We start from the raw sequence: 56134 nt of genomic DNA, 5'->3' as shown, positions 1-56134 counted from the left end.
GTCCTGCACATCGATGCCGTTCAACGCCCGCTTCGCCGCCCGGATCACCCGGCCGTCCTTGGCCGCGATGCGCTCGGCCAAGGCCGAGGCGGCCGCGTCGAGCTCGGCGCGCGGCACCACCTGGTAAACGGAGCCGTACTGGTGCAACTGCTGTGCGGTGACCGTGCCCGCGGTGTAGAACAGCGCGCGCATCAGATGCTGGGGTACCAGCCGCGCCAGGTGGGTCGCTGCGCCGAGCGCACCCCGATCCACCTCCGGCAGACCGAATGTGGCGTCATCGGAGGCGATCACGACATCCGCGTTGCCCACCAGCCCGATGCCGCCGCCGCGGCAGAAGCCCTGCACCACGGCGATGACCGGCACCTGGCACTCGTAGACCGCGGCGAAGGCTTCGAAGCAGCCGTGGTTCACGTCGATCAGCGCCTGGTGGCCGGGCTTGTGCTGGATCTCCTTGATATCCACGCCCGCGTTGAAACCGCGGTTGGTCGCGCGCAAAACCACCACCTTGGTCTCCGGATCACGGCCCGCCGCACGCAGTTCGTCGGCGATGGCGAACCAGCCGTCGGTCGGGATGGCGTTGACCGGCGGGTAGTCGACCGTGACCACGGTGACCCCGCTGGGTTCGGAGTCTCGGTTGATCCCCATCGCACGTCCCATCGTGTGTGCACGCGTTGGCAAAGCAAGCAGTTGCTTGGTAGGTTAGCACGGTGGCACTGCATATCGATCTCGCCGGCCGCGTCGTTCTGGTGACGGGCGGGGTGCGTGGCGTCGGCGCGGGCGTGAGCGCAGCGTTCCTGGCCGCGGGTGCGACTGTCGTCGCGTGTGCGCGGCGGCCTGGTGACGTTCCCGTCGAGGTCGGTGGCCGCTCGGTCGACTACCTTCCGTGCGATGTCCGCGACGCGGACGCGGTCGGTGTGCTGCTCGAGACCATCGCCGAGCGCTACGACCGCCTCGACCATCTGGTCAACAACGCGGGTGGCGCCCCCTTCGCCCACGCTGCGCAGGCAAGCAAGAACTTCCACGCCAAGGTCGTCGAGTTGAATCTGCTCGCCCCGCTGCTGGTGGCCCAGGCGGCCAACGCGGTGATGCAGCGACAAAGCGAGGGCGGCTCGATCGTGAACGTGTCCAGCGTCAGCGGGCACCGTCCGTCGCCGGGCACGGCGGCCTATGGCGCGGCCAAGGCGGGATTGGACAGCCTCACCGCCTCGCTCGCCGTCGAATGGGCGCCCAAGGTGCGGGTCAACTCACTGGTAGTCGGGCTCGTCGACACCGAATCGCGCCACCTGCACTACGGCGACCAAAATGGTGTCGACGCGATCGGACGAACCATCCCCCTGGGTCGCATGGCTCGCCCCGAAGACATCGGCCGCTGCGCGGTCTTCCTCGCCTCGCCGCTGGCCGGCTACGTCAGCGGCGCGACCTTGCTGGTACACGGCGGCGGCGAGCGACCCGCTTTCCTGGCCGCCGCCACGGCGCAGCAGCCGTCCTGAACAACCCGGAGATGAATCCGAGCCCCCGCTGGGAAGAGGACGGAAGAGGACTAGATGGACGCCGACCAGATCTGCGCCGGGCGCGTCGTGATCGTCACCGGTGCGGGGCGGGGCATCGGCCGCGCGCACGCCCGCGCTTTCGCCGCGGCGGGTGCCCGCGTGGTGGTCAACGACCTCGGTTCGGCACCGGACGGTGCCGCCACCGCGGAGACACCGGCGCAGCAGGTGGTCGCCGAGATCGAGGAATTCGGCGGCGCGGCCGTGGCCAACGGCGACGATGTCGCGGACTGGGCCGGCGCTCGCCGCCTCATCCGCCACGCCGTCGACACGTTCGGCACGCTGGACGTGCTGGTCAACAACGCCGGTTTCGTGCGCGACCGGATGCTGGTCAACCTCAGCGAGCAGGACTGGGACGCGGTGATCCGGGTGCATCTCAAAGGTCACTTCGCCACCATGCGGCACGCGATCGAGTACTGGCGGGCGCAGGCCAAGGCGGGCCGTTCGGTCGACGGCCGCATCATCAACACCAGTTCCGGCGCCGGTTTACAGGGCAGTGTGGGCCAAGGCAACTACGGCGCGGCCAAGGCCGCCATCGCGGGCCTGACGCTGACTGCTGCCGCCGAGTTCGCCCGCTACGGCGTCACCGTGAACGCGATCGCCCCGGCCGCACGCACCCGGATGACCGAGACGGTGTTCGCGCAGACGATGGCCGAGCCGGAAAACGGCTTCGACGCCATGGCGCCGGAGAATGTGTCTCCGCTGGTCGTGTGGCTGGGCAGTGCACAGTCGGCGGCGGTGACCGGGCGGATGTTCGAAGTCGAGGGCGGCAAGGTAGCGCTGGCCGACGGGTGGCGGCACGGCGTCGCCGTCGACCGCGGCGCCCGTTGGGATCCGGCCCAACTCGGCGCCGTCGTGGCCGAGCTGATCGCCGAGGCGACACCGCCCGAGCCCGTCTATGGGGCTGACCGGCACAGCCCCTGAAGGGAGCGGTGACAGGCGGAGGTCTACCATGGGCACCCTTCCATTCGAAAATCCCGTGTGAGAGTGGCGACCGGGCAGAGAACAGCGCTTCAACTGATCAGGAAAGGTCGGCGCGTGGCCGTAGGCCGCACACCCCGTGTGCAAGCGGTACCCGAGTTCCCCGGCACGCTGGACGATCTCGCTCTGGAGTCCTGCACGCGGGTCGGCTGTCCGACGTGCCGGCCTCGGTGGCCGGGCGAGCCGTCGAGATGGCGCGCTGGACGCGCAAGCCGGCGGAGGAGATCGGGGTGGACTTCCGGCGGATAACTCCGCCGAAGGCGATTGGTTCAGCTGGTTCAGCAGATGGCAGACCATCGCGTGACCTATGCTGCGGTTACTCGGCGTGCCTTCTCGGAATCGAGCCTGCTCGCGCGCAGGTGGCCGGGTCCGGCGCGATAGCGCGCGACCGGTCGGCTATTCGAACGAACCTGCGCCGCCGGGAATCTGATTCGGCGCGAACAGCCGACGCGGCGCGCCGATCGAAACTGGTTACGCGTGCCGATAACCCGCGCAACCCCGCATACCGGACCACGGTTGTGCCCTTATTTCTTCCGGTACGACCCGCGCGCCGACAGTGTGCTGCAAGCACATTTGCACGTGCATAACGCAACACGGTGCGACCCTGTGGGTCGCACCGTGTTGCCGTGCAGGAGAACCTATTCGGTGCCGTCCGGAGGAATTTCGGGCAAGCCTTCGCTGGCCCGCAACTTCTCCGCCATGGATGTGAGCAGGTTCTGTGATTCTTCGGACAGGTCGAACGCCCTACTCGACAGCCTGCGCAGTCCGTAGCCCTGCAACTGGGACAGCAGTTCCAGATCGTGATCGATCTTGGCGGCGTAGATGTCGTTGAAGAAGTAGTCCGGCTTGACCTTGAAGAACTTCGCCAGGGCGGCGACCGTCTCATCGGACGGGTTCGTCCGTTGTCCCGACCGCAACTGCGACAGGTACGGCTTCGAGATCGGATGTCCGGAGGCTGTCAGCGCTGCCGCAACCTCCGCGTTGGTGTGCGGCTTACGCCCCGGGGGATGCACGGTTTCGAACAGCTTGTTCAGCCGCGCCGCGAAATCAGCCATTGTGAGCCGCCCAATTCCCTTCGCTGTACTAACAGTCGTTATCTCGGATACCTATCATTGATATTAGCGGCTCAGTAACTGAAAACCTACGCCTGATTTCGGATTTCCTTGAAGCTTCTAGGTCGGAGCACGCTGAAGGTGCTGCGACGGTTGCGTTTGCGGGTCACCCCAACGGCTCTCGAGAACCCCGGGTACGAGCCGGTTCTGGCCCGTCGCTGCGGTCTCGCGCCGCAGAATCTTGATAGCCGCAAGATAGCTGAAGCCTCATGAGGTGTCCGGCACTGGGCTATATGTGGCGTACGACACGTTTTCGGCTCTGGGGGATGAAGGTTCAACCAATCAGTCGAATTGGTTGAACGCTCACAGGAGCTCGATGATGGTTCCTGTCGCAAGTGCGCCACCGGCGCACATGAGAATCATTGCTGTGCTTCGGTCGCTCCGTTCCAGTTCGTGCAAAGCCGTTGCGAGAAGGCGTGATCCGGTGGAGCCGACGGGATGTCCGAGTGCGATGGCACCGCCGTTGACGTTGACCCGATCCATGTCCGGCTGGTGGACCGACGTCCAGGAAAGCGCGACCGATGCGAATGCCTCGTTGATCTCGAAAAGGTCGATATCGCCGATATTCATGCCGGATCGTGCCAGTAACCGCGTGCACGCCTGCACCGGGCCGTCGAGGTGGAATTCGGGCTCGGCCCCGACCATCGCCTGGGCGAGGATCTGCGCTCGCGGACGCAAACCGGCACGCAGCGCGGTCTTTTCGTCCATCAGCAGGACCGCGGCGGCGCCATCGGAGATCTGGGAGGACGATCCGGCGGTATGTATACCGCCTTCCAGTACCGGCTTCAGCTTGGCCAGGCCTGCAATGGTGGTCTCTCGCAGCCCTTGATCCCTTGTCACTTCGACCTTTTCGCCGGTCGGAATTCCTTTCTCATCGACAGCGGGCGCGGAGACCGGGAGAACCTCGCGGTCGAACCGGCCTTCGGCCCATGCCTGCGCTGCCAGACGCTGTGAACGCGCGCCGAACTCGTCGGTGTCGGCTCGGGTGATGCCGCGCCGCTTGGCGATTCGCTCCGCGGCCGCGAACTGATCGGGCAGGTCGATCTGCCACGACGCGGGTCTGCGTGCTCCGGCGCGCTCGCCGACATTGGCGCCGAGGGGAACCCGGCTCATCGCCTCCACGCCGCAGGCCATGCCGACTTCGATCGCGTCGGCGGCGATCAGCCCCGCGATCAGGTGGTTGGCCTGCTGGGCCGATCCGCACTGCGTGTCGATGGTGGTGGCGCCGACCTGCCAGGGCAGGCCGGCGTGCAGCCAGGCGACCCTGGTGACGTTGTTGGACTGCTCGCCGGCCTGGGTGACGCAGCCGCCGATGACCTGCTCGACCCGCGCGGGGTCCAGATGTGCTCGTTCGAGCAGTCCACGTTGCGTCAGGCCGAGTAGTTCGGCCGCGTGCAGGCCCGACAGCCATCCGCCGCGCTTGCCGATCGGCGTGCGCGCGGCCTCGACGATCACGGGTGTGCCCATCTCCAACCTTTCCTTCCGGCCTTTCCTACAGCAGCGGAAAACTGAAACGCGTTCATGACATTTGTGAGAGGCGGATCTATCCGGTTTCTTTCCTCATTCTCCCGCCTGTGCTTCAATAATTATAGAACGTGTTTCAGTTTGTCGAAGGAGACATCTGGTGGCAGACACTCGGAAGGCCCGGCCGAATCTCCCGGCGGGGTTCGATGTCACGGACCCGGATATCTACGCCGAGCGCGTTCCGGTCGAGGAGTTCGCCGAACTGCGCCGGACCGCCCCGATCTGGTGGAACCCGCAGTCGCCCGAGGTCAGCGGGTTCCACGACGACGGTTTCTGGGTGGTCAGCAGGCATGCCGACGTCAAGGAGGTCTCGCGGCGCAGTGACGTGTTCTCCAGCGCCGAGAACACCGCCATTCCGCGGTTCAACGACGACATCGCCCGTACGCAGATCGAGCTGCAACGCATCGTGCTGCTGAACATGGACGCGCCCGAGCACACCAAGCTGCGCAAGATCATCTCGCGTGGGTTCACGCCGCGTGCCATCAACGGCCTGCGCGCGGAGCTGTCGGCCCGCGCCGAGTCGATCGTGCAGGCGGCAGCCGAAGCCGGCTCGGGGGATTTCGTCACCCAGGTGGCGTGTGAACTGCCGCTGCAAGCCATCGCCGAACTGATCGGTGTCCCGCAGGAAGACCGGATGAAGGTGTTCGCCTGGTCCAACGACATGACCGGCTACGACGACCCGGAGCGGACCGCCGACCCGGTCGCGGCCTCCACCGAGATCCTGGGATACGCCTACCAGATGGCGGCCTCCCGCAAGCGATGCCCGGCCGGCGACATCGTGACCACGCTGGTCGAGGCCGATATCGACGGCGACAAGCTCACCGAGGAGGAGTTCGGCTTCTTCGTGATCATGCTCGCGGTGGCGGGCAACGAGACCACCCGCAACGCCATCTCGCACGGGATGATGGCGTTCCTGGCGAACCCGGACCAGTGGGAGCTGTTCAAGCAGCGGCGGCCCGCCACGGCGGCCGATGAGATCATCCGCTGGGCCACGCCGGTCACCTCATTCCAGCGGACCGCGCTGGCGGATACCGAACTGGCTGGCACGCAGATCAAGAAGGGGCAGCGCGTGGTCATGCTGTATCGCGCGGCCAACTTCGACGAGGAGGTCTTCGATCATCCCGAGAAGTTCGACATCCTGCGCGCGGACAACCCGCACCTGGCCTTCGGCGGGACCGGCGCGCATTTCTGCCTCGGGGCGAACCTGGCCCGGCTGGAGATCGACCTGATCTTCAACGCGATCGCCGATCACCTGCCCGACATCACCATGGTCGGCGACGCGAAGCGGCTGCGCTCGGGCTGGCTCAACGGGATCAAGGAATTCCCGGTCGACTACAAGACTTGTCCGGTCCCACACTGAGATCCGAAAGGGGCCCGCGCCGCACCTTTTCAGCCGGGATCGGCGAGGTGTTCAGTCGACCGGGCGCGCGGTTGCCATGGCGCGGTCGACCTCCCAGAACGCGCGCAGGGCCACGATCTTGCCGTCGTCGTCCACCCGGTAGGTGAACACGCCGTCGGCGTCGATCCGATGACCACCGATGGTGCTGCGGATGGTGCCCGTGAACGCGACCTCGTTGCCGCACGCGAACGAATCGTCGAACCGGAATTCGATCAGGTCGGTCTGCGCGATCGTCTTGTCCCAGAACGCGGCGATGGCCTGCTTGCCGTGGTGGCCCGCACCCGCCGGGTCGAAGCCGGAGGGGCCGATCGGGTCTTCCACGGTGCCGTTCTCGGCGAACAGCGCGACCCATGCCTGCTTGTCGCGCGCTCGAACCGCGGCCTGCGAGGCGAGGCCCGCCGCTCTGGCTGGATGCTCGTCGCTCATGCTCCCTCGGCTCCCTCGGCTCCCTTGGCTTCCTCGGCTATGGGTTCGGTGAGGTTGTCCTGCGCGAACTTGCGCAGCGAGTCCTGTTTGGCGGCGAGCGGGCCACCGAAGCCGATGCCGTCGGCCAGCCAGGGCACCACGATCGCGTCGGTGACGCCCGCGTCGGCGAGATCCTGATAACCGGACCGGCCGAAACGATCGACGCACACCGCCTGGATTTCGAATGGTTCGCCGGCCCTGCCGAACTCGGCGCGCAATGCGCCGAGCCTTGCAATTGTGTGCCGCAGCTCGTCGTAGGTCATCATGGCCGAGGTCCAGCCGTCGCCCACCCGTGCGGCGCGCCGTAGTGCCGCGTCGGTGTGCCCGCCGATGTAGAACGGCACCGGTTCGCTGGGCGCCGGACTCATCTGCAACGGATCGAAGTCGAAGAACTCGCCGTGATACTCGACCATTCCACCGGCCAGGACCAGCTTGATAACCTCGATCATCTCGTCCACCCGGGCGCCGCGCCGCGCGAACGGCGCGCCACACCACTCGAATTCCTCTGGTGCCCAGCCAATTCCGACGCCGAAACCGAAGCGGTTACCGGACAGGTTGGCCACCGAGCCGACCTGCCGGGCCAGCAGCAGCGGGTTGCGCGAGCCCAGTTTCAGTACGTTCGTGTAGAAGCGGATGCGGCTGGTCACGGCGGCCATGGCGGCCGCGCCGATGAGCGGGTCGACCCAGGGTGTGTCCGGTCCCCAGAACCTGCTGCCATCGGGCGTGTACGGGTACTTCGCCGCCGTGGACTTCATGTAGAACAGCGAGTCCGGCAGGGCGATCGATGAAAAACCGCATTCTTCCGCCGTTTTCGCGAGGTCGGGCAACTGATCGAGTGGACTCAGCGCGATGCCGACGGTGAACTTCAGCCCGGTCATCCCGGCTCCGATCCGACCACCCACATCGAGAAGTACTGCGACCCGCCGCCGTAGGCATGCCCGAGCGCCTTGCGCGCGCCCTCGACCTGATAGTCCCCGGCTCGTCCCATGACCTGCTTGGCCGCCTCGGCGAACCGGATGAGCCCGGAGGCGCCGATGGGGTTGGCGGACAGCACACCACCGGACGGGTTGACCGGCAGAATGCCGCCGATCTCGGTCTCACCTTTGTCGGTGAGTTTCCACCCGTCGCCGGGCGGGACTAAGCCGAGGTTTTCCAGCCACATCGGCTCGAACCAGGAAAACGGCACATAGATCTCGGCCGCGTCGATCTCCTCGAGTGGGTTGCTGATGCCCGCGGCCGCCCACAGTGCGGCGGCCGCGTCCCGCCCGGCCTGGGGATTGACCTGATCGCGCCCGGCGAAGGTGGTCGGCTCGGTGCGCATCGCGGTCGCGTGCACCCAGGCGACCGTCCTGCCCGCGGCCTCGACGTCGGCGGCCGCGTCGGCGTCGCCGAGCACGATCGCGCACGCGCCATCGGAGGAGGGGCAGGTCTCGTCGAAGCGGATCGGGTCCCACAGCATCTGCGAGGCGAGCACCGATTCCAGCGTGATGCCGGGCTGTTTCAGATGGGCGAGCGGGTTCTTGGCGCCGTTGCGGCGATCCTTCACCGCGACCATCGCGCCGATATGTCCCGGGGCGTTGGAGCGCCGGATATAGGAGCGCACGTGTGGTGCGAAATAGCCGCCCGCGCCCGCGCCGACCGGCATGGTGAACGGCACCGGAATCGACAACGCCCACATGGCGTTCGACTCCGACTGCTTCTCCCACGCCACCGCGAGCACGCGCTGGTGCACGCCCGCCTGCACCAGGTTGGCCGCGACGATGCCGGTGGATCCGCCGACCGACCCGGCGGTGTGCACGCGCAGCAGTGGTTTGCCGGTGGCGCCCAAGGCGTCCGCCAGATACAGCTCGGGCATCATGACGCCCTCGAACAGGTCGGGCGCCTTGCCGACCACGACCGCGTCGATATCGGCGATGGTGAGCCCGGCGTCGGTGAGGGCCCGATCGATGGCTTCGCGGCACATGCCTGCCATCGACACATCGGTGCGTTTCGCCCGGTGATGTGTTTGTCCGGTGCCGAGCACCGCGGCGGGATGATGCACACCTGTCGCCCGACCGCGGCCGCGCGATGCGGTACTCATCACGACCCCGATTCCAGGACGGTCACCAGGTTCTGCTGGAGGGCGGGGCCGCTGGTGGCATGGGCGAGGGCACGGTTCGCCGCGCCCGTCATGATCGCCTCGGCGGCGAAGCCGATGCGCTCCAGGCCGGCCGCGAACATGGGGTTGGCCGCGAGCGCACCGCCGGACGGGTTGATCGCCGTGCCGTCGCGCAGGCCGATGGCCTCGGTGAGGATCAACTGCTGATGACTGAACGGCGCGTGCAATTCCGCGATGTCGAAACCGCTGCTGTCGCCACCGGTGACGGCCGCGGCCGCGGCCGACGTCGAGGGGGAGACGGTGAGATCGCGCGCGCCGAGGAGCGGAGTGTCCACCCGGTGCGCCATGCCGGTGATCCAGGCGGGGTTCTCGCACAGTTCGCGGGCGCGGGCGCCCACCGCCAGCACGATCGCGGCCGCGCCGTCGGTGATCGGCGCGACATCATGCGCGCGTAGCGGATCGGCGACATACGGCTGGTCGAGCAGGCTGTCGACATCGCCGGACGCGCCCGCGGCCACGGCTGCCATCTCGCGCTCGGTCCAGCGACCCGCGTCGAGCCCGGCGCGGGCCTGTAACCCCGCGATGGACAGCGCGTCCGGCCACAGCGGCGCCACCAGATACGGGTCCAGCTGCATGGTCAGCACCCGGTGCAGCGCGCCCGCGGAGGACTTGCCGAAGCCGTACACCAGAGCGGTTTCCGCCTGGCCCGAGCGCAGTTTCACCCACGCCTCGTAGAGCGCCCACGCGGCGTCCATTTCCACATGCGATTCGTTGATCGGCGGTACCGCGCCGATCGCGTCGATTGCGGAGATGAACGAAAATGCCCGTCCGGCAAGGTAATCAGAGGAGCCTGAGCACCAGAAGTCGATATCGGACTTGGTGCTGCCGAGCCGGTCGTAGAGCTGCTGGAAGCAGGGCACCAGCATTTCGACACCGTTGCTGGTGCCAGAGGTCTCCGGCACGTGCGGTGCGTGGGCGAAACCCACGACCGCGATGCCGGTGGCGTTGTCGGTCAAGGCACGCCTCTTTCAGAGGTGGTGGGAGTAGGTCGCGTAATCGGCGTCCGGCTCGCCGGTGGGACGGAAGTGGTCCACGTTCTCCAGGCTGTAGCCCCACTCCTCGCGCGGCTTCCACACCGCTTCCACCCGCATGCCCATGCGCACTTCGCTGACATCGCCGCCGAGTACCAGGTGCAGCACCGGGATGTCCGCGCCGTCCAGCAGCACATACGCCGCCACGTACGGCGGTTTGATCCGCTGACCGAGGAACGGCACATTGACGATGCAGAAGGTGGTCACCGTCCCGCGGTCGGATAGTTCGATGAAATCGTTGGTCGGTCTGCCGTCGGTCGGGTTCGCTCCGCGCGGCGGGAAGTACACCTTGCCCGCGGCGTCGGTGCGCGCGCCGATCAGCTTGCCCTCTGCCAGTCCGCGCAGGTAGACGGTCTCCTGGGGCGAGGCGGTGTGTTTGTAGGACAGGTCGACCGGGGTAGTGATCACGGTGACCGGCTCCGCTGCGGCGCCGGGTCCGGCAGGCGCGCCGGACGTCTCGCCCGGCGCGAAGCACGCGATGTCGCGGATGCTGCCCTCGGTTTCCGGCGCCCACCGCGCGGTAACGCGCAGGCCGGTGCGCATATCCGCAGCGGCCGTGACGTCGATCGCGTGCAATAACGCGGTGTCCGCGCCGTCGAGCCGGATCAAAGCCCAGGCGAACGGGCGGTCGAACGGCTGACCCGGCAGCGGCTCGCGGACCCAGGTCCACGATTCGACGGTGCCGGTATCGGCGACATCGACGAATTCGGTCAGCGGTTCGGCGGTAATCGGGTCGTATTCCGGCGGCGGGACGATCACCCGGCCGTCCGAGCCGCGCGCGCCGATGATCTTGTGGTCGCGCAGGTTGGTCAGAAACGTTCCGATGGTGGTTCCCACGGAGCGGGTGTAATCGAAACGCACTCGCAGGGGCGCACTCAGTACGTCGGGCGCCGGCTCCGATCGGCGGCGCTCGCGGGTACCTGGGCGGTCATGCTCCACCGCCGGGGCTGTCGCTCGTGCCCCGGTGTCCAGTCCCGTGCCACTCGCACCCGCGATTGCCGTGGACGCGGTATTACCCTGAGTCACAATATCGAGTAGAACAGGTTCTAACTCTGCTGGCAAGCGGCGGTGCGCGCAGTAGCTATGCGGGCGCTTGGATGCCGCCGAGCCGGCACGGAAAGGGGTCCGGCGTGAAGTTCGGCTTGCAGCTCGGGTACTGGATGGCTCGACCCCCGGCGAACGCGGAGGAGTTGGTGGTGGCGGCCGAGGACGCCGGTTTTGACGCCGTGTTCGCCGCCGAGTCCTGGGGATCGGACGCATTCGGTCCGCTCACCTGGTGGGGCTCCTCGACGCGACGGGTGCGCCTGGGAACCTCGGTGGCGCAGTTGTCGGCGCGCACGCCCGCCGCGACCGCCATGCACGCTCTCACCCTCGATCACCTCAGCGGTGGGCGGGCCATTCTCGGCCTCGGCGTCTCCGGGCCGCAGGTGGTGGAGGGGTGGTACGGGCAGCCGTTCGGCAAGCCGTTGCAGCGCACCCGGGAGTATGTCGACATCGTGCGGAAGGTGCTCGCTCGCGAGGCGCCCGTCACCAGTGCCGGCCCGCACTACCCGTTGCCCTACACCGGGCCGGGCTCGCTCGGGCTCGGCAAGTCGCTGAAGCCGATCGTGCATCCGCTACGTGCGGATTTGCCGATCTGGCTGGGTGCGGAGGGGCCGAAGAACGTGGCCCTCACCGCCGAGATCGCCGACGGCTGGCTGGCCATCTACTACGCGCCGCGGCTGGCCGGGATGTACAACGACTGGCTCGACGAGGGCTTCGCCCGCACGGGCGCGCGGCGCAGTAGGGACGATTTCGAGATCGCCGCCAGTTGCCAGGTGGTGGTCACCAACGACCCGGCGAGCGAGCTGGAGCGCATGCGCTGGATCATGGCGCTCTACCTCGGCGGCATGGGCGCGCCGGAGCTGAACTTCCATGCTCAGGTGTATCGGCGGATGGGCTACGACCGGGAGGTCGACGAGATCGAACGCCTGTTCCGGGCGGGCAAGAAGGCCGAAGCGGCGGCGGCTGTCCCGGACGAGCTGATTCTGGACACCGCGATCATCGGCGACGAGGACCATGTCCGTCAAGAGTTGGGTGTCTGGGCGGCCGCCGGCGTCACCATGATGCTCGTGTCCATTCCCGATATCGGGCAATTGCGTCGGTTGGCGCCCCTTGTCGAATGGTAGAACGCGTTCTAAATTCAATGGAGTGACGACGCAGCAGTCAGTGCGAATTCTCGGTCTGTGGAACATCGCGGAAGCCGAACCCGGTCGCATCGCGATGGTCGATCCGTCCGGCCGCGAGGTGACATATCGCGAATTGGCCACGCTCGCCAATCGTTACGCCACCGGTTTGCGGGGGCTCGGCCTGAATGCCGGCGACGTGCTGGTGAGCATGGTGCACAACTCGGTGGAGGCGATCGCCGTCTACTTCGCGGCATATCAGTCCGGGTTGTACATCGTCGCGGTGAATTGGCATCTCACCGGCCCGGAGGTCGCCTACATCCTGCGTGACAGCGAGGCGAAGGCGTTCATCGCCGGCGATCGTTTCGCCGCCACCGCTCAGGCTGCGGCCGATGAAGCGGGGCTGCCTGCGACGGCGCGGTTCGCGGTGGGCGAGATCGAGGGTTTCAAGTCGGTCGCCTGGCTCGGCGCTGCGGACACCGGGCGACCGTCCGAGCGCAGCACGGGCGCGCCGATGCTCTACACGTCGGGAACCACGGGGCGCCCCAAGGGAGTCCGGCGCCCGCTCACCGGCGCCGACCCGGATGTCATTGCGCCACATGCCACCGCGTTCTTCGGCCTGTTCGACCTCGCGCCCTATGACGATCACGTTCACCTCTGCGGCTCGCCGCTGTATCACACGGCGGTGCTGAATTTCGCCACCATCTCGATTCAATTGGGCCATAAGCTCGTTCTGATGGACCGGTGGGACCCGGAAGAGATGCTGCGGTTGATCGAAAAGCATCGGGTGACCCACAGCCATATGGTGCCCACCCAGTTCCACCGCCTGCTCGCGTTGCCGGAGGAGGTGCGCGCCAAGTATGACGTTTCCTCGCTGCGCAGTATGGTCCACGGTGCCGCGCCCTGTCCGCAGCAGACCAAGCGGCAGATGCTCGAGTGGTGGGGCCCGACGGTCACCGAGTACTACGCGGCCACCGAGGGCGGCGGGACGGTAATCACCGGCGCCGACTGGCTGCGTAAGCCGGGGTCGGTGGGCAAAGCGTGGCCGTGGTCGGTGATCAAGGTGCTCAGCGAAGACGACGGTTCCGAGGTCCCGGCCGGCGAACCCGGCTTGGTCTATATGCGCATGGGCGCTTCGAGTTTCGAGTACCACCACGACAAGACCAAAACCGAGGGCTCGCGCGTCGGCGACCTGTTCACCGTCGGCGACATCGGTCACCTCGACGAGGACGGCTACCTCTACCTGCACGACCGGCGCTCGGACCTGATCCTGTCCGGCGGCGTGAACATCTATCCCGCCGAGATCGAAAACGTCCTGATCACCCACCCGAAAGTCGCGGACGTGGCGGTTTTCGGTATCCCGCACCCGGATTGGGGCCAGGAGGTGAAAGCGGTCGTACAACCTACGGAAGATGTCCAGGGAGACGACGCGCTCACCACAGAACTGCTCGACTTCGCTGCCACCCAATTGGCGAAATACAAGATGCCGAAGTCGATCGCCTACCTGCCTGAACTACCGCGCGACCCCAACGGCAAGCTCTATAAACGCAAACTCCGCGACCGCTACATCCCGGCCTAGTCCCGCTCGGCTCCGCCCGGCCACACAATCGTCACCGGGATGCCACGCTCACGAGCGACGGCCACCACGTCAGCAGTACCGCCGTAGCCGCGCGCCGGTTTCCCGTCCCACACCGCTATCAACTCGTCGGCTTGGTCGAGCATGCGCACGCTGCCTTCCTGGTGCGCCTCGGAGTCGGACTCTTCTCGATCGAGTTCGACTACTTCCGTGGCAGCAGAACGTAATTCGTCATATACGGGATGATGCTCGGCGGGCAGGCCCTCACGATATCTTCGCGCCGGGACGATAACGATCAAACCACCGCCGAGGTCGAGCACCGCCTGCGCAAACAGGCTGTCGGCACCATCTGCGAGGCAACTTATGCCGATCAGCTCGCTGTCGGCGCGCCCAGCGACTTCGGTGCGTAGCTGTGCATCGACAAGCGCGGTCGTCTGCGCCGGTAGACCTCGATGCCCGGTGATGGCCAAGCGCGTCATAGATCGTCCCGTCTGTAGAGAGTGGCCAGCGCATCGTCCAGGTGTCGCGCTTCATCGGTCCGAGTCGGCAGACTAGCCCGAAAATCTCGGGCCAGCCTAGTAATCCGCTCGCTGCGATAGCGCAGTCCAACGGCCAACGCCTCAGCGGCGAGCGCGCAACCGCCCTCGACATCGCCGCTGCGTGCAAGCACGTGCGCGTGCTCGACCTGAGCCAGGGCGCGCGGCTTGGCGACGCTCAACGCGGATTCAGCGGCAGCGAACGCCGCCCGAGCCGAACGGTGGTCCCCGAGCCGGGCGAGGGTGCTGGCCCGGTATCGCGCGGCCTTCGGCCCGTCGAAGACGAATACCCACGGCCATTGCGGTTCGCCACGCTGGCGGGCGGCCAGCCGCTCAGCGCGATTGAGCTCGGCAACGGCGCTCTTTCTGTCACCCGTGGCTGCGTTCGCCACGGCAAGCAGTGAGGCCAACCAGGCGCTCGCACTATCCGGCACTTCGGTGCCCATCTGCGCCGAGGCTGTACGCAGGAGTTTGAGCCCGGCTCGCCCGTCGCCGGTTTCGACGGCGTAATGCCCGAGCGAGGCAGTCATGTACGCGACAAGTAGAGGATGGTGGGTGCGTTCGGCGTGCCGTATCGCCTCCGTGTACCGCCGCCGCGCTGTTGCATCGTCGCCCCGGTCGGCGGCCAACCACGCTGCCAGCCCGGCGACCTCAGACAGCACACGGAAGCCGCTCGATGTTCGCAGCTGATCGCAGACGATACTGGTAACCAGGCTCAAATGCGCCTCGACTGCGGGGTGCAGTCGATCGGATGGTATCGACGACTCCATACGTCGGTAGTGGCTGGTCGGCCCGGCTATCGCCTCGATCAACTCGCCATCGGTGGGTGCGACATTCGCCAGCACCGCGCCCGCACTCGCGGCGAGCGCGCTCTGTAGGAACTGCTTTCGGTTCACGTCCTCGTTATCCGACAAATGCTGACGCCGGGCGAATCCCAACTCGGCATCGCTTGCAACGTTCAGTATTGCCCGCAGTGCCGCGCGGTAGTGCTTTCGCGGCCACGTTGTTTCGCCTCGCTCCCATTTGCCGACGTGCCGCTCGTCCACGGCACCCCGATTGTTGGTTGCCCGGAATACATGATCGTTGACGGCGTTCGCCAGTTCTTGGCGAGTCATCGAATGGCCAGGCGAACCGGGCGATTCCACCCTCAACCGCGCCTCGATGAGCAGGTCATTCCGTCCGGTCACGGGGTATCGGCCTCTCTTCTGGACCTATCCCGAGGATAGATACCACCCGTTGCGCGCGGCCAACCTTCCCACCATCTTCCCACCACATTCCCCATGGCGCGCAGTCGATCAACCGTCTGATACCAGCGAGTCTGAGAACAGCCCCGCCGCCGGGTTGATGCGGTGTCCTTCATCGACTCCCCGGCTGCGGGTGCACACCAACGAAACGCAACAGACAGGGGTGACGAAGTGGCGTTCAACTGGTGGAGGGAAGCCGAACCGGACGACACATCGCCGCAGGCGATCATCGACCGCGTACAAGCCGAGTGGCGCGCCGAACGCCGACGTGACCGTATCCGCGCCGGGCAGGCCGAACTCGCCGACACGGGCCTATGGCCGACTGGCTGGCCGCATGAGGCGCCCGATCGTCCGCTGAGTGTGTCTGAAGCGCATCGAACCATGCAGAGGCATCGCGGATGCCGCACCGACGCATGCCCCCGCAAGGCAGCGGCACGGCAGACGTTGATCGACGCCGGACACATGGTGCCGGACACCTCACGTACGTACCCGGACTCGTCACGCATGCACTGAGCAGCCCATCTGAACTTCCCGCGCGCATTTCTCCTCTCCGACGGTCACCGGTCGGGCGCGGGAAGGGCCGCCCCCTGGCATAACAAGCGATCGTTTCTTCGGGGCGGTCACCGATGTTGGAAGGAAGTACCCATGAAGATCACACCCTCATTGATGATTGCCGCGCTCAGCACGTCATTCGCATTTATCGGACTCATGCCCGCTCCCACCGCGTCAGCTCTGGCCGGCCCGCATGGATGCACCTCGACGTGGATCACGCCGGAAATCACCGCACACGGCACCGGAACGGCTGTGTGGTACGGAATCAACTTCGTCTGTACCGCGCCGGTGGGCTACAGCTTGACAGTGGCGGCCTATTCCGGGAATAACGCAGCCGGGCGGTCGACGCGTAGCGGCGTCTCGTCTTCTCCCGCCGTGTCGGCGGTTTCGGTGCCGTGCGTGAACAACAACAACAGCAGTTGGAGCATGTCCCTGACTGGATGGATCGAGGACACCAACGGCAGGAAACATGATCTGGGCGATCAACCGGGCAGTTGGCGTGCGGGTGTCACCGTGGGTTGTAGCCTGCGATGATGTCTCTCACCTTGGCTGCTCCGGCCGTCATCCATGTCGACAACGATGTTCGAATCTGGCATGGCGGGCTCATCCAAGGTCTTTCGCGAACCTACTTCGCGATCATCATCGAAGCTGTTGAACCGGAGGAGAATTCGTTTCCGCTGCCGGTTGACGTGGTCGTCCGGTTGCAGCGATCGGTAGTTGTGACCTTCTCGCGGGAGGGGGCCACCTTGCCGTATCCGATGATCGCCGGTGCCGAAGATCTGGCGTCGATGACGTGGTTCGCCACCTTCCCGCGCTTGGAACCTGGCGAATACACGATGCACGTCGATATCGCTGAACTGAATATTCACCACGCGACGCTTTTCGAGGTGGTAGCGCGCTGAAACGCCCGCGCCTCCTGGCGCCGGTCGATGACGCCGCCCTTGGCAACTACCGCGAAGGACGCCCCGGGGTCAGGTGCGTTCGCGCAATTCCGGGGCGAGGCCGAAGAGTGGGAAGAGTTTTTCGGTGTCGAGGAAGAAGTTCAGGCCGGCGATGGTGTCGCCGTCTAGTTCCAGCACCGTGATCGACCACGGCACCCACCGGCCCGGCTCGGTGCCGGGCTTGTAGTGGCCGAAGGCGGGCAGACCGTTGGCGCCTTCCAGCCGGACCAGTCGCGAATCGCGGCAGGCGCTTCCGGTGCCGAGCATGAACGCGGCCACGTTTTCCGGGCCCGAGATCCATAGCTCGATCGGCGGCATGGACAGCGCCACATCCGCTTTCAGCAGGGATGTGAGGGTGTCCATGTCGTAGGCTTCGAATGCCTTGACGAAGCTGTCCACCAGTCTGCGCTGGTCCTCGTCGGTCTCGTCGTAGGTGTCGGTGGTGGTGGGCTGCACCTTGGACATGGTGGCCCGTGCGCGCTGCAGCGCGCTGTTCACCGACGCGGACGTCATCGTGAGTGCCGCGGCGGTCTCGTTGGCGGAGAACCGCAGTACCTCGCGCATGATCAGGATCGCGCGCTGGGTGGCGGGCAAGTGCTGGCAGGCGGCGACGAAAGCCAGGCGCAGCGTGTCCTTGGCGCTGGCATGGTCGGCCGGATCGGCGCCGAAAGCCAGCGCGTTCGGGATCGGCTCGATCCAGACGTAGTCCGGCTGCGCCGCGGGCAGCGGCGAATCCGGCCGCGACGGACCGGACAGATCCATCGGCCGAGCCCGGCGCTGCGGGCCGTCGAGCATGTCGAGGCAGACGTTCGTGGTGATCTTGTACAGCCAGGATCGGAGACTGGCCCGCCCCTCGAACGAGGCATAGGACTTCCATGCGCGGGTGAAGGTCTCTTGCACCGCGTCTTCGGCTTCGAAGGAGGACCCGAGCATGCGGTAGGCGTACGCGCACAGCTCTCTGCGATGGATCTCGAACGAGGCGAGCGCATTGGCAGCGAGGCCGGCGGTGGAGCCGGACGAGTCGTTCATGGGGTCACCATGCCACAGGCCACCGACACGCAACAGGTCTCCAGCTCGAGCGGATCAAGATCATTAAACCTGCGCGCGGTGTGGGGCGTGTCACTTGGGCTGTGCCGATGAGTCGGCGGTCCGGGGTCCGTCATATCCAGTGACACGGACGAATCCGCTCGAAAGGAACAGGCCCATGAGCAGCAAGATGATCTTCATCAATCTCCCGGTCGCCGACCTGAACCGGTCGAAGACCTTTTACGAGGCGCTGGGCTGGAAGGTGAACCAAGAGTTCACCGACGACAACGCAGCCTGCATCGTGGTCGACGACAACATCTGCCTGATGCTGCTCACCAAGGATTTCTTCACCGCCTTCAGTAAGCGGCCGCTGGCCGACACGAAGGCGGCGATCAATGCCACGTACGCGTTGTCGCTCGGCAGCGCCGCGGAGGTCGACAGCCTCACCGCCACCGCGCTGGCCGCCGGTGCGACCGAAGAGGTGAACGAGGACAAGCGTGCGCAGGAGGCGCAGGTCGGGATGCACGGCCGATCGTTCATCGATCCGGACGGTCACCAGTGGGAGCCGTTCTGGATGAACTACCCGGGCGCGAACTGAGCCCGGCGCGGGGTCGCCCTTGGTGCACGCGCGCAAGCCAGTGCGCCCGCACCGGGGCGTTGAGCTCGCGCCGGGCCGTGCGCTCGCGCGGGGCGGGTCAACTTCCGGTGAAATCAACTTCCGGTGAAAGAGGGCTTGCGCTTTTCCGCGAACGCCTTCGGGCCCTCTTTGGCGTCGGCCGAGCGGAACACCGCCATGCCGAGTTCGGCGTCGATCCGGAAGGCGTCCTCTTCGGGCATGGCCTCGGTTGCCCGAATGGTGCGCAGGATCGCCTGCACTGCGAGCGGGCCGTTGGCGGCGATCTGCCCGGCGAGTTCCAGGGCCTTGTCCAACGCCGTCCCGTCCGGCACCACGTGCCCGATCAGGCCGATCTGCTTGGCCTCCGCCGCTGTGATGTGCCGTCCGGTGAGCAGGATGTCCGCGGCGACGGTGTAGGGGATCTGGCGGACCAGTCGCACCGCCGAGCCGCCCAGCGGGAACAGGCCCCAACGTGCTTCCGACACACCGAATTTCGCGCTTTCGCCGGCCACGCGGATGTCGGTGCCCTGCAGGATCTCGGTGCCGCCCGCGATGGCGGGGCCCTCGACCGCCGCGATGAGCGGCTTGGTCAGTCTGCGGCCCTTGAGCAGCGCCTCGATCTTGGACAGATCCCAGCCACCGTCCGCGAACGAGTCGCCGGGGTGCCGGGCGGTCATCGCCGTGAGATCCGCGCCGGCGCAGAACGCGCCGCCCGCGCCGGTCAGGATCGCCACCCGGATATCGGGATCGTTGTCCACCTGGTCCCAGGCGTCTTTCATGATCGCCATCATCTCCGCCGACAGCGCGTTGCGCACCCGTGGCCGGTTCATGGTGACGACGAGTATCTGGTCGCGCTTCTCGACGAGGCAGTGCGACATCGCTGATCTCCTGACTTCGAGCCTTGTCAGAAACAGTAACACGTTCTATTTTTATGGCTGTGAGCTACAACATAGCGGACCTCGTCGAACACGCCGTCGACCTGATGCCCGATCGTGTCGCGCTAGCCGGCGAGGGCCACGAGGTCAGCTATGCCCAGTTGGAGGAGCGGGCCAATAAACTTGCTCACTACCTGCAAGAACATGGAATTATGCCGGGCGACAAGGTGGGCATCTACGCGCGCAACACGATCGCGGCCGTCGAGGCGATGGTCGCGATCTTCAAGGCGCGCGCCGTGATGGTCAACGTGAACTACCGATATGTCGAGAACGAGTTGCAATACATCTTCGACAACTCGGACATGGTCGCGCTGATCCACGAGCGTCGCTACAGCGACAAGGTCGCCGCGGTGGGCCCGAATACCCCGAAGCTACGCACCGTCATCGTCGTGGACGACGATACGACCGGCACTGTGGCGACCGCGGCGGATTCGGTGGAATACGAGGCGGCGCTCGCGGGAGCCGCAGGTGAGCGCGACTTCGGCCCGCGCTCCCCGGACGACCTGTACCTGCTCTACACCGGTGGCACCACCGGCAAGCCCAAAGGCGTGATGTGGCGCCAGGAGGATGTGTGGCGCGTACTCGGCGCGGGCATCAACTTCGTCACCGGCGAGTACGTCCAGGACGAGTGGGAATTGGCGAAGGTCGGCGCGGGCAGCCCACCCATGGTGCGGTTCCCGATTCCGCCGATGATCCACGGCGGCGCACAATGGGCGACGTTCCACAGCCTGTTCGGCGGGGGCAAGGCGGTGCTGCTCCCCGAGTTCTCCGGGCACGGCGTGTGGCAGGCGATCGACCAGCACAAGGTCAATCTGATCTTCATCACCGGCGACGCGATGGCGCGCCCGATGCTGGACGCGCTGCTCGAAGGCAATCCGGAAACCGGTCAGCCCTATGATCTTTCGAGTTTGTACGTGCTGGCCAGCAGTGCGGCGCTGTTCTCGCCCGCGCTCAAGGACCAATTCCTCGAGTTGTTGCCGAACCGGATGATCTCCGATTCGATCGGCTCGTCGGAGACCGGTTTCGGCGGTCTTTCCATCGTGGCGAAGGGCGCGACGCACACCGGAGGCCCCCGGGTGAAGATCGACGCGTCCACCGAAGTGCTCGACGAGCACGGCAATCCGGTCCAGCCCGGCTCCGGGGCTGTCGGCGTCCTGGCGCGGCACGGGCACATCCCGCTCGGCTACTACAAGGACGCAGCGAAGACCGCGGCGACCTTCAAGGAGTTCAACGGCATTCGCTACGCCATCCCCGGCGATTTCGCCAGGGTCGAGGAAGACGGCACGGTCACGATGCTCGGCCGCGGCTCGGCCAGCATCAACAGCGGCGGCGAGAAGATCTACCCGGAGGAGGTCGAAGGCGCGCTCAAGACGCACCCGGAGATCTTCGACGCGCTCGTGCTCGGCATCGAGGACGAACGCTGGGGCCAGCGGGTGGTCGCGGTCGTGCAGTGCCGTGGCGAGAAGCGACCGACCCTGGAGGAGCTGCGCCCACTGCTCACTCGAGAGATCGCGTCCTACAAGCAACCGCGCAGCCTGTGGTTCGTCGACGAAATCAAACGCTCGCCCGCGGGCAAACCCGACTACCGCTGGGCCAAGGAGCAAACCCAGGCCCGTCCTGCGGACGATAATCCCGAGGCGAATTCGAAATAGCCGACCGATGGGCGGGCCCCGCGTCCCGGGCGACGGCCCGACCAGGGCATCCGGCGTGCCCCCTGGTGTCAGCGTTGACGATCGGTCTTCCTCGGATGCCCGGTTCCGGCGAGGGTCAAGTACAAAATTCGGTTGGCGTCATCGATCGCGTACCATATCCGGCCGCCACCGGTGATCTCGTACTGCCACTGCTCCAACTCCGCACCGCCGAGCTTGACCGATTTCAGGTCGAATTTCAATCGATGCTGCCGGGAAGGATTCGCGGCGCTGCGTGGGTCGCTGGTGATATCGACCCAGGCTCGATCGAGGTTGCCGGGTGCTTGGGCGAGTAAATCGGCCCATCCGCGCGCCGCGTTCAGACTGTGCACGACAACTCGCCAGGGGTTGGGGCGCGGAACCTCGTCGCCTCTGTGGAGTTTCATTCCGCATGTCCCGGGCGGGATACCTCGCTGAAGTCCGCCGGGTCGAACGGTCCGGTCAGTCGATGTGCCAGTTCCGGCTGAGCATAGATCTCGGCTGTGTGCTGCCAGGCGACGAGGTCCCGAGCGAACGGAGTGAACAGGCCGGTGTCGGCTCCGGCGATCAACTGATCCAACAGTTCAGCGGCCGCCTCGGCGCGACCGGTGTCCGGCAGCCATTTCAACCAGGGCAGTTCTTCTGCGAAGACTTCCTCCGCCAGGCCGCGGTTGGACCTGGCGATGATCGCGATAGTTCGGGCGAGCAGGCGCAGCGCCGTCTCTTTCGCCTCGAATCGTTCCGAACGAGACAGCACCAGATTCTCAGCGTCGCGGCGTTCCAGGATCACATCGGCATCGGCCAGAGCGGGAAAGACCGATGTCTGCTTGCGAATCAGGTCGCTGAACGGGAAGCTCTTTTCGGCCATGCACCCATTCTACCTCGACTTCTGAAGTAGTTCAGTTAGAGTGTGCCGCTACGTGCTGCGGCTCCCGCACACCCTCCAGCGCTACTTGACGTCGACGCTGTCTGCATGAAAATCGATCGGTATCGCGCAGTACCACGCGGTACCATCGGGCCATGGCTGGTCTTAACATTCGGTTTTCCGACGACGAGCTGGCTGCTTTGCGGGAGCGCGCGGAGGCCGAGGGGCGCAGTATGCAGCAGTTCGTCCACGATGCCGTCATCAGGGCGATCAACGAGCATTCCAGGCTGTTCAACGAAGCCGCTGATCACGTCCTACGAGTCAGTCAGGAGCTGAACCGGAGGCTGGCCTGATGGAGTATCTGACGCTGGCCGAACTACTGCGTCTGGCCGAGCGCCTGGGCACTCCAGTGGTCCGTGACTATGGTTTGCTCGACTCAGCTCTATCCCGACCCCAGTCCAGCGTGTTCGGGCAGGACGCCTATCCGGATGTGTGGCAGAAGGCCGCCGCGCTGATGGAATCGATCGGACGCAACCACGGCTTGGTAGACGGCAACAAGCGGTTGGCGTGGTACGCGAGTTGGGTTTTCCTGCACATCAACGGTCATCGGCTCGACCCGCACTTCGATGTCGATGACGCCGAACAGTTCGTTCTGGACGTGTGTCAGGGACTGCTGGATCTACCTTCGATCGCCGAACATTTGGCGAAGTTCGAAGGTTGATGCGCAAAAAATCGCGACGCTGAACAGAGCAAATCCACATCCATAGTCCACGATCCGGTGCACTCGGCGATGGCGTGTTCAGGCTGGGGTCCCGGCTAGTAGCGCGCCGAGCGCGCGCAGGTGGTCGGTGCCCGCGCCGAGGGCGAACTCGTTGTGTTTGGCGGCGGTGAAGTAGTGGTGCACGATGTGATCGCGGTCGATGCCGACGCCGCCGTGCACGTGGACGACGGTGTGCGCGACGCGGTGGCCCGCGTGGGCGGCCCAGAATTTGGCGGTGTGCACCGCCTCGGCCGCGGGCAGATCCTCCGACAGCAACCAGGCGGCCTGGGTTGTCACCAGACGCAGGCCCTGGACGTCGATGTACGCGTCGGCGAGCCGCTGGGCGACGGCCTGGAAGCTGCCCAGGGCCTTGCCGAACTGCTCGCGCTCGCGGGCGTATTCGGCGACCAGCTCCAGTGCCCGGGTCAAGGTGCCCAGCTGCAGGGCGCTCAGTCCGAGCCAGGCGCGCGTGAGAATCCAGTCCAGGATCTGCGCGCCATCCGCGACGCTGCCGATCACTTCGCCGGGCGTGTCAGCGAGTTCGACTGCGAATTCCGGGCTGCGGTCGACGACTTGCTGCGCCGTCACGATCGCCGTCGCGGGGTTGACCAGGAAGACCGCGATAGCGCCGGATGCCGTGGCGGGCACCAGGATTCGCTCGGCGCGGTTGGCGTAGGGCACGGTGGTCTTGGCGCCGGTCAGCCGCCAGCCCGCGCCGGTCTCGACCGCGGTGGTGGTCGGTGCGGCGGGTTCCCAGTTGCGCTCTTCGGCCGCGGCGACGGTCAGGATGATCTGACCGGCACCAGCCCGGGTAGCCAGATCCCGTTGCCCCGCAGCACCGAAGCGGGCCAACGCTCCCGCGCCGAGGACGATCGACCACAGGTACGGCACGGCCGCGACGTGCTTGCCCAGTTCTTGCAGGATGGCAGTCTGTTCGAGCGGCCCCAGGTCGCTGCCGCCGACCGATTCCGGCAGGGCGGCCGCGAGCACGCCGGTCTCGGCCAGCGCACGCCACAGCGGCTGGTCGAATCGCTCGGTGTTCGTTCCCGCCCCGGCGGTGTCGAGTTCGCGCAGCCGGTCGGCGGTCACCAGCTTGCCGCACACCTCGCCGGTGAGCCGGGCGAGATCGAGTTGGGCTTCGGTGGGGGTGAAATTCATGGTGGTCTGATCGCTTTCGCTCAGCGGGCAGCGGCAGGCTGCCGGAGGGCGGTCATGGCGATGATGTCGCGCTGCACCTCGTTGGTACCGCCGCCGAAGGTCAGGATGAGTGCGGCGCGATGCATCCGCTCCAGTCGCCCGCGCAGTGCGGCGCCGGGGGAGTCCTGGCACAGATACGCCTGCGGCCCGAGCACCTCCATGAGCAGCCGATAGGCCTCGGTGGCCAGCTCGGTGCCGTACACCTTGCAGGTCGAGGCGTCCCACGGCCGCGGGGCCGCGTCGCCGCCCGTGTCGGCCCGGCCGGCGATCTCCCAGTTCAGCAGTCTGAGGTAGGCGAGTTTCGCGTGCACCGTGGCGAGGTCGAGCCGCACCCACTCGCGGTCGATCACCCGGGAGCCGTCGCTCGCCTTGGTAGTGCGCGCCCACTCGATGGTCTGGTGCAGCGCCGATTCCAGTGGCCCCGCGCACGTGAGCGCCACGCGCTCGTGATTGAGCTGGTTGGTGATCAGCGCCCAGCCGCCGTTCTCCGGACCGACCAACGCGCTCGCGGGCACCCGGACGTCCTGGTAGTACGTCGCGCTGGTGTCCGGGCCCGCCATGGTGTGTACCGGGGTCCAGGAGAAGCCTTCGGCAGTGGTCGGCACGATGAGGATGCTGATGCCCCTGTGCTTCTCGGCGGTGGGGTCGGTGCGCACCGCCAGCCAGACGTAGTCGGCGTAGGCGATCAGGCTGGTCCACATCTTCTGGCCGTTGATCACGTAGTCGTCGCCGTCGCGGACCGCGGTGGTGCGCAGAGCGGCCAGGTCGGTGCCTGCGCCCGGCTCGGAGTAGCCGATGGAAAAGTGCAGTTCCCCGGCTGCGATCCTGGGCAGGAAGAACTTCTTCTGCTCCGCGCTGCCGTACTGCATGATCGTCGGCGCGACCGAGTTGATGGTCAGCAACGGCACCGGCGCGCCCGCGATCGCGGCTTCGTCGGTGAAGATCAACTGGTCCATCGTCGAGCGGTCCCGGCCGCCGTACTCCGTGGGCCAGCCCAACGCCAGCCACCCGTCCCGGCCCATCTCCTGGACGACCTCGCGATAGACGTTGCCCTGTCCGTACTCACCGGTCTGCGCGCTGAGCGCCGCTCTGCGCTCCGGGGTGATCAGCCGCGCGAAGTAGTCGCGCAGCTCCGCACGCAGCTGCTCTTGTTGCGACGTGTACGCGATGCGCATGGCAATACCTCTTGGCGGATGGTCAGCGGGCGGAGCTTGCGGATCGGGGTCTCCCGATCATTGCACACGGAATGAAACATGTTCCAGTATTTGCCGGGGAATCCCGCCGATGGCGGCCCGGTGGAGCAGGTCGGCTTGTTAGGCTTCGAGTAGCGCGGTGGTAAAGGAGTTGCGATGAAGATCAGTGTCGATCCGGACCAATGCGAAGCGAATGGAATCTGTGTCGGAATAGCCCCCGACGTGTTCGAACTCGATGACGAAGACGTACTGCACATCGCCGGCGCCGAGGTGCCCGAGGATCGCCTCGCCGCCGTGGAGGACGCGGTCGCGCAGTGCCCGAAGGCGGCACTGCGGCTCCAGTGATCGCGGCCCTTGCCCGAATATGTAACACGTTCTAAAGTCGGCCGGGTGAGCGATGATCTGAGCCTTGCCGGCCGAGTGGCGATCGTGACCGGCGGCGGCGCCGGACTCGGCCGCGCCGAAGCGCTCGCGCTGGCCCGGGCGGGCGCCGCGGTGGTGGTCAACGACCTCGCGGAGTCGGACGCGGTCGCCGACATGCTGGCCGAGATCCGCGCTTTGGGCGCCGAGGCGGAGTTCGTCGCGGGCAACGTCGCCGAGCGAGTCACCGCCGACGCGCTGATCCGCACCGCGGAGGAATCCTTCGGATCGGTCGACATCGTCGTCAACAACGCCGGTATCACCCGCGACCGCATGCTGTTCAACATGTCCGACGAGGACTTCGACACGGTGGTCGCGGTGCATCTGCGCGGCCATTTCCTGCTATCGCGCAACGCTGCCGCCTACTGGCGCGGCAAATCCAAGCGGGCGGGTGCCCCGGTCTACGGCAGGCTGGTCAATACCTCCTCGGAAGCCGGCCTGCTCGGGCCGGAGGGGCAGGCCAACTATGGCGCCGCTAAGGCGGGTATCACGGCGCTGACTCTCTCGGCGGCACGAGCGCTGTCGCGCTACGGCGTGCGCGCCAATGCCATTGCGCCGCGCGCTCGAACCGCGATGACCGAGGCGGTGTTCAGTCCCGCGCCAGAGGGAGAAGTCGATCCGCTGTCGCCCGATCATGTGGCCCGGCTGGTCGCCTACCTCGCCTCGCCCGCGGCCGATGCGGTGAATGGGCAATTGTTCGTCGTCTACGGGGGGATGGTGGCACTCATGGCGGCGCCGGTCGTCGAAAGCCGTTTCGACGCGGCCGATGGACAGTGGTCGCCCGAGGCGCTGGCCGACACGCTGGGGGGGTACTTCGCCATTCGTCCTTCCGGGTGGACCTTCTCGGCGTCCTCGCTGGTCGAGCTGGGGTGACCGCAGGCGGCTCGCCGCGGGCGCGTCACTGATCGAATGTCCAGCCGTTGATCATGGGATCAGCGCTTGGTAGACATAGGGACGGGCTGTGTCACACCTCGCAACCGGTGTGGTCATATCGAGTGAAACCGGTATCAAATTTATATGCCGATTTTCCGAGAAAATGCACTTCAAAGTGCGCAAAATGCTTCCTTGAACACGGTGAACATGTTCTAATCGTTCCGGCGATGCGGCCACGGTGGAGATGCTTACCGTGCGCCGCATACGGCGGTTGAGCAAGGAGGATCGTGGATGAACGAGGTCCTTGCCGCGCCTGTGCGGGCTGTCGGTGGATTCTTCGAACTCACCGCCGATGTCGCGCGTTCCAGCGTGCGCCGGCCCTTTCAATGGCGTGAGTTCATCGATCAGTCCTGGTTCATCGCGCGCGTATCGATCGCCCCGACAGTGTTGGTGGCCATTCCGTTCACCGTTCTGGTCAGCTTCACACTGAATATTTTGTTGCGCGAGATCGGCGCGGCCGACCTCAGCGGCGCCGGCGCGGCATTCGGCTCCGTCACCCAGGTCGGGCCGATCGTCACCGTGCTCATCGTCGCGGGCGCAGGCGCCACCGCGATCTGTGCCGACCTGGGCGCGCGCACCATTCGCGAGGAAATCGACGCGATGCGGGTACTTGGTATCGATCCGGTGCACCGACTGGTCGTGCCTCGTGTGCTCGCGTCGATGTTCGTGGCCCTGATGCTCAACAGCCTGGTCTGCACGATCGGCATCGTCGGCGGATTTCTGTTCTCGGTATATCTGCAAGATGTCGATCCCGGCGCGTTCGTCAATGGGATCACGCTGCTCACCCACCTGCCCGAGCTGATCATTTCCGAGGTGAAAGCCGGATTGTTCGGGCTGATCGCCGGGCTGGTCGCGTGCTATCTGGGACTGAATGTCAGAGGTGGGCCCAAAAGTGTCGGTGATGCGGTGAATCAGACCGTAGTCTTCGCTTTTATGGCCTTGTTCGTCGTGAACGTGGTGGTCACCGCCGTCGGCCTCGAGTTCACGGCGCGGTGACACGATGGCCTTCGTCGTCCGATCCCGCTTTCCCCGGACGGTTCGGCGCGTACGCCGGATATCGGATTCGCTCGATTCGGTGGGCAAGCACGCGGTGTTCTACGCGCAGGCGCTCGGCTCCGTTCCGCGGGCGCTGCTGCACTATCGCACCGAGACGATCCGGCTGATCGCCGAAATCAGCATGGGCACCGGCGCTTTGGCGGTAATCGGCGGCACGGTGGTGATCGTCGGGTTCCTGACGCTGTTCGCCGGCGGCACCATCGCGGTGCAGGGTTATAGCTCACTGGGCAACATCGGCGTCGAGGCGTTCACCGGCTTCTTCGCGGCGTTCATCAACGTCCGGATCGCGGCGCCGGTCATCTCCGGCATCGGTCTGGCCGCCACCATCGGGGCCGGCTCCACCGCACAGCTGGGCGCGATGCGGGTGGCCGAGGAGATCGACGCGCTGGAGTCGATGGCGATCCGGCCGGTGCCGTATCTGGTCGGTACCCGCGTCCTGGCCGGGATGATCGCGATCGTGCCGCTCTACGCGCTCGCGGTAATCGCCTCGTTCCTGGCGAGCAGGTTCGCCACCGTGGTGATCTACGGGCAGTCGGCGGGTGTCTACGACCACTACTTCTCGACCTTTCTCATCCCGAGCGACATCCTCTGGTCATTCGCCCAGGCGATCTTCATGGCCTTGGCCGTCATGATGATTCACACCTACTACGGCTACCACGCCGCGGGCGGGCCGGTCGGCGTCGGTGTCGCGGTCGGGAACGCGGTGCGGACCTCGCTGGTCGCGGTGGTCACGGTGACGCTGCTGATCTCGATGGCGATCTACGGCACCTCCGGCAACTTCCATCTCTCCGGGTAGCGATATGGCGGAATCGAAGCACACGCAAGGGCGTCTCAGGCGGGCGCTGCGCGGCGGGCCCGGCCTGAAACTGGCCGGCGCCGCGCTGGTGCTGGCGGTGGTCGCGATCGTGGCCCTCGCGCTGGTCATGTTCGTCGGCGGGTTCACTCCCACGGCCACCGTCACGGTCGACGCGCCGCGCAGCGGTCTGGTCCTGAATCCGGATGCCAAGGTGAAGGTGCGCGGGGTGGAGATCGGCCGCGTCGAGTCGGTCGACTACACCGGCCAGGGCGCCAGGCTGAAACTGGCTCTCGATCCGGAGTTGCTGAAGCTGGTGCCGTCGAACGCGGACGTAGACATCAGATCGACCACCGTCTTCGGCGCGAAGTACGTCAATTTCGTTATCCCCCAGCAACCTTCGCCCATGGCGCTGCAACCGGGCGCGACCGTCACCGCGCAGCGGGTGACCGTCGAGTTCAACACGCTGTTCCAGCATCTGTCCGACCTGCTCGCCGAGATCGAGCCGGAGAAGCTGAACGCGACACTGTCCGCGCTGAGCACCGCACTGCAGGGCCGGGGACAGCAGCTGGGCGACCTGCTCGCGCGCAGCGACGCCTACCTGCGCGAGATCAACCCGTATCTGCCTGCGCTGCAACAGGATCTGGTGAAGACCGGCGACGTTACCAACCTGTACGCGGACACGGTGCCCGACCTGCTGCGCACCGTGAGCAACGCGACGGTCACGAGCAATTCGCTGGTCCAAGAGCAGGACAATCTCGACAGCGTGCTGATCAACCTCATCGGGCTGGCCGACACGACCGGTTCGGTCCTGCGCGACAACGAGAGCCAGCTCGTCACGGCGCTCGATCTGCTGCGCCCGACCACCGGACTGCTCGAGGAATACGCGCCCGCGCTGTTCTGCTTGATCGGCGGCCTCGGCAAGGCGCTTCCGTTGGGCGAGGCGGTCTTCGGCGGCCTGCAAGAGGGCGTCGGGCTGAACACCGGCTTCATGTACGGTGCCGAGCCCTACACCTATCCGGCGGACCTGCCCAAGGTCAACGCGACCGGCGGTCCGCGCTGCGCAGGCTTGCTGGACCGGGTGCCGGGCAGCCACGCGAACTATGTCGTCACCGATACCTCGGAAGGACACGTGTACACACCGTCGACCATGCTGACGGTGCACCCGCCGAAGATCTTCCAGATCCTGTTCGCCGGCCTGCCGGGGGTGCCGCGTCCGTGAAAAACACCGCGACAACCGTCAAACTGGCCATCTTCACCCTGGTGATGTCGCTGGTCTTCGCCGGACTTGTGGTCGTGTTCGGTCAACTGCGTTTCGCGCCGGAGAACGGCTACCACGCCGTGTTCACCAATTCCTCCGGCATACTGCCCGGCGCGAAGGTGCGCATCGCCGGTGTGCCGGTCGGTTCGGTCAGCTCGGTACGGGTCGGCACGGACTATCTGGCGCATGTCGAGTTCGACGTCGACCGAAAGTATCGACTGCTCACCAGCACGCGCGCGGCGATCAAGTACGAGAATCTGGTCGGCGACCGCTATCTCGAGCTGTCCGAGGGTCCCGGCTCGAATCGGGTACTGCATCCCGGCGGCACCATCGACAAGGAACAGACCTCGCCCGCACTGGATCTGGATATGCTGCTCGGCGGGTTCCGGCCACTGCTGCGCGGCCTCGACCCCGGCCAGGTGAACGACCTGACCAACGCGCTGCTGCAGATCTTCCAGGGCCAAGGTGGCACGCTGGTGGCGCTGCTCGACAGCGGCGGGTCGTTCGCACAGACGCTGGCCGATCGGGACGCGCTGATCGGCAGCGTGATCGACAACCTGAACGCGGTGTTGCGGACCATCGACCAGCGCGGCGACCAGTTCGCCACGACCATCGCCGAATTGCAGCGGCTGGTCAGCGGATTGGCCGCCGACCGCGACCAGATCGGCGACGCCATCCCGCGCATCGCCGGCGCCACCGGCGACCTCACCGGCCTGCTCGCCCAGGCCCGTCCCGACCTGCGGGGCACCATCGAGCAGACCGGACGCCTGGCCAGCAACCTCGACGCCGGGTCCGACACCGTCGAGTGGGTGCTGCAGCGGCTGCCGTCGACCTATCGCCAGCTGATTCGCGTCGGCGCGTACGGCTCCTTCCTCCAGCTCTACGTCTGTCAGACGAACTTCCTGGTGGACGGCCCGAACGGACAAACGATGAAGATCAACATGCCCGGGACGCAGACGACCGGAAGGTGCGCGGACGAGCGATGAACCAGCAGCGATCATCCACCACGATCGGCATCGTCGGCCTCGTGCTGGCGGTGGCGGTGGTGCTGTCGGCACTGCAATTCGACCGGCTTCCGTTCCTTCGCTCCGGCGCCATGTTCACCGCCTACTTCGCCGACGCGGGCGGCTTGGTGCCCGGCGACCCGGTCCAGGTCGCGGGGGTACGGTCCGGGCGGGTCGACGCGGTCGGCCTGGATGGGGCGAAGGTGCTCGTCCGGTTCACCCTCGCGGAGTCGATCGTGCTGGGGGAGAAGTCCTCGGCGGCGATCAAGACCAACACGGTGCTCGGGCGCAAGTCGCTCGAGGTCACGCCGTCCGGTCCGGGCGCGCTGCGCGTCGACGACACCATTCCGCTGGACCGCACCACCTCGCCGTATTCGCTCAACGAGGCATTGAGCGATCTGGCCGGCACGGTGCACGGCTTGGACCTGGACCAGGTGGACCGGACCCTTGACGCACTCTCGGCAGCGTTCGCCGACACGCCCGCACCGCTGCGTTCGGCGCTCGATGGCGTCACGGCGCTCTCGCGCAGCATCAACGCCCGCGACCAGGCGTTGTCGGATCTGCTGCAGCGGGCGCAGAACGTGACGAAAATCCTTGCCGACCGGGGCAATCAGATCAACGCGCTGCTGCTGGACGGCAATGAGTTGCTCGGCGAGCTGGATCGGCGGCGCACCGCGCTCGGGCAGCTGATCGTCTACGTCAACGGACTCGCCCAGCAGTTGTCCGGTCTGGTGGCCGACAACGAGGCGCAGCTGAAACCCGCTCTGGACAAGCTGAATTCGGTGCTGGCGCTGTTACAGCGGAACAAGCAGAACATCGCCGATGCGCTGACGGGGCTCGGCCCGTTCGCCGCCGCGCTCGGCGAACAGGTCGGCAGCGGTCCGTATTTCCAGGCGTACGTGGTCAACGCCGCGAGCAAGACGCTACAGCCGCTGGTGGACGCGCTGGTGTGGCCGCAGCACCTGCCGAACGACTTGCAGAGCTACCTCACGCCGTTCCCGTCGATCGAACCCGCGATACAGGAGCCGCCGCGATGAGCGAGCGAACCATCGACCTGATCCTCCCGGTGCCGAGTATCGGTGCGGTGCCGGCATGACCGCGCTGGATGCCGTGCGGAAACTGCCCCGGTGGGCGCTGGCAGCGGCCGGTGTGCTGGCCGTGCTCGTGGTCGCCATCGCGTGGAACGGGATAGCCCGCGTCGCAACCACCACGGTCACCGCCTATTTCCCGGCCACCTCCGGCTTGTACGCGGGCGACGACGTGCGTGTGCTCGGCGTGCGGGTGGGCCGGATCGACGCGATCGAGCCCGGCGCCGATCGGGTGAAGGTGACGATGACGCTCGACCGCGGTGTCGAAATCCCCGCCGACCCGCGGGCGGTGCTCATCGCGCCCTCGCTGGTGTCCGCGCGGTTCATCCAGCTCGCGCCCGCCTACACCGGCGGCCCGAAGCTCGCCGACGGCGGTGTGATCGCGATCGAGCACACCGCGGTGCCGGTGGAGTGGGACGACATCAAGGCGGAGCTGTCCAGGCTGGCCACCACGCTCGGGCCGGTCGGTGCTGACCAGCAGGGCTCGTTCGGGCGCTTCGTGGAGACCGCCGCCGACAATCTCGATGGCAACGGCCAGCGGTTGCGCGACACACTGCGGGAGCTGTCGGCGACCGTGAGCACACTGTCGGACGGCCGCACCGACCTGTTCGGCACAGTGCGCAATCTGCAGGAGTTCGTCGATGTGCTGTCGGCCGCCAATGAGCAGATCGTGCAGTTCGGCGGACGGCTCGCGTCGGTGTCCGCGGTGCTGGCCGGCGTTTCGGCCGATCTCGGCGCCGGACTGGACAATCTGGACGCCGCGGTGGCCGATGTGCGCAGGTTCCTCGACGGCAGCGGCGCCGAACTCACCGAGGGCGTGCAGCGGCTGGCCGACGCCACCCAGGTGCTGGCCGACAAGCGGCCGGAGCTGGAACGTGTGCTGCACTCCGGTCCGACCGCCTTGGTGAACTTCTACCAGATCTACAAACCGGCCCAGGGCACCCTGACCGGCGCTATCGCCCTGAACAACCCCGCCGACCCGCTCGGTTTCCTGTGCGGCTCGGTGCGCGCGCTGGAGACCAACGACTCCGATCGCAGCGCCGACCTCTGCGCCCAGTACTTGGCGCCGGTGATCAACAGCTTGAGCATGAACTACCTGCCGATCATGACGAACGCGGCCAGCGGTGTGACCGCGTTCCCGGATCAGCTGGTGTACACCGACCCCGATCTGGCCGATCGGGTGGCGAGCCAGACGCGTCCACGAACCCCGCAGGTGAGTGTGCCGGACGGCATCGCCGGACTGGCTGTCCCGGGAGGAGGGCGATGACGCCGCTGCGGCGACTACGCCGCACCGCCGCCCTCGCTGCAGGGCTGGCGGTCGCGCTCAGCGTTTCCGGCTGTCAATGGGACGGGCTGAACTCGCTGCCGATGCCGGGTACCGAGGGCACCGGGCCGGGCTCCTACCAGGTGCGCATCCAGATGCCGAATGTCACCACCTTGACCAGGAATTCGCCGGTGCGCGTGCATGACGTGACGGTCGGCACGGTCTCGGAGATCAAGGTCGAGGACTGGCACGCGCTGGTCACCGTCTCGTTGAATCCCGACGTGCGGCTTCCGGCGAACGCGGTCGCCACGATCGGGCAGACCAGTCTGCTCGGGTCGAATCACCTCGAACTGTCCGCGCCGACCGACCAGCCGCCGGAAGGCGAGTTGCACGCGGGCGACGTCATCCCGCTGGGCCGGGCCGGGAGCTACCCGACCACCGAGCAGGTGCTGTCCTCGCTGTCGGTGGTGCTCAACGGCGGCGGCGTCGCCCAGTTGGAAACCATTACCCGCGAACTGAATTCCGCGCTCACCGGGCGAACGGACGCGATCCGGGACCTGTTGCCGCAGTTGCGCGAGCTGACCACGAACCTGGACCGTCAGACCGGTGCCATCATCGCCGCGATGAGCGGCCTGGACCGTCTCGGCGGGCAGCTGGCCCAGCAGCGTGACCTGGTGGCAGCCGCTATCGAACAGATCCATCCGGCGTTGACCGTGCTGGCCGACCGCCGGGCGAACATCACCAGGGCGCTCACCGCGCTCGGCGAATTGAGCGACGTCACGCAGCGGATCATCGCCGTCGGCGGCGACGACCTGAAGGCCAACTTGCACAGTCTCGTCCCGGTGCTGCGCTCGCTGTCCGATACCGGAAACAACCTGACCGAGGCGTTGCAGATCGTGGCCACCTTCCCGTTTCCGATGAAGAATCTCGACCACGCCATCAAGGGCGACTACCTGAATCTCTTCATGACGGTGGATCTCACGGGGCGGCGGCTGGATTCGAACTTCCTCACCGGCACACCGCTGGGCGGGCGCTTCGGCGGGGTGGAAGGCGCGCTGGGCAGCTTCGCACCGGACACGGCCGCGCAGAACGGTAACCCGGCCACCGGGCCGTTGCAGGCCCCGCCACCCACGGCGAGCCCACCCAGCCCGACCATCGCCGGTCTGCCGCCGATACCAGGCCTGCCCGCTATCCCGGGACTGACCGTGCCCCTGCCGGGTGACCCCGCACCGCAAGGGGGTTCAGGACAGTGAAACTCACCCGGCTGGTCCGCACCCAGCTGATCATCTTCACTGTGCTGACGATGATCGGCCTGGTGGTGATGGGCGGGGTGTACGTGAAACTGCCCGCGATGTTCGGTATCGGACGCTACGAGGTCACGGTGCGGCTGGCCGCGACCGGCGGACTGTACCCAACGGCCAACGTCGCCTATCGCGGCACGAATGTCGGCGTGGTGCAGGAGGTCCGGCTGACATCCGCGGGAGTGGACGCGAAGCTGTCCATCGGCAGCGACTACAAGATCCCCGCCGACGTCGACGCCTCGGTCCGCAGCGTGTCCGCGGTCGGCGAGCAGTACCTCGACCTGGTGCCCCCGGAGCACCGCCGGACCGGCGCAAACCTGCACGACGGCAGCGTGATCCCGGTGGAGCGCACCACGCTGCCGCAGGACGTCGGCGCGATGCTCGATCAGGCCGACCGGTTGCTGTCCAGCGTCGCGGACACTCGGCTGCGGCAGGTCATCGATGAGGCGTTCGTCGCGTTCAACGGCGCCGGACCGGACCTGCGGCGGTTCATCGACTCCGCGGCGCTACTGGTGCAGGAAGCGCAGGCCAACGCCGAACCGACCAAACAGCTCCTCGACCGGATCGGGCCGCTGCTGGACACCCAGACCCGCTCGGATGCCGCGATCCGTACCTGGACGGCCGATCTGGCGACGGTCACCGATCAACTGCGCGGCCACGACCCCGCGCTGCGCGGTGTGCTGAACAAGGGGCCGGCCGCCATGCAGCGGGTGACCGCGCTGTTCAACGATCTGCGCCCGACGCTGCCGCTGCTGCTGGCGAACCTGGTCAGCGTCGGCCAGGTGGGCGTTATCTATCACGCCGGCTTGGAGCAGGTCCTGGTGATCTACCCACCATTGGTCGCCGCGCTGCTCACCGCCATCCGCGGCCCGCTCGAATACGGCGCCATGGTCGATTTCATGACATTGATCAACGATCCTCCCGCGTGCACCACCGGCTTCCTTCCACCGGAGCAACGCCGCTCGCCGAGCGAGCTGGACACGCCGGACACGCCGCCCGGCCTGTACTGCAAAGTGCCGCAGGACGCGCCCGAAGCGGTGCGCGGTATCCGCAACACACCATGCGCCGAGGTGCCCGGTGTGCGCGCCCCGACGCCGGAACTGTGTCATAGCGGGTACGTTCCGTTGGGGAACAATCCGCCGTTCGGGCCGCCGCAGCCGGTCGCGCCGGCGAACTACGGTGGCGCCGCTCCGGCTGCCGCGCGGGCCTACGACCCGGCCACCGGCGTGTACATCGGCACCGACGGGCGCACATACCGACAGAGCGATATCGGACCGGGCGGTTCCGGCACGATACCGACCAGCTGGCAGGCAATGCTCGAGGAGCAGCAGCGATGAGTGCAAGCAACGGAGAAGGTCACCGCACCCGGCGCCGTGCGGTGCGCTCGGAGGGCCCGCCGGCCGCGCACAGTACGACCGCGACCACCGAGGAGGCGAAGCCCCCTGCCTCGGCGGCCGGTAGCGCAGGAATCTCCGGCCCCGCCCCAGGTAGCGGACCGAGCCCCAGTGGTGCCGAGCCCGATCCCTCGACCGCACTGGCAAAGCAACCGGATGCTGTCGAGGCCGTCCCGGCGGCCGCCGCCGTTGCTGGAACTGGCACCGAGAGCGCCGTTGCCGGAGCCGGCACCGAGCGTGGCACTGCTGGAGCCGGCACCGAGGACGCCGCTGCTGGAGCCGGCACCGAGGACGCCGCTGCCGGAACTGGCACCGAAAACGCCGCTGCCGGAGCCGGTGCCCAGAACGCAGATGCCGAGGAGTCGACGACCGAGAACGAGGCCGCACAGACGCGCAAGCGTGGCGTAGCGCGGATTCTCGCGCAGGCCGCCTCGGCGCTGTTGGTGTTGGCGCTCGTATGTGGTGCGGCCGTCTCGGTGTTCGCGGTCCGCTCGGCGCGCGAACGCGACGAGCGTCGCGCCGAGTACCTGCAGACCGCGAGGCAGGCGATTGTCAACCTCACCACGATCCGCGCCGATTCGGCCAAGCAGGACATCGACCGGATCCTGGCGCTGGCGTCGGGCGAGTTCAAGACCGAGTTCGCCGGCCGGGTGGACCCGTTCACCAGCATCGTCCAGCAGGCCAAGGTGGTCTCCAGCGGCGAGATCGTCGAGGCGGCGCTGGAAAACGACGATGATCGCTCGGCGCATGTGCTGGTCGCCGCCAAACAGACACTGACCAACGCTGGCCAGGCCGAACCCCAGACCAGGTACTACCGGTTCCGGGTCACCGTGGTCCGCGGCGATTCCGGTCTGACCGTCTCCGATGTGGAGTTCGTGGCATGAGCAGGAACGGAATTCGAAGCAGGATACTGCTCGCCGTGATGGGCGCCGTGGTCGCGGCGGTCGCGGTCATCGGCGGCGTCAACAGCTACCGCTACTGGGACGACCGGCAGGTCGAGCAGGCACGCAAGGACGCGGTCGCGACGGCCGGCCGCACCGTCGAGGCCATGTTCACCTACAGTCCGCAGACCGTCGACACCGACCTGCGCAAGTCGGCCGACTACCTCGGTGACGACTTCCGCGCGGACTACCTGACGTTGATCGACAAGCAGATCGCGCCGGGCGCCAAGGAAAAACAACTGACCGTCACCGCGACCACCCAGGCGAGCGGTGTCATCTCCGCCGACCGCTCACACGCGGTGGTCCTGTTGTTCCTCGATCAGGTCATGACGAGCAAGGACACGCCGCAAGGCAGCACCACCGGCAGCCGCGTGCGCGTCACGTTGACGAAAACCGACTCGCGCTGGCTGGTCGAGGCGGTCACGCCGGTCTGAACGTCGAACCTTCACCCGGTAACAGCGCCGCCGACGATGTGCGAATTCGTCTTGCGCGGCAGCCGCACAGTGAACGTCGTCCCGTCATCCGGCGTGCTGCGGATGCCGACCTCGCCGCCGTGCGCGATCACCAGAGCCTGCACGATCGACAGACCGAGGCCGGTGCCGCCGCTGCTGCGGGTGCGGGAGGTGTCGGTGCGGTAGAAGCGCTCGAAGACACGTTCGGCCTCCTCCGGCGGCAGGCCCGGGCCGGTGTCGGCCACCTCCAGCAGGACGTGATCGGCAGCGGGTGTCAGCCGCACCGTCACCGACGCGTCGGGCGCGGTGTGCGTGACCGCGTTGTTCAGCAGGTTGGCCAGAATTTGGCGCACACGTGCCGTGTCGCCGACGACCTCCAGCGTCCCCTCGCCCGGGTCGACTTTCAGTTCGATGGTGCGCACGGGTCCGTCGGTGTGTCCGGCTGCGACCACCGCCCGCGCATTGTGCACCGCGTCGCTGGCGATGGCGAGCAGGTCGACCGGCCCCAGCTCCAGGGGGCGCTGGGCATCCAGCCGCGCGAGCATGAGCAGATCCTCCACCAGCACGCCCATCCGCTGGGATTCCCGTTCGATGCGGTCCATGAACGTGCCCGGGTTGCCGGTGGCGCCTTGGCGGTACAACTCGGCGAACCCGCGGATCGTGGTCAGCGGGGTGCGCAGTTCGTGGCTGGCGTCGGCGACGAAGCGGCGCATACGTTCCTCGGAACGCCGGGCCGCCTCCTCGGACGCCGCGGTCGCGGTGAACGCGCGCTGGATCTGCGCCAGCATTCCGTTCAGCGACCGGGACAGCCGGTCGACCTCGGTGTTGGTGCCGCGCACCGGAACTCGGCGATGCAGGTCGCCGCGCGCGATCGCCGCCGCGATGCTCTCCACCCGGCGCAACGGCCGCAGACTCCGCCGCACCACGAAGTACGCGATCACCGCCAGCGCCGCCAGGACGATCGCACCCACGACCAGCTGCAACGTCACCAGCCGACGCACCGTGTCGATGTTCTGGGTGAGTGGCAGCGCCACCGTGGTCGTGCCGTCCGGCGTGCGGACCGTCAGCGCACGCCACTCGACCGGCCCGCTCACGGAGCCGACGGTGTACGGACCTGATCTCGGTGTCTGCGGCAGATCGGGTTCGGCATCGACACCGAAAGCCGGAATCAGAACCACGCGCCCATCGCTGCGCAGCGAGCGCACATAGAACTGGCTCGGCGCGTGGCGCGGATCGGGCTGCTGCACCGACGCCGGCGGGGGCCAGCGCGACCATTCCATCGCCCCGTCGCGCAGCTGCTGGTCGGTGCGGTGGGTCAGCTGGTGTTCCAAGCCGGAGGTGACGACCATGCCGGACACGAGCAGGCCGAGCCCCGCGGTGAGCACCAGCAGGATCATCAGCGTGACCCGCAGCGGGATCGCGGCCAGCAGCTCCGAGGCTTTCGCCCGCGTTGTCGCGATCCGGCCCGGGCTCACGTTCCGCTCTTGCGATGAGGCGCGCGCATGACGTAGCCGACGCCGCGCAAGGTGTGGATCAGGCGCTTATCGCCGGTGTCGACTTTCTTACGCAGGTAGGAGACATAGGTTTCCACCACGCCGACTTCGCCGCCGAAGTCGTAACGCCAAACGTGGTCGAGGATGCGCGGCTTGCTGAGCACTGTCCCCGCGTTGACCATGAAGTAGCGCAGCAGCGTGAACTCGGTGGGCGACAGAGCTACCGGCTCGCCCGCCTTCCACACCTCATGGGTGTCGTCGTCGAGTTCGATGTCCTCGAAGCGCAGGCGCGAACTTTCCCGCTGCGGCGCGGCGTGACCGGCACGGCGCAAGATGACGCGCAACCGGGCCACGACCTCCTCCAGACTGAACGGCTTGGTGACGTAGTCGTCGGCGCCCAGGGTGAGGCCGGTGACCTTGTCCTGCACCTCGTCGCGCGCGGTGAGGAACAGCACGGGCGCGTCGACGCCATCGGCGCGCAGCCTGCGCAGCAGGCCGAAGCCGTCCATGCCCGGCATCATCACGTCCACGATGAGCGCCTGCGGGCGGAAGGTCCGCGCCTTGTCCAGCGCTTGGGCGCCGTCGGACGCCGCGTCCACCTCGAAGCCTTGATAGCGCAGACTCACCGCGAGGAGTTCGACGATCATCGGCTCGTCGTCGACCACCAGCACCCTGGCCTCGGGGCTCTGCTCCACCGGCGCGCCGCTCATGGTTTGCCTCGCTCGCGCTGGGCTCCGTGCTGCGCGCCGCGCACTGCGCCGATGTTTCGCTCGCTGCGCTCGCTCATGGCTTCATGGTCCGGCAGTCTGCTGCGAAGTTCCTGGACCGAAGCTGGGTGATTCCTGTGAACCGAGCGCGGTGAGCGGCCGGACGCCTGCTCAGCGCGTCTCCCGGGATTCCGGGTACACGTCGTCGTCGGTCAGCAGTGCGCTGCCCGCGACCTGGCCCTGGGCCAGGGCGTCCAGGAAGGCACGTGCCCAGCGGTCCACGTCGTGCGCCAGCACCTGGCGGCGCAGCGAACGCATCCGCCTGCGCTTGGTGTCCCGGTCGTCGTCCAGAGCGGCGACGATGGCGTCCTTCACGTCGTCCAGGTCGTGCGGATTGCACAGATAGGCCTGACGCAGCTCGGCGGCGGCGCCGGTGAACTCGCTCAACACCAGGGCACCGTTGAGTCCGCTGTGGCAGGCGACGTACTCCTTGGCGACCAGGTTCATGCCGTCGCGCAGCGGCGTCACCAGCATCACGTCGGCGGCCACGAAGAACGCGACCAGTTCGTCCCGCGGAATCGGCCGGTGCAGGTAGTGCACCACCGGATGGCCGACCCGGGCGAACTCGCCGTTGATCCGGCCGACTTGGCGCTCGATGTCGCCGCGCATCTGGATATAGCTCTCGACCCGCTCGCGACTGGGCGTGGCCAGCTGGATCATGACCGTCTCGGCCGGATCGATCCGGCCCTCGATGAGCAGTTCCTCCAGTGCGTTGAGCCGGATGTCGATGCCCTTGGTGTAGTCGAGGCGGTCCACGCCGAGCAGGATGTTTTTCGGATTGCCCAGTTCGGCCCGGATCTTCGCGGCGCGCTCACGCACCGACCTGCGGCGGGACTGCTCGTCCAGGTCGGCCGAGGCGATCGAGATCGGGAAGGCGCCCACCCGGACCGCGCGGAATCCGACCTGGACGACGCCGAGCTTGGCGCGCACGCCGACCGAGCCGCGCGATGTCGGCTGGCCGGCCAGCCGGCGGGCCAGGTACAGGAAGTTCTGCGCGCCGCCGGGCAAGTGGAAGCCGATCAGGTCGGCGCCGAGCAGGCCCTCCACGATCTCGGTTCGCCACGGCATCTGCATGAACAGCTCGACCGGCGGGAACGGGATATGCAAGAAGAACCCGATGGTCAGATCCGGGCGCAGCATGCGCAGCATCTTGGGCACCAGCTGGAGTTGGTAGTCCTGCACCCACACGGTCGCCCCCTCGGCCGCGACCTTCGCGGTGGCCTCGGCGAAGCGCCGGTTCACCGTGACATACGCGCTCCACCACCTGCGGTCGTAGACCGGCCGCACGATCACATCGTGGTAGAGCGGCCACAGCGTGCCGTTGGAGAAGCCCTCGTAGTAGTCGGCCACCTCCTGCGCGGTCAACGGGACCGGATGCAGTTCGAGGCCGTCCTCGATGATCGGTTCGACGTCCACGTCCGGGACCCCTGCCCAGCCGACCCACGCGCCCTTGTTGTTGCGCAAGACCGGTTCCAAGGCGGTGACCAGACCGCCGGGGCTGCGTTTCCACCTGGTGGTGCCGTCGGGCAGCCGATCGAGGTCGACCGGCAGCCGATTGGCGACGACGACGAAACCCGATCCCGGGTCGGGCCCGGTGATTGCTGCCGCGGCGTCAGCGGTGGAGTTGTCTCTGGCGTGCTCGGAGTCGTCGGACGGATTCATCTGGTCCACTCACGCATCCTTTGCGCGTTGCTGTATCCCGCTGCAGTTGTGTCATCGGCGCTGCGTTTGGCGTTGGTGCCGCCTTCGGCGTTGGCGCTGCCGTTGGCGTCGAGAATGAGACTATTCGCCTCGGGAGCTCGGTCCAATACCCAACATGGACAACAACATCCGGCATTCGTCAGCATCTTCGGCATATGCCGCGACCACTCGTTGCGCCTGGCGGGCGGTCTCGTCGGCGAGTGGTTCCAGCTCGTCGTCCGCAATGTCGTTGGCGCTGCCCTTCGCGGCCATTGTCAAGTCCTCCCGGCTCAGTGCGCTCGTACGTGCGAAAAGCCAATGGTATGCGACGCTGGGAGGTATGTTCGCCAGGGCGTCGACCGCCGTATGGCACTCGACACCAGGTCACCCGGTCGATGCGCCGACCCCGCTCGGCCCTATACCGTGGGGAGCGCAGCACCAACTCCACGAAAGGGTCGACATGCCGCTGGCCACGGTGAACGGGATTTCCCTCAACTATCAGGTGAGAGGTGACCGCGCCAGGGGCACCGATGCCAAGGGCTCTGCTGCGCTCGTGGTGATGATCATGGGCACCGGCAGCCCGGGCCGGGTGTGGGAGTTGCACCAGGTACCCGCGCTGCTCGCGGCCGGTTACCGGGTGTGCACCTTCGACAACCGCGGGATCGCGCCATCCTTCGAGGCCGGTTCCGGCATGACCATCGACGAGCTCGTCGCCGATACCGCCGCCCTGATCGAATTTCTCGATGAGGGTCCCGCTCTGGTGGTCGGTACTTCGATGGGCGCCCGGGTGGCCCAGGAGCTGACGCTGGCCCGCCCCGACCTGGTGCGTAAGGCGGTGTTCATGGCCGGGCACGGGCGGCTCGACCAGTTCCAGAAGACGCTGTCGTTCGGCGAACACGAGCTGGACGCCGGCGGGGTGAAACTGCCGCCGAAATACGAGGCCGCGATTACCGCGGTGATGAATCTCTCGCCCGCCACCATGGCCGAGCCGAACGCCGCCCGCGACTGGCTGGACCTGTTCGAGTTCACCGGCGGACCGGTTGCGCCCGGCATCCGTGCGCAGCGCCGGATGGACCACGATTTCGACCGGGTACAGGCATACCGGGCGATTCGAGTGCCCTGCCTTTCGGTCGGATTCGCCGACGACCGGATGATTCCGCCGTATCTGTCCAGGGAGATCGCCGACGTGATCCCGGGTGCGCGATACCAGGAGGTGCCGGACGCGGGACATTTCGGATACTTGGAACGACCGGAGGCGGTCAACAAGATTCTGCTCGACTTCTTTGCCGGCTGATTGCAGGGTCGGCCGAGGTGACGGCCCGGGTGAGCGCCCAGGCGTAACGTCTTGCTTGCTAGTGTCGAAACAACGCTCGGGGACTCTCGGTGCGGGTGGCTCGTGAAAGCCCGGCGCCGTGCGAACCAAGAGCGATCCCGTACATTGCGCCAGTATCCAGTGAGGTGAAATTGAGCACCAACCCGTTCGATGATGAAGACGGCCGCTTCTTCGTCCTGGTCAACGACGAGGAGCAGCACTCTCTGTGGCCGGCTTTCGCAGAGGTTCCGGCCGGATGGCGAGTTGTGTTCGGCGAGGACAGCCGCGCCGCCTGTGTGGAGTACGTGGAGAAGAACTGGACCGATATGCGTCCGAAGAGCCTGCGCGATGCCATGGCCGCTGACGATGCGGCCCGCCAAGGCTCTGCCTGATTCACAGCGCCTACGGCGCTGGGCGTCAGCGGCCCACTGATGGCTCGGGTCCGAGCGACCGCTGTTCGCGACTTCGTCGCGGTGCGGCATTCGCTCGGACGCGGGCCGGGCCGCGAACGGGCAACGTCCGGTCTCGCTCCGCTCGAACGCGGGGTGCGGCCGGCAGTCGCGTAATCTGGTCGACTCCGGTTCCCGGTGTTGGACAGCCGGACTGGCCGGTTATGATGACAACCGCTTACCCGCCTCCTTAGCTCAGTGGTAGAGCACTCGCCTTGTAAGCGAGCGGTCGTCAGTTCAATCCTGACAGGGGGCTCAAATGGCCGCTGCGGGCGCCGCGCGAGCTGGCAGGTTTCGACTGGCGCAGATGTCCTGGTGTCGCTGCACCACCACAAGGCACGCAACTCGTGCGTTCTGTCCCACAATGGCCGTGTGACCAGCCTAGTTGGTGGGCTGATAGAGGCGCGAGAGGAGCTCCAGCGATGACACGTAAAGAAATACGCGTACGCCTGCTGGCTGACCGCGCCCTGACGAAGATCGAACGTGAGCGCATTCCACTCGACAGTGCCATGTTCGTTCTGGCCTTGAGTGTAACTCGTTCCAACGTTCGCGGCCCGCTCATGCATGAGGCTCTGGCCAAATGGAGTTTGATGCTGTTGACCGGCAGCGTTGCCACCGTGCGCCGCGAGATGGACGACGATGAGCTGTTCGCCAGCTTGTCGCCGTTGAACGTGGTCCTGTCCGAGCAGGAACGCCGCGATGCACTGACGGAATTGCACGGGCGCCAGCGGGCATCGGCTGGGCGTCACATCGCGTTGACCGGGTGAACCGCGCCCAGCTCGAGCAGGCTATTTCTGCTATCGGCCGCACTGCTCACCTCGGCCGAAATCGCCGCACACATCGATGAATACGGCATCGACTGGCCGCCGGTGGCCTACCCCGACTCCGACGCAAATGCTCTGGCAGAGTGCAGGTTCCGGGACTGGCTGGTGGCCCAGTAGCCGCCGGTCTAGGTGTGCTGTCTCATGACGTCGTCAAAATAGTCCTCGATCCAAGTTTCGGTGCACTGTCATCGCTGGTGCCCCCGTGTGGTGTCGGGGATCATGCGCCCGGCGTCGATCAGTGCCTGCTGTGCGGCCGCTTTCCGTGGGCAGGTGTCGGTGCGGCAGCCGCGATGGCGTTGCATGGTGGCGTGTGCTTCGGGCACGCTGAGCGGGTGTTCGGGTTGTTCGGGTGCCTCGTGTGGCGAGCCGGTGGGCCGGTGTCCGGGGTTGGTCTGGGTGGCGCGTTGGGCTCGCCATTCGGCTTGTACGCGGTCGATGATCGCCTGTGGTGATGTTTCGTCCGGTTCGGCGTTGCGCCACCAATCGAACCCCACTGTTTCACCCCTGTCGTGTCGTCTGCTGTTTGGTAGGCGCCCGGCGCCGGGGAGTTCGCGATTCGACCCGGCGCCGGGCGCTACGGAAAGTGTGTTCTGCCAGCGGACTTCGCTGAACGGGCTTAGTGTTTGCCTGTGTTTACCGATTCGGGGGTGACGGGCGCACTACTGCGCGAGCTGCGCACGATCGCCGGTATCGGATTGCGCCGCATGGCCCGCCGGACATGCTTCACCTCCGGCTACCTATCGCTGATCGAGACAGGGCAGCGGCCCGTAACCGCCGGAATCCTTGAGGCATACCGGTCTGTGCTGTCCGACCCCGTGCTGGGCCTGGAATCGGTCGACCTGGAACGGCTCGGCGCGACCGTAGGCGACCCGTCCCGCGCTGGCCGTGCTGGGCTGGAAGACATATCCGCGATCCTGGACCTCACACGGCACCTGGAGGACGTTGTGGGCGCGGCGGCCATCGTGCAACTGGTCCGCGGCATGGATGCGACAGCGCGTACCCTGGCGCGACACCGCGCAGGCGGTACGGCGTCGGCCGGCCTCGCGTCCGAAGTCGCGCGATACCGCGGCTGGCTGGAACACGCCACCGACCGAGCGCATACCGCCGACCGCGTACTGGGCGACGCCGCCAGACTCGCCGAGGACGGCAACGATCCGTCACAGCTCGCGCACGCGTACAGCTTCCGTGCCTACACTGCGCGCCACAACGGCGACCTACAGCGCGCCGTGGACCTCACCGACGCGGCGATAGCCGTCACCCGGGCTCACCCGATTCTCGGCGTCTACGACCGCTATCAGCGGGCTGAACTGCTCGCGCTTCAGGGGGACCGGCGCCGGGCTGCGCGGTCGCTGCATCATACCGACGCCGCAGCGACAGCAACCGAAGGCGTCGAGCTTCCGGCGTTCGGGTACTGGTACACGCCAGGGTTCTGGGGCCTCGAACGCGGCATTGTGCTGGCGGCGATGGGCCGCATCCCGGACGCGATACGGGAAGCCGAGAATGGGTACGCAGCGCTGCCGAAGGATCACAAGGGCACCGATTGGGCTTGCTCGATGCTGGCCCGGATCGATCCGCAGATGAGCCTCTGAGTTGTCGCGGGGTTGTGGCACTCGTTGGATTCCACCGGACGGATCTGGACTTACGTGGAGCCAAGAGCCGTGGGGCACCATAGTTGCAGGGAAAGTGGATGTGCAGAAGGGCGGGCGCGGTTGTTGGCGTCGACAATCCGCGGCTGCGGCTGCGTCGTTGGCGTCAAACGCTGCTTCGGATTTTCGCTTCTGATGCGCACGACCAGTCCGTTTTCGGCTCGCTATGACCGGCGGGCGGGGCGGCAATCTTTTCCGTCAGGGCGAATATTACTACGGGGAGATGGTCATTCCGTCGGTCGCGGCAGAGGTCCTGGGGCGAACCATCATTCGAGTTCGAATCAGGATCTCCGAAGAAGCGAGCGACCGGTATGTAGTGTCGCTAACGTACGGCACACTGTCCGGTCGATCGCGGGCGTACTATCGGCACTGGGAATATCTGCAGGCGAACAGGTCTCGCCGCGGGTTCGGTGAGGTCACGAGCAAACACCAGGTGGGCCACATCATGGACATGGAGGCATCTTCTGTTGACATTGTGTCGAATCTGATCATGTCGGGTTCTTCATCTGTCGAAAGCTGTTGAAATGTACGACCATAACGCGTTACTGCAGACCAGCGCGCGGACTCGTACGGGGGTGCGTGATGACTGAACTGATCGATTTCTCCGCCGCGTTGATCGAACCGCAGGCGATCAAGGATGCTGGATATGCCGGTGTCATCGGCTACTTCAGCGATTCCCGGCCGGGTACTAATTTCGGAGCGAAGCCATTGCGGCGGGATTATTGCGACCGATTGCGTGCCATTGGTCTCGAGATTGTGAGCAATTATCAGTACGGCAAGGGCGACACCGCGGATTGGAAGGGCGGCTATGACGCGGGCGTGCGCCACGCGCGAATCGCGCTGAACTACCATCTCGCGGCCGGCGGGCCGAGCTTGCGGCCGCTGTATGCCCCGGTCGACGCGAACCCCTCCCTGGACGAGTGGAATTCGCTGATCGCACCGTTTCTGCGGGGCTGGGCGTCGGTGGTCGGCCTGGAGTGGACCGGTATGTACGGCAATGCGCGGTGCATCGACTGGGCGCTCGAGGATGGCGTCGCCACCTGGTTCTGGCAACACAATTGGTCCGGCGATCCGTCGATCAACGGCGACCATCCGTCCGCGCACATCCACCAGATCCGCATCGACAGCGACCAGGTCGGGGGTGTCGGGGTGGACGTCAATAAAGTTCTCGCCGTCGATTACGGCCAATGGTCGAAAGCGGCGGATCCGAATGCAGGGGGAAACGTGAACAAGCCGGAGTACACCGAACTCGACCGCATGGGCAACTCCGCGTCCAGCCGCCACGGGGCGCGCATCACCAACTTCCTGTTGCATACCCAGGAGGGCAACGGAACTGCCGAGAGTCTGGCGAACTACCTCAACAATCCCAGCAACGGCGTGAGCTATCACTACACGGTCCGTGATCGCATCGTCGTCGATGTCGTCGACACCGACCTGGCGAGCTGGTCTGTGCTGGACGCGAATCCGTACACGATCAACCTGTGCTTCGCGGGGAGCCGGGTCGCGTGGAGCCGGGACGTCTGGCTCAGCATCCGCGACGATATCCGGATCGCGGCGTGGCTAGCGGTGCAAGACGCCAAGAAGTACGGTTTCGACACGTACGTCATCGCGCCGCCGTACGAACGCCGCGAGGGAATATCCGATCACAAGTACGTGACCGAGGTCCTCGGGTTCGGCAACCACACTGATGTCGGACCGAACTTTCCGTGGGATGTATTCGCCGACGATGTGCGCGGCTTCGCCACCGGCGAACCGGGTGGGTCGGAGCCGAACGCGATCAACGACAGCGCCGCCGCGAATCCGTGGCTGGGCAGACGGATTACCGCGGGCGAAATCGCCACGCCCGACGGTGTCGGCCGCTTCGCGCAATTCGAGCACGGTTACATCTATTGGCACCCCGACACCGGCGCACACCCCATCCCCGAAACGCTGTGGGCGAAGTTCGAGGAATTGCGCTGGGAAGCGGGCCCGCTGGGCTACCCGATCACCGACCGCACGGTTTTGCGTGGGCCGGACGGTCAGCCGTCGGGCGAGGCGCAGGGATTCCAGGGCGGCGCGCTCTACCGGCAGCAATCCAGCGACCGCGCCTTCTGGGTGCACGGCGCGATCCGTGACCGCTGGAACCGCTCCGGGTACGAGAACGGCCCCCTGGGCTGGCCGAAAACCGACGAAATACCGTGGGATACCGGCACATACCAGGACTTCGAGCACGGCCGGATCTATTGGACCCCGAGCCAGACGCTGGCAACCGTCGCAGTCGGCGGAGTAGATACTCCGTTACACGACGTCACCGGCTGACTCCTGTATCACCGCAAGAGGCCGACCACCGTGGGCTCGGCTCCTTGCCGAAACCTAGGTGACGACTGATCTCGTACGAACATGGGTAACTCGTCGGGCACGCCCAGAACCAGAGTGGCGCTCAACGCAGGACCTGAACGCAAATCTTGCGTCACCCGACCCGTATGGCCTAAAGATTCGGAGAGGCGGGGGAGCACCCAACGCAGGACCTGAACGCAAATCCCGCGTCACCCGACCGGTACGGCCTGAATACCCGGAGAGGCGGGGGAGCCCTAAAGATCCGGAGAGGCGGGGAGCGAGGCGGGGGAGCCGGAGTCCGGGACGTTGGCGCCGTAGCCGAGGTCGCGCAGTGCCTGTTTGATCTTGGCCTGGGCCTCGTCCAGGGATTCGGGGCTCGGATTGGGGTCGGCGCCGGAGATGTCGAAGTCGCCGAGGGTGAAGGCCGGGAAGACGTGCACGTGCAAGTGCGGCACCTCCAGGCCGGCGATCAGCAGACCGGCGCGCGGCGCGTCCCACGCCGCGCGTACGGCCTGGCCGATCTTCTGCGCGACTGCGGTGAGCCGGGCGAGGGTGTTGGTGTCGATGTCCTGCCACTGGTCGATTTCCTTGCGCGGCACGACGAGGGTGTGGCCCGGAGTGATCGGGGCGATGGTGAGGAAGCCGACAAATTCGTCGTCCTCCCAGACGAATCGGCCCGGGAGCTGACCGGAGATGATCGCACTGAAGACAGAAGCCATGCTCCGCAGACTAGACCGGTGCGCGCGCCACCGGCCGCGCTACACCGCGACGAAGTGCGACAGAATTCCCTGCACCTCGTAGATGTCCACCTGGCGGTTGAACCGCTTCTGCAGCGGCTCGGGTGTGCCCGAGATCCAGATGGCCAGCTCGGCGTCCAGATCGAAGGTGCCCGCGGTCTCCACCGAGAAATGGGTGATCGCGCGGTAGGGGACACTGTGGTAGCTCACCTTGCGGCCGGTGACGCCCTGCTTGTCGATCAGGATCAGGCGGCGATTCGTGAACAGCATCGCGTCGCGGACCAGCAAGTACGCGGCGTAGACCTGTTCACCATTACCGAGGAGCTTGGCATACTCCTGTTGCGCCTGGCCCGGATCGATCCGCCCGGCATTGCCCATCAGTCCGTCGATCAGCCCCACTGTCCCGCCTCTCCGGGTATTCAGGCCGTACCGGTCGGGTGACGCGAGATTTGCGTTCAGGTCCTGCGTTGGGTGGCGCTCGGGTTTCGGGCGTGCCCGACGAGTTACCCATGTTGGTACGAGATCAGTTGTCACCTTGGCGTTTTGGCCAGGCTTTTATAGTCCCAATAGTTCCGGGGCCGTGGCAAGCCCGCGATGCTGGAGCAGTCGGAATGGTCGAGGGTGGTACCACTCGCCTGATCGGTGACCGACAACATCTAGGCTGTTTGCCGTGCGTGTACTCGTCATCGGTTCCGGAGCCCGTGAACATGCCCTCGTCCTGGCCCTGCGCCGGGACCCCGCGGTGACCGCGCTGTTCGCTGCCCCCGGCAACGCGGGGATCGCGCAGCACGCGCAGGTCCGCCCGGTCGACCCGAGCTCGGCCGAAGACGTGGTGGCGCTGGCCACGGGGGTGGGCGCGGACCTCGTGGTGATCGGGCCCGAGGTTCCGCTCGTGCTCGGGGTTGCCGACGCGGTGCGCGCCGCGGGGACCGCCTGCTTCGGCCCGTCGGCCGCCGCCGCCAGGATCGAGGGATCCAAGGCTTTCGCGAAGGACGTGATGACCGCGGCGGGTGTGCGCACCGCACACAGTGAGGTCGTGGACAGCCCGGCTGAACTCGACGACGCACTCGACCGCTTCGGACCGACCTGGGTGGTGAAAGACGACGGGCTGGCCGCGGGCAAGGGCGTCGTGGTTACCACCGACCGCTCCGCCGCGCGCGAACACGGCGCGGAACTGCTCGAGCAAGGCCATCCGGTGCTGCTGGAATCGTTCTTGGACGGACCGGAAGTGTCGCTGTTCTGTCTGGTCGACGGTGAAACCGTGGTGCCGCTGCTGCCCGCGCAGGACCACAAGCGCGTCGGCGATGGCGACACCGGCCCCAACACCGGCGGCATGGGCGCCTACACCCCGCTGCCGTGGCTGCCCGATCAGACCGTTACCGCGATCGTCGAGGACGTGGTGAAGCCCGTTGCCGCCGAAATGGCGCGGCGCGGCAGTGGATTCTCCGGCCTGCTCTACGCGGGCCTGGCGATCGGCAAGGATGGTCCCGCCGTGATCGAATTCAATTGCCGCTTCGGCGATCCCGAGACGCAGGCGGTGCTCGCGCTCCTGGACAGTCCGCTCGGCGAGTTGCTCAACGCCACCGCCACCGGCACGCTCGCGCAGGTCGCGCCGCCGCGCTGGCGCACTGGTTCGGCGGTCACCGTGGTACTCGCGGCGGAGAACTATCCGGGCCGCCCCCGCGTCGGCGACGTCATCTCCGGTGCGGGGGAGGGCGCGCTCGACGAGACCGCCACGGTTTTGCACGCGGGAACCGCGCAGCGCGAAGACGGCACGCTGGTCTCCGCGGGCGGCCGGGTGCTGAACGTGGTCGGCGTCGGCGCCGACCTGGTCGAGGCCCGCACGCGGGCCTACGACCGCATCGCGGGAATCAAGCTGCCCGGCAGCCACTTCCGCACGGATATCGGCTCGGCCGTAGTCGCGGACAGTCCCGCCTCTGCGGGTCGTTAGGCCGTACCGGTCGGGTGACGCGGGATTTGCGTTCAGGTCCTGCGTCGGGTGCCGGGGGGTTTGAGGTGCCGGGGAGTGTGTCCTGATCATTGCTCTGCTCCTCTCGTCGGCGGGCGAGGTCATCTCAGCGGCGGCCCACGCCCGAACCACACCGCACCCACGGCAGCACAACCGTTGCCACCAAAACAAACGGGACCATCGCGGCGACCGAGCGGAGATCGTTGTAGATGTTCCACTGGTGCAGCAGGTTCGTCGCGTCGGCGGGTAGCGCCTCGGGGTCCCAAGTTTTGATCTGCGTGTTGAGCGGGATATTTCCGAAATATGTGACGAGTAGGCACGCCAGAGCCGACGCGCCCGCCAGTCCGGCGATCAGCCGCTCCCGCCCACGGGTGAGCACTGCCAATGCCGCGCAGCTCACCAGCACGGTCGCCATCAGGGGCGGCATCAGCGGGGCGTTGCGAGCCATGAGCGGCACCCGGAACCTGAGCTGAATGTCGGTGGGTACATCGAAGAAGGTGGGAAACACGATCAGCCACCCATAGGCGAACGCGCCCGCCAGCGCACCACTGGCGAGCACAGCGGCCAGTCGCACGAATGGGATTGCGCGCGTGGGGATTCCGGGCTTCGCTTCGGTCGGTACGGTCACGACAACTCCAAGATAGATTCAAACGAATCGGATTCATATGAATCTATCATAGGATTGCGGCATGTCTAGCGGCGATGTGAAGTCGGTCGAGCTGCGGTTGGGGTTGCTGTTGCGGCGGGCTCAGCGACGAGCTGCGGCCGTCGTGGCGACGGCGCTCGCGCCCCTCGACCTCAGTGGACGGCATTTCGGCGTCATGCTGCTTCTCGCCCGCGATGGCACGTCGACACAGAAGCAATTGCTCACCGACCTGGGCAGCGACAAGGCGGGCATGGTACGCACGGTCGACGAATTGGACCGCCGCGGATTCGTACGCCGCACCCAGTCACCGCACGACCGGCGCCTGTACCACTTGAGCTTGACGGATGCAGGCCGGAGGACCTATACGACCGCCCGCGAGCTGGCGGACACCGCAGCACAGGACATCTTCGCCGGGCTGACGCCCGACGAGCGAGCAACCCTCGCCGACCTGCTGTCCCGAGTCGCCGACCCGCCCGCGCCGTAGCACGACGAGCTGGTGACAGCGATGAAGCCGGGCATCGCGCGCCGGGACCTCATCATGAAATATCAAGAGAATGCTCCGACCCCAGCCGCCAACAAAACTCGGGAGCCGCCATCTACAGCTGGGGTCGCACCTGCCCGGCGTGGTTGCCGACCAGCCATCGCTACTTGTCATCAAACCCGCCATTTAATGGCTGAGGTCAATCAACAGCGGCCCGGTGACGATCGGTCAGGCGGTCGTGGTACCAACCAGCTCTGCCCATCTCATTCGACGGCAGCGCCGAACCACTTGGGCAGCCTACCTCGCCCTCGCGCTCTTCATCTCGGTGGGCCGCTTCTGACCGATGACCTGGCCATCGGCCGTACCCCACCACCAGCCCACACCCGACCCTGTTCTCGACACGGCCCACCGGGAGAAACATGATCACCGTTCTTATGACCGGCGCCACCGGCACCCACGGCGGAGCCATAGCGCGCAGTCTGCTCGCCGCCGGTCAGCGCGTCCGCGCCCCTGTTCGCGACCCCGGCGTCGGGCGCTGAAGATCCCGCGACCGCGACGTCGATGTGGATGTTGGCGCGGGTGGCCCATGCGTGAGGATGCCCAGACCGCGCGGGCCCGGATCGAAGCCCGGTTGTGTCTGGGATTACCAGCGCATCAAGCGTTTCTGCCGCATCGCGGTCGGCGTTGCAAACGGCGCGGTGCCGGTGATCGACGCGACCAAGGTCGTCGGGTTGATCAGCCTGCCCGGCATGATGACCGGGTTGATCCTGGCCGGGACCGACCCGCTCACCGCGATCCGCAATCCGATCGTGGTGATGTACATGCTGCTCGCCGCGACCGCGCTGGCCGCGTTCACCGCCACCCGGCTGGCGGAGCGGGCGTTGTTCGACGACGCGCATCGTCTCGTACCGCTTCCGTCAGTGCGCTGAAAACCCGCTGGCTGCCAGCTTATTTCGGTGGTTGCAGGTTTGTCGCGTCGAGTGCGGGCCGTAGTGCTGTGGCGAGGGTGACCGCGTCGTCGACGGCCCAGTAGTGGGCATAGAACAGGCGCGGGGTCTCGGTGAGGCTGTGGTTGTGCACCTCGACGATCGCAATGTTGCCCTTACGCAAGGCTTCGATGACCTTCTGCACCTCGTTGCCGGTCATGACGAAGTCACCGTTGATCGCGGCACGCCCGTCACCCAAGGGCTGGAAATTGATCACTGTCGTGACCCCGAACGTGGGTGGCACCACCATGTTGTTGTCGGTGATGGTCTCGGCGCGGGCGATGTTGTACTTGTAGAGACCGCCGTCGACGGTTCCGGTGCGCCCCAATGCCGCGATGACACCCGCGGTGTCGATATCGACCGGTGGTTGTTGCGCCGGTGGCGCGGCGGCAGGCGCGATCGCGGTGGCGTCCAGGGCTGCCTTCAACCCTTGGGCGATCTTCGCCGGGTCACCCATCGCGTGTACATGTGTCCACCACACCGGTGGGGTCTGCTCGAGCAGGTGCTTATGCAGGGCGGTCTGCTCGATGCCCGCGGCTTGCAGTGCGTCGGTCACCTTCGGCAGTTCGGTTTCGGTGACGACCAGATCCCCCATCAGCATCACGTCGCTGCCGTACTTGGCGAACGCGGCGTACCCGCCGAGCGACAAGCCGGGCTTGATATCCACCCCGTAGGACTGGATGTGGAGATCGGTGCGAGCCAACGAGATTCGGTAGACAGTGTTGTCGTCGCCGAACTTCCCGGTCCGGGCGAGAATGTCGGTGACCGGTTTCCAATCGGTGTCGGTGGTTTTCACAGGTCCATGCGCCATCGACGGTGACGGCGCGGTTGTGGTGCTGGTGCCCGATGAGCCGCATCCCGCTATGATCAGCGTCGCGACACCGACGAATACGAGCGGCACGCGTCGGCGTCCGGTACGCGGGTGGATGCGGGACGCCGATCGGATCCGACGGGTGGGGCTCACTGGTGGTCTCCATGGTTTTCGGTGCCCAGGTAGGCGTAGTTCTGGTCGAGGTGGACCTCGACCCTGGTGCCGTCGGTTTTGGTCACGTCCACGCCGTAGGCGATGTTGCCCTCGTTCTCGGCTTCCACCTCACCCGCGGTGCCGCCGCCGACTGCTTGTAACGCGGCCGCGCGTGCCTTGTCGGCGTCTGGTCCGGTGATCGGTGTGTCGTTGTCGCCGTCGTGGTCGAATCCCGCCGCGATGCCGAATCCAGCCGCGCCCAGCGCGGCGACGGCGGCGACACCACCGAGGCCGATCTTGGTTCGCTTGTTCATCACACACCCCTCTTTCACTGTCGATTCCGGTGCGACAGCTATGGGCTTACCCGGCTCACATGAAGCTGCGATGAAGACGTCTAACGTGAATCGTGCCTGGTGGGGCATGCTCGAGGGTGGGAGGTTGGTGATGCGGGTACTGGTGGTCGAGGACGAACCGAGGATGGCGAGTCTGCTGCGGCGCAGCCTGAGCGAAGACGGCTACGCCGTCGATGTCGCCGCCGACGGTGTCGCCGGGCTGGACGCCGCCGTCGGCGCCGGTTATGACGCTGTCGTGCTGGATGTGCTGCTACCCGGGCTGAACGGGTTCGAGGTGTGCCGGGCGCTGCGTGAACGCGAGATCTGGGTGCCGATCCTGATGTTGACCGCACGCGGCGCGATCCCGGACCGAGTGCGTGGGCTCGACGGCGGCGCGGATGACTACCTGACCAAACCGTTTCATCTGGCCGAGTTGTTCGCCCGGCTGCGCGCGTTGGTCCGGCGCGGCCCGGTCGAACACGCACCAGTTCTGGAAATGGGCGAGCTGCGCTTGGATCCGGCCAGTCACCGCTGCTGGCGCGGCGATACCGAGATCGCTTTGACCGCAAAGGAATACGCGCTGATCGACACGTTCATGCGCCGCCCGGGTATGGTCGTGACCCGCGAGATCCTGCTCGAGCGCTGCTGGGACTTCGCCTACGAATCCCGCTCCAATGTCGTCGACGTGCATGTGCGCGCGTTGCGCGACAAGATCGACCGGCCCTTCGGCACCCACGACCTGCACACCGTCCGCGGCGTCGGCTACCGGCTGGGCACCGCGGCCCGGGACGGTGCGCGATGATCACCCGCTGGCCCATCCGGGTACGGCTCACCCTCGCATTCGCGGCATTGATGGCCGTCGTACTCGGTGGAGTCGGCATCGCGACCGTCGCGCAAACCCGCGAAGCACTCGACGAATCGGCCGCCGTGTCGCCGCAGATCCGTGACAACATGATCACCGACCTGCGCGGCGAACTCGCAATCGCACTGCCACTGGTATGGCTCGCCGCCACCGTGGGGGCGTTTACGCTCGCGACCGCGACCCTGCGCCCAGTGGAACGGATGCGCCGCCGCGCCGCTGAGATCACCATCACCGACACCCGCCCGAGCCTGCCCGTCCCGCACTCGCGAGACGAGATCGCCCGCCTCGGTACCACCTTCAACGATCTACTGGCCCGCCTGCACGAAGCGCTGCAACGCGAACGCGAGTTCGTCGCCGACGCCGGCCACGAACTACGCACCCCGCTGGCCATGCTCACCACCGAACTCGAACTCGCCCTGCACGCACCCCGCAGCAACGACGAACTCCGCGCCGCACTGACGGCGGCACTGTCCGACACAAACCGGCTCGCCCGGCTCGCCCAGGACCTGCTGTTGCTGGCCCGAGACAACTCGGAGCCGTTGATTGTGGTCGCAGTGGATAAGTTGCTGACCGACGTGATCGGCCGCTACCGCAATGGCGACATCACTCTCACCGTCCCCGCTCAGGTGTTCGTCCGTGCCGATCCCAGCCAGCTCGAACGCGCGATCGGCAACCTCATCGACAACGCTGTCGACCACGGTCGCCCACCGATCATCGTCCAGGCCGCCGAACTCGATGGCCTGGTCACCATCACCGTCCGCGACCACGGCCCCGGATTCCCTCCCCAGTTCCTGGCGCGCGCGTTCGACCGGTTCACCCGCGCCGACACCGCCCGCACCAGCGGCGGCACCGGCCTTGGCCTGGCCATCGCTGCCGCCGTCATCGGTCGCCACCACGGCACCATCCGCGCCACCAACCATCCCGACGGCGCCGAACTCACCCTCACACTCCCCGCCGCAAGAAGGTAACCACGGTTACATAATATGTGTAACCGTGGTCACACTGCTCGGGCGTGAGTGACGGACAAATCATCCTGTCAACTCGGTGTCTACCACCCGGAACCTCACGATTTCGCTCGCGCCCCGCGTGGTTGCCGGCCAGCTGTCGGTACTTGTCATCAAACCCGCCATTCAATGGCTGACGTCAACCAACAACGCTCGGATACGCCAACGCTGGAAATCAATATCACCGCCGAAATGGAGTGGGCACTCAATGTATCCGCAGCTCAGCGACCCAATGAAACCAGCTACATCCAACGCGGTCCGCTCGTTGA

At 66.6% G+C, this 56134-nt stretch carries 58 protein-coding genes, 1 tRNA gene and 1 pseudogene (1 of these 60 cut by a window edge); 34 read left to right on the top strand and 26 right to left on the bottom strand.

All coding sequences use genetic code 11. From position 1 onward, the window contains the following. Nucleotides 1-645: the 5' portion of an enoyl-CoA hydratase family protein gene (locus ACT86A_RS19340; protein ID WP_445093565.1), read on the bottom strand. The gene continues 120 nt to the left of window position 1, outside the view; 645 of the gene's 765 nt are visible here — the first part of the coding sequence; it begins with the start codon at nucleotides 643-645; its stop codon lies beyond the left edge, outside the window. A 62-nt stretch (nucleotides 646-707) separates the two neighbouring features. Here ACT86A_RS19340 and ACT86A_RS19335 point away from each other — a divergent pair, with 62 nt between their 5' ends. Next, the gene (locus ACT86A_RS19335; protein WP_445093564.1) at nucleotides 708-1490 is read left to right on the top strand and encodes an SDR family oxidoreductase; all 783 of its coding nucleotides are present in this window, start codon (nucleotides 708-710) and stop codon (nucleotides 1488-1490) included. Between the two features lie 54 nt (nucleotides 1491-1544). Continuing rightward, on the top strand, nucleotides 1545-2471 hold the full coding sequence (locus tag ACT86A_RS19330; RefSeq protein ID WP_445093563.1) for an SDR family oxidoreductase: 927 nt from the start codon (nucleotides 1545-1547) through the stop codon (nucleotides 2469-2471). Nucleotides 2472-3166: 695 nt separating this feature from the next. Here the strand turns inward: ACT86A_RS19330 and ACT86A_RS19325 are convergent. Together ACT86A_RS19325 and ACT86A_RS19320 are read right to left on the bottom strand one after the other, a co-directional pair. After that, on the bottom strand, nucleotides 3167-3583 hold the full coding sequence (locus tag ACT86A_RS19325) for a helix-turn-helix domain-containing protein (RefSeq protein ID WP_011207048.1): 417 nt from the start codon (nucleotides 3581-3583) through the stop codon (nucleotides 3167-3169). Nucleotides 3584-3943: 360 nt separating this feature from the next. Next, nucleotides 3944-5107: a steroid 3-ketoacyl-CoA thiolase gene (locus ACT86A_RS19320; protein ID WP_445093562.1), complete on the bottom strand. Its 1164-nt coding sequence runs from the start codon at nucleotides 5105-5107 to the stop codon at nucleotides 3944-3946. 157 nt (nucleotides 5108-5264) lie between these two features. Between ACT86A_RS19320 and ACT86A_RS19315 the strand changes: the two genes are divergently transcribed. After that, nucleotides 5265-6524 carry a cytochrome P450 gene (locus ACT86A_RS19315; RefSeq protein ID WP_445093561.1) on the top strand — a complete coding sequence of 420 codons (1260 nt, stop codon included), beginning with the start codon at nucleotides 5265-5267 and terminating at the stop codon, nucleotides 6522-6524. A 51-nt stretch (nucleotides 6525-6575) separates the two neighbouring features. Here the strand turns inward: ACT86A_RS19315 and ACT86A_RS19310 are convergent, their stop codons facing one another. Genes ACT86A_RS19310 through ACT86A_RS19290 form a run of 5 tightly spaced genes read right to left on the bottom strand, consistent with a single transcriptional unit; the run spans nucleotide 6576 to nucleotide 11156 of the window. Then, entirely contained in the window at nucleotides 6576-6989 is a 414-nt protein-coding gene (locus ACT86A_RS19310; protein ID WP_445093560.1) for a nuclear transport factor 2 family protein, read from the bottom strand. Further along, the gene (locus tag ACT86A_RS19305) at nucleotides 6986-7897 is read right to left on the bottom strand and encodes a TIGR03619 family F420-dependent LLM class oxidoreductase (RefSeq protein WP_445093678.1); all 912 of its coding nucleotides are present in this window, start codon (nucleotides 7895-7897) and stop codon (nucleotides 6986-6988) included. The genes ACT86A_RS19310 and ACT86A_RS19305 overlap by 4 nt, the downstream gene beginning before the upstream one ends. Nucleotides 7898-7902: 5 nt before the next feature. Next, a complete protein-coding gene (locus ACT86A_RS19300) occupies nucleotides 7903-9108 on the bottom strand; it encodes a thiolase family protein (RefSeq protein WP_445093559.1) in 1206 nt (401 codons plus the stop codon). After that, nucleotides 9108-10142, bottom strand: a complete 1035-nt coding sequence (locus ACT86A_RS19295; RefSeq protein WP_445093558.1) for a thiolase family protein — start codon at nucleotides 10140-10142, stop codon at nucleotides 9108-9110. The genes ACT86A_RS19300 and ACT86A_RS19295 overlap by 1 nt, the downstream gene beginning before the upstream one ends. 12 nt (nucleotides 10143-10154) lie before the next feature. Beyond that, nucleotides 10155-11156 carry a Zn-ribbon domain-containing OB-fold protein gene (locus ACT86A_RS19290; RefSeq protein WP_445093677.1) on the bottom strand — a complete coding sequence of 334 codons (1002 nt, stop codon included), beginning with the start codon at nucleotides 11154-11156 and terminating at the stop codon, nucleotides 10155-10157. A gap of 191 nt (nucleotides 11157-11347) precedes the next feature. On the opposite strand from ACT86A_RS19290, the gene ACT86A_RS19285 reads away from it, so the two are divergent. Next, nucleotides 11348-12385, top strand: coding sequence for an LLM class F420-dependent oxidoreductase (locus ACT86A_RS19285; RefSeq protein WP_445093557.1), 1038 nt, complete (start codon nucleotides 11348-11350; stop codon nucleotides 12383-12385). A 22-nt stretch (nucleotides 12386-12407) separates the two neighbouring features. After that, entirely contained in the window at nucleotides 12408-13961 is a 1554-nt protein-coding gene (locus tag ACT86A_RS19280) for an acyl-CoA synthetase (protein WP_445093556.1), read from the top strand. On the opposite strand, the gene ACT86A_RS19275 is transcribed toward ACT86A_RS19280, so the two are convergent. Next, entirely contained in the window at nucleotides 13958-14428 is a 471-nt protein-coding gene (locus ACT86A_RS19275) for a hypothetical protein (protein ID WP_445093555.1), read from the bottom strand. The two genes, ACT86A_RS19280 and ACT86A_RS19275, sit on opposite strands and share 4 nt — an antisense overlap. A gap of 5 nt (nucleotides 14429-14433) precedes the next feature. Then, nucleotides 14434-15681 (bottom strand): NsdA family TPR-like regulatory protein, encoded by a 1248-nt coding sequence (locus tag ACT86A_RS19270; protein ID WP_445093554.1) that lies wholly within the window; start codon nucleotides 15679-15681, stop codon nucleotides 14434-14436. 702 nt (nucleotides 15682-16383) lie between these two features. Here ACT86A_RS19270 and ACT86A_RS19265 point away from each other — a divergent pair. Further along, nucleotides 16384-16824: a hypothetical protein gene (locus ACT86A_RS19265; RefSeq protein WP_445093553.1), complete on the top strand. Its 441-nt coding sequence runs from the start codon at nucleotides 16384-16386 to the stop codon at nucleotides 16822-16824. Beyond that, a complete protein-coding gene (locus ACT86A_RS19260; RefSeq protein WP_445093552.1) occupies nucleotides 16824-17192 on the top strand; it encodes a hypothetical protein in 369 nt (122 codons plus the stop codon). The genes ACT86A_RS19265 and ACT86A_RS19260 overlap by 1 nt, the downstream gene beginning before the upstream one ends. Nucleotides 17193-17261: 69 nt before the next feature. Here ACT86A_RS19260 and ACT86A_RS19255 read toward each other — a convergent pair whose 3' ends face one another. Further along, complete coding sequence (locus tag ACT86A_RS19255; RefSeq protein WP_445093551.1) at nucleotides 17262-18260, bottom strand: sigma-70 family RNA polymerase sigma factor; 999 nt, start codon at nucleotides 18258-18260, stop codon at nucleotides 17262-17264. 175 nt (nucleotides 18261-18435) lie between these two features. Between ACT86A_RS19255 and ACT86A_RS19250 the strand changes: the two genes are divergently transcribed. Continuing rightward, nucleotides 18436-18855 carry a VOC family protein gene (locus ACT86A_RS19250; RefSeq protein WP_445093550.1) on the top strand — a complete coding sequence of 140 codons (420 nt, stop codon included), beginning with the start codon at nucleotides 18436-18438 and terminating at the stop codon, nucleotides 18853-18855. 113 nt (nucleotides 18856-18968) lie between these two features. On the opposite strand, the gene ACT86A_RS19245 is transcribed toward ACT86A_RS19250, so the two are convergent. Then, nucleotides 18969-19751 carry a crotonase/enoyl-CoA hydratase family protein gene (locus tag ACT86A_RS19245; protein WP_445093549.1) on the bottom strand — a complete coding sequence of 261 codons (783 nt, stop codon included), beginning with the start codon at nucleotides 19749-19751 and terminating at the stop codon, nucleotides 18969-18971. Between the two features lie 59 nt (nucleotides 19752-19810). On the opposite strand from ACT86A_RS19245, the gene ACT86A_RS19240 reads away from it, so the two are divergent. After that, nucleotides 19811-21460 (top strand): acyl-CoA synthetase, encoded by a 1650-nt coding sequence (locus ACT86A_RS19240; protein ID WP_445093548.1) that lies wholly within the window; start codon nucleotides 19811-19813, stop codon nucleotides 21458-21460. Between the two features lie 68 nt (nucleotides 21461-21528). On the opposite strand, the gene ACT86A_RS19235 is transcribed toward ACT86A_RS19240, so the two are convergent. Both ACT86A_RS19235 and ACT86A_RS19230 read right to left on the bottom strand, forming a co-directional pair. Further along, nucleotides 21529-21882 (bottom strand): hypothetical protein, encoded by a 354-nt coding sequence (locus ACT86A_RS19235; protein WP_445093547.1) that lies wholly within the window; start codon nucleotides 21880-21882, stop codon nucleotides 21529-21531. Further along, nucleotides 21879-22343, bottom strand: coding sequence for a hypothetical protein (locus ACT86A_RS19230; protein ID WP_445093546.1), 465 nt, complete (start codon nucleotides 22341-22343; stop codon nucleotides 21879-21881). The genes ACT86A_RS19235 and ACT86A_RS19230 overlap by 4 nt, the downstream gene beginning before the upstream one ends. Before the next feature lie 152 nt (nucleotides 22344-22495). On the opposite strand from ACT86A_RS19230, the gene ACT86A_RS19225 reads away from it, so the two are divergent. Both ACT86A_RS19225 and ACT86A_RS19220 read left to right on the top strand, forming a co-directional pair. Continuing rightward, nucleotides 22496-22693 (top strand): YlcI/YnfO family protein, encoded by a 198-nt coding sequence (locus ACT86A_RS19225; RefSeq protein ID WP_445093545.1) that lies wholly within the window; start codon nucleotides 22496-22498, stop codon nucleotides 22691-22693. Beyond that, complete coding sequence (locus ACT86A_RS19220; RefSeq protein WP_445093676.1) at nucleotides 22690-23061, top strand: type II toxin-antitoxin system death-on-curing family toxin; 372 nt, start codon at nucleotides 22690-22692, stop codon at nucleotides 23059-23061. Before ACT86A_RS19225 ends, ACT86A_RS19220 begins: the two co-directional genes overlap by 4 nt. Nucleotides 23062-23139: 78 nt before the next feature. Here ACT86A_RS19220 and ACT86A_RS19215 read toward each other — a convergent pair whose 3' ends face one another. Then, nucleotides 23140-24258 carry an acyl-CoA dehydrogenase family protein gene (locus tag ACT86A_RS19215; protein ID WP_445093544.1) on the bottom strand — a complete coding sequence of 373 codons (1119 nt, stop codon included), beginning with the start codon at nucleotides 24256-24258 and terminating at the stop codon, nucleotides 23140-23142. Between the two features lie 20 nt (nucleotides 24259-24278). After that, a complete protein-coding gene (locus ACT86A_RS19210) occupies nucleotides 24279-25472 on the bottom strand; it encodes an acyl-CoA dehydrogenase family protein (RefSeq protein ID WP_445093543.1) in 1194 nt (397 codons plus the stop codon). Between the two features lie 174 nt (nucleotides 25473-25646). On the opposite strand from ACT86A_RS19210, the gene ACT86A_RS19205 reads away from it, so the two are divergent. The 12 genes from ACT86A_RS19205 to ACT86A_RS19150 all read left to right on the top strand — a co-directional run bounded on the left by ACT86A_RS19205 (nucleotide 25647) and on the right by ACT86A_RS19150 (nucleotide 37379). After that, nucleotides 25647-25835 carry a ferredoxin gene (locus ACT86A_RS19205; protein ID WP_445093542.1) on the top strand — a complete coding sequence of 63 codons (189 nt, stop codon included), beginning with the start codon at nucleotides 25647-25649 and terminating at the stop codon, nucleotides 25833-25835. A gap of 45 nt (nucleotides 25836-25880) precedes the next feature. Then, nucleotides 25881-26783, top strand: coding sequence for a 3-oxoacyl-ACP reductase (locus ACT86A_RS19200; protein WP_445093541.1), 903 nt, complete (start codon nucleotides 25881-25883; stop codon nucleotides 26781-26783). Nucleotides 26784-27074: 291 nt separating this feature from the next. Beyond that, a complete protein-coding gene (locus ACT86A_RS19195) occupies nucleotides 27075-27839 on the top strand; it encodes an MlaE family ABC transporter permease (protein ID WP_445093540.1) in 765 nt (254 codons plus the stop codon). A 4-nt stretch (nucleotides 27840-27843) separates the two neighbouring features. After that, nucleotides 27844-28695, top strand: a complete 852-nt coding sequence (locus tag ACT86A_RS19190; protein WP_445093539.1) for an MlaE family ABC transporter permease — start codon at nucleotides 27844-27846, stop codon at nucleotides 28693-28695. Nucleotides 28696-28699: 4 nt separating this feature from the next. Further along, entirely contained in the window at nucleotides 28700-29914 is a 1215-nt protein-coding gene (locus ACT86A_RS19185; protein ID WP_445093538.1) for an MCE family protein, read from the top strand. Further along, complete coding sequence (locus ACT86A_RS19180; RefSeq protein WP_445093537.1) at nucleotides 29911-30939, top strand: MCE family protein; 1029 nt, start codon at nucleotides 29911-29913, stop codon at nucleotides 30937-30939. Before ACT86A_RS19185 ends, ACT86A_RS19180 begins: the two co-directional genes overlap by 4 nt. After that, nucleotides 30936-31994, top strand: coding sequence for an MCE family protein (locus tag ACT86A_RS19175; protein WP_445093536.1), 1059 nt, complete (start codon nucleotides 30936-30938; stop codon nucleotides 31992-31994). The genes ACT86A_RS19180 and ACT86A_RS19175 overlap by 4 nt, the downstream gene beginning before the upstream one ends. Nucleotides 31995-32049: 55 nt before the next feature. Then, nucleotides 32050-33312, top strand: coding sequence for an MCE family protein (locus ACT86A_RS19170; RefSeq protein WP_445093535.1), 1263 nt, complete (start codon nucleotides 32050-32052; stop codon nucleotides 33310-33312). Then, on the top strand, nucleotides 33309-34562 hold the full coding sequence (locus ACT86A_RS19165) for an MCE family protein (RefSeq protein ID WP_445093534.1): 1254 nt from the start codon (nucleotides 33309-33311) through the stop codon (nucleotides 34560-34562). Before ACT86A_RS19170 ends, ACT86A_RS19165 begins: the two co-directional genes overlap by 4 nt. Continuing rightward, nucleotides 34559-35947, top strand: a complete 1389-nt coding sequence (locus ACT86A_RS19160) for an MCE family protein (protein ID WP_445093533.1) — start codon at nucleotides 34559-34561, stop codon at nucleotides 35945-35947. The genes ACT86A_RS19165 and ACT86A_RS19160 overlap by 4 nt, the downstream gene beginning before the upstream one ends. Further along, nucleotides 35944-36888 carry an Rv1363c family protein gene (locus ACT86A_RS19155; RefSeq protein ID WP_445093532.1) on the top strand — a complete coding sequence of 315 codons (945 nt, stop codon included), beginning with the start codon at nucleotides 35944-35946 and terminating at the stop codon, nucleotides 36886-36888. Before ACT86A_RS19160 ends, ACT86A_RS19155 begins: the two co-directional genes overlap by 4 nt. Beyond that, on the top strand, nucleotides 36885-37379 hold the full coding sequence (locus ACT86A_RS19150) for a h domain protein (protein ID WP_445093531.1): 495 nt from the start codon (nucleotides 36885-36887) through the stop codon (nucleotides 37377-37379). Before ACT86A_RS19155 ends, ACT86A_RS19150 begins: the two co-directional genes overlap by 4 nt. Nucleotides 37380-37390: 11 nt before the next feature. On the opposite strand, the gene ACT86A_RS19145 is transcribed toward ACT86A_RS19150, so the two are convergent. The 4 genes from ACT86A_RS19145 to ACT86A_RS19130 all read right to left on the bottom strand — a co-directional run bounded on the left by ACT86A_RS19145 (nucleotide 37391) and on the right by ACT86A_RS19130 (nucleotide 41610). Further along, entirely contained in the window at nucleotides 37391-38794 is a 1404-nt protein-coding gene (locus ACT86A_RS19145) for a sensor histidine kinase (protein WP_445093675.1), read from the bottom strand. 74 nt (nucleotides 38795-38868) lie between these two features. Then, complete coding sequence (locus ACT86A_RS19140; RefSeq protein ID WP_445093530.1) at nucleotides 38869-39600, bottom strand: response regulator transcription factor; 732 nt, start codon at nucleotides 39598-39600, stop codon at nucleotides 38869-38871. Nucleotides 39601-39768: 168 nt separating this feature from the next. Then, nucleotides 39769-41319, bottom strand: a complete 1551-nt coding sequence (locus ACT86A_RS19135) for an alpha,alpha-trehalose-phosphate synthase (UDP-forming) (RefSeq protein ID WP_445093674.1) — start codon at nucleotides 41317-41319, stop codon at nucleotides 39769-39771. Nucleotides 41320-41439: 120 nt separating this feature from the next. After that, nucleotides 41440-41610 (bottom strand): hypothetical protein, encoded by a 171-nt coding sequence (locus ACT86A_RS19130; RefSeq protein ID WP_445093529.1) that lies wholly within the window; start codon nucleotides 41608-41610, stop codon nucleotides 41440-41442. Between the two features lie 187 nt (nucleotides 41611-41797). Between ACT86A_RS19130 and ACT86A_RS19125 the strand changes: the two genes are divergently transcribed. The 4 genes from ACT86A_RS19125 (at nucleotide 41798) to ACT86A_RS19110 (ending at nucleotide 43865) form a co-directional block, all read left to right on the top strand. After that, nucleotides 41798-42631, top strand: coding sequence for an alpha/beta fold hydrolase (locus ACT86A_RS19125; RefSeq protein ID WP_445093528.1), 834 nt, complete (start codon nucleotides 41798-41800; stop codon nucleotides 42629-42631). A gap of 170 nt (nucleotides 42632-42801) precedes the next feature. Further along, the gene (locus ACT86A_RS19120; protein WP_039794945.1) at nucleotides 42802-43041 is read left to right on the top strand and encodes an MbtH family protein; all 240 of its coding nucleotides are present in this window, start codon (nucleotides 42802-42804) and stop codon (nucleotides 43039-43041) included. Nucleotides 43042-43282: 241 nt separating this feature from the next. Further along, nucleotides 43283-43354, top strand: a tRNA-Thr gene (locus ACT86A_RS19115). Between the two features lie 166 nt (nucleotides 43355-43520). Beyond that, nucleotides 43521-43865, top strand: a complete 345-nt coding sequence (locus tag ACT86A_RS19110; RefSeq protein WP_445093527.1) for a hypothetical protein — start codon at nucleotides 43521-43523, stop codon at nucleotides 43863-43865. 242 nt (nucleotides 43866-44107) lie between these two features. On the opposite strand, the gene ACT86A_RS19105 is transcribed toward ACT86A_RS19110, so the two are convergent. After that, nucleotides 44108-44416: a hypothetical protein gene (locus ACT86A_RS19105; RefSeq protein WP_445093526.1), complete on the bottom strand. Its 309-nt coding sequence runs from the start codon at nucleotides 44414-44416 to the stop codon at nucleotides 44108-44110. A gap of 135 nt (nucleotides 44417-44551) precedes the next feature. Between ACT86A_RS19105 and ACT86A_RS19100 the strand changes: the two genes are divergently transcribed. Then, nucleotides 44552-45511: an NsdA family TPR-like regulatory protein gene (locus ACT86A_RS19100; protein ID WP_445093525.1), complete on the top strand. Its 960-nt coding sequence runs from the start codon at nucleotides 44552-44554 to the stop codon at nucleotides 45509-45511. A 639-nt stretch (nucleotides 45512-46150) separates the two neighbouring features. Then, on the top strand, nucleotides 46151-47866 hold the full coding sequence (locus tag ACT86A_RS19095) for a glycoside hydrolase domain-containing protein (RefSeq protein WP_445093524.1): 1716 nt from the start codon (nucleotides 46151-46153) through the stop codon (nucleotides 47864-47866). 272 nt (nucleotides 47867-48138) lie between these two features. Here the strand turns inward: ACT86A_RS19095 and ACT86A_RS19090 are convergent, their stop codons facing one another. Both ACT86A_RS19090 and ACT86A_RS19085 read right to left on the bottom strand, forming a co-directional pair. Continuing rightward, on the bottom strand, nucleotides 48139-48603 hold the full coding sequence (locus ACT86A_RS19090) for an HIT family protein (protein ID WP_445093523.1): 465 nt from the start codon (nucleotides 48601-48603) through the stop codon (nucleotides 48139-48141). Between the two features lie 39 nt (nucleotides 48604-48642). Beyond that, nucleotides 48643-49020 carry a PH domain-containing protein gene (locus ACT86A_RS19085; protein WP_445093522.1) on the bottom strand — a complete coding sequence of 126 codons (378 nt, stop codon included), beginning with the start codon at nucleotides 49018-49020 and terminating at the stop codon, nucleotides 48643-48645. A gap of 271 nt (nucleotides 49021-49291) precedes the next feature. Here ACT86A_RS19085 and purD point away from each other — a divergent pair, with 271 nt between their 5' ends. After that, complete coding sequence (purD, locus tag ACT86A_RS19080; RefSeq protein ID WP_445093521.1) at nucleotides 49292-50572, top strand: phosphoribosylamine--glycine ligase; 1281 nt, start codon at nucleotides 49292-49294, stop codon at nucleotides 50570-50572. Between the two features lie 124 nt (nucleotides 50573-50696). On the opposite strand, the gene ACT86A_RS19075 is transcribed toward purD, so the two are convergent. Beyond that, nucleotides 50697-51218, bottom strand: coding sequence for an anthrone oxygenase family protein (locus tag ACT86A_RS19075; RefSeq protein WP_445093520.1), 522 nt, complete (start codon nucleotides 51216-51218; stop codon nucleotides 50697-50699). 61 nt (nucleotides 51219-51279) lie between these two features. Here ACT86A_RS19075 and ACT86A_RS19070 point away from each other — a divergent pair, with 61 nt between their 5' ends. Both ACT86A_RS19070 and ACT86A_RS19065 read left to right on the top strand, forming a co-directional pair. After that, nucleotides 51280-51720 carry a MarR family winged helix-turn-helix transcriptional regulator gene (locus ACT86A_RS19070; protein ID WP_445093519.1) on the top strand — a complete coding sequence of 147 codons (441 nt, stop codon included), beginning with the start codon at nucleotides 51280-51282 and terminating at the stop codon, nucleotides 51718-51720. Between the two features lie 622 nt (nucleotides 51721-52342). Continuing rightward, nucleotides 52343-52646 (top strand): annotated as a pseudogene (locus ACT86A_RS19065) (ABC transporter permease); the annotation flags it as partial. Between the two features lie 19 nt (nucleotides 52647-52665). On the opposite strand, the gene ACT86A_RS19060 reads toward ACT86A_RS19065, so the two are convergent. Continuing rightward, the gene (locus ACT86A_RS19060; protein WP_445093673.1) at nucleotides 52666-53631 is read right to left on the bottom strand and encodes a DUF1259 domain-containing protein; all 966 of its coding nucleotides are present in this window, start codon (nucleotides 53629-53631) and stop codon (nucleotides 52666-52668) included. A 32-nt stretch (nucleotides 53632-53663) separates the two neighbouring features. After that, nucleotides 53664-53981 (bottom strand): PepSY domain-containing protein, encoded by a 318-nt coding sequence (locus ACT86A_RS19055; protein ID WP_445093518.1) that lies wholly within the window; start codon nucleotides 53979-53981, stop codon nucleotides 53664-53666. 70 nt (nucleotides 53982-54051) lie between these two features. On the opposite strand from ACT86A_RS19055, the gene ACT86A_RS19050 reads away from it, so the two are divergent. Then, a complete protein-coding gene (locus ACT86A_RS19050) occupies nucleotides 54052-54801 on the top strand; it encodes a response regulator transcription factor (protein ID WP_445093517.1) in 750 nt (249 codons plus the stop codon). After that, on the top strand, nucleotides 54798-55829 hold the full coding sequence (locus ACT86A_RS19045; protein WP_445093516.1) for a sensor histidine kinase: 1032 nt from the start codon (nucleotides 54798-54800) through the stop codon (nucleotides 55827-55829). The genes ACT86A_RS19050 and ACT86A_RS19045 overlap by 4 nt, the downstream gene beginning before the upstream one ends. Nucleotides 55830-56134 lie beyond the last annotated feature (305 nt).

The sequence above is a fragment of the Nocardia glycosmidis genome (assembly GCF_052545115.1).
Note: the sequence above shows the minus strand (reverse complement) of the source record. Positions and strands in the feature narration are given on the sequence as shown.

Coding starts and splice junctions, on each gene's coding strand:
- ACT86A_RS19165 (WP_445093534.1), top strand. CDS start 33,309: ATGACGCCGCTGCGGCGACTACGCCGCACCGCCGCCCTCGCTGCAGGG.
- ACT86A_RS19155 (WP_445093532.1), top strand. CDS start 35,944: ATGAGTGCAAGCAACGGAGAAGGTCACCGCACCCGGCGCCGTGCGGTG.
- ACT86A_RS19070 (WP_445093519.1), top strand. CDS start 51,280: ATGTCTAGCGGCGATGTGAAGTCGGTCGAGCTGCGGTTGGGGTTGCTG.
- ACT86A_RS19190 (WP_445093539.1), top strand. CDS start 27,844: ATGGCCTTCGTCGTCCGATCCCGCTTTCCCCGGACGGTTCGGCGCGTA.
- ACT86A_RS19050 (WP_445093517.1), top strand. CDS start 54,052: ATGAAGACGTCTAACGTGAATCGTGCCTGGTGGGGCATGCTCGAGGGT.
- ACT86A_RS19095 (WP_445093524.1), top strand. CDS start 46,151: ATGACTGAACTGATCGATTTCTCCGCCGCGTTGATCGAACCGCAGGCG.
- ACT86A_RS19205 (WP_445093542.1), top strand. CDS start 25,647: ATGAAGATCAGTGTCGATCCGGACCAATGCGAAGCGAATGGAATCTGT.
- ACT86A_RS19110 (WP_445093527.1), top strand. CDS start 43,521: ATGACACGTAAAGAAATACGCGTACGCCTGCTGGCTGACCGCGCCCTG.
- ACT86A_RS19325 (WP_011207048.1), bottom strand. CDS start 3,583: ATGGCTGATTTCGCGGCGCGGCTGAACAAGCTGTTCGAAACCGTGCAT.
- ACT86A_RS19130 (WP_445093529.1), bottom strand. CDS start 41,610: ATGGCCGCGAAGGGCAGCGCCAACGACATTGCGGACGACGAGCTGGAA.
- ACT86A_RS19195 (WP_445093540.1), top strand. CDS start 27,075: ATGAACGAGGTCCTTGCCGCGCCTGTGCGGGCTGTCGGTGGATTCTTC.
- ACT86A_RS19210 (WP_445093543.1), bottom strand. CDS start 25,472: ATGCGCATCGCGTACACGTCGCAACAAGAGCAGCTGCGTGCGGAGCTG.
- ACT86A_RS19245 (WP_445093549.1), bottom strand. CDS start 19,751: ATGTCGCACTGCCTCGTCGAGAAGCGCGACCAGATACTCGTCGTCACC.
- ACT86A_RS19170 (WP_445093535.1), top strand. CDS start 32,050: ATGACCGCGCTGGATGCCGTGCGGAAACTGCCCCGGTGGGCGCTGGCA.
- ACT86A_RS19215 (WP_445093544.1), bottom strand. CDS start 24,258: ATGAATTTCACCCCCACCGAAGCCCAACTCGATCTCGCCCGGCTCACC.
- ACT86A_RS19135 (WP_445093674.1), bottom strand. CDS start 41,319: ATGAATCCGTCCGACGACTCCGAGCACGCCAGAGACAACTCCACCGCT.
- ACT86A_RS19255 (WP_445093551.1), bottom strand. CDS start 18,260: ATGAACGACTCGTCCGGCTCCACCGCCGGCCTCGCTGCCAATGCGCTC.
- ACT86A_RS19250 (WP_445093550.1), top strand. CDS start 18,436: ATGAGCAGCAAGATGATCTTCATCAATCTCCCGGTCGCCGACCTGAAC.
- ACT86A_RS19265 (WP_445093553.1), top strand. CDS start 16,384: ATGAAGATCACACCCTCATTGATGATTGCCGCGCTCAGCACGTCATTC.
- ACT86A_RS19055 (WP_445093518.1), bottom strand. CDS start 53,981: ATGAACAAGCGAACCAAGATCGGCCTCGGTGGTGTCGCCGCCGTCGCC.
- ACT86A_RS19330 (WP_445093563.1), top strand. CDS start 1,545: ATGGACGCCGACCAGATCTGCGCCGGGCGCGTCGTGATCGTCACCGGT.
- ACT86A_RS19310 (WP_445093560.1), bottom strand. CDS start 6,989: ATGAGCGACGAGCATCCAGCCAGAGCGGCGGGCCTCGCCTCGCAGGCC.
- ACT86A_RS19125 (WP_445093528.1), top strand. CDS start 41,798: ATGCCGCTGGCCACGGTGAACGGGATTTCCCTCAACTATCAGGTGAGA.
- ACT86A_RS19185 (WP_445093538.1), top strand. CDS start 28,700: ATGGCGGAATCGAAGCACACGCAAGGGCGTCTCAGGCGGGCGCTGCGC.
- ACT86A_RS19230 (WP_445093546.1), bottom strand. CDS start 22,343: ATGGCCGAAAAGAGCTTCCCGTTCAGCGACCTGATTCGCAAGCAGACA.
- ACT86A_RS19090 (WP_445093523.1), bottom strand. CDS start 48,603: ATGGCTTCTGTCTTCAGTGCGATCATCTCCGGTCAGCTCCCGGGCCGA.
- ACT86A_RS19045 (WP_445093516.1), top strand. CDS start 54,798: ATGATCACCCGCTGGCCCATCCGGGTACGGCTCACCCTCGCATTCGCG.
- ACT86A_RS19300 (WP_445093559.1), bottom strand. CDS start 9,108: ATGAGTACCGCATCGCGCGGCCGCGGTCGGGCGACAGGTGTGCATCAT.
- ACT86A_RS19320 (WP_445093562.1), bottom strand. CDS start 5,107: ATGGGCACACCCGTGATCGTCGAGGCCGCGCGCACGCCGATCGGCAAG.
- ACT86A_RS19145 (WP_445093675.1), bottom strand. CDS start 38,794: ATGATCCTGCTGGTGCTCACCGCGGGGCTCGGCCTGCTCGTGTCCGGC.
- ACT86A_RS19235 (WP_445093547.1), bottom strand. CDS start 21,882: ATGAAACTCCACAGAGGCGACGAGGTTCCGCGCCCCAACCCCTGGCGA.
- ACT86A_RS19140 (WP_445093530.1), bottom strand. CDS start 39,600: ATGAGCGGCGCGCCGGTGGAGCAGAGCCCCGAGGCCAGGGTGCTGGTG.
- ACT86A_RS19225 (WP_445093545.1), top strand. CDS start 22,496: ATGGCTGGTCTTAACATTCGGTTTTCCGACGACGAGCTGGCTGCTTTG.
- ACT86A_RS19260 (WP_445093552.1), top strand. CDS start 16,824: ATGTCTCTCACCTTGGCTGCTCCGGCCGTCATCCATGTCGACAACGAT.
- ACT86A_RS19150 (WP_445093531.1), top strand. CDS start 36,885: ATGAGCAGGAACGGAATTCGAAGCAGGATACTGCTCGCCGTGATGGGC.
- ACT86A_RS19175 (WP_445093536.1), top strand. CDS start 30,936: ATGAACCAGCAGCGATCATCCACCACGATCGGCATCGTCGGCCTCGTG.